The following is a 57,093-nucleotide window of genomic DNA, read 5'->3' as shown; positions in this document are numbered from 1 at the left end:
TTCGTTCAGCAGCTGATCGATGCGCTCGCGTACCGGTTCAATGCCAATCGCGCAGTGGTGATTGAAGCTGTCCATGCCGTCGGCCAGCAGACGCACCGATTGCAGGAAGTTGTGGATCACCATCGGACGGAACACGTTGAGCTCAAAGTTGCCGGACGCGCCGCCAATATTCACCGCCACGTCGTTGCCCATCACCTGACAACACAGCATGGTCAGCGCTTCGCACTGCGTGGGGTTCACTTTGCCTGGCATGATCGAGCTGCCTGGCTCATTTTCCGGGATCGCCAGTTCGCCAATGCCGCAACGCGGGCCTGAGGCCAGCCAGCGCACGTCGTTGGCAATTTTCATCAGCGAAGCCGCCAGGCCTTTCAGCGCACCGTGCGCGTGCACCAGCGCATCGCAGGTCGCCAGCGCCTCGAACTTGTTCGGCGCGGTGACAAACGGCTGTTTGGTCAAATCGGCCAGCGCTTTAGCCACGCGAACCGCGTATTCCGGATGGGTATTCAGGCCGGTCCCGACCGCGGTGCCGCCCAGCGCCAGCTCCGCTACGTGCGGAATACTGTTCTCAATATGTTTGAGATTGTGCTCAAGCATCGCTACCCAGCCGGAGATCTCCTGACCGAGCGTCAGCGGTGTCGCATCCTGCAAGTGGGTACGACCAATCTTGACGATATCTTTGAAGGCGTCGGATTTTTCACTCAGCGTCTTTTTCAGCACGTGAATCTGCGGAATCAGCTGCTCCCGCATGGCGATGACCGCGGCCACGTGCATGGCGGTGGGGAACACATCGTTGGAGCTTTGGCTTTTATTCACGTCGTCATTTGGGTGCACCAGACGCGACATGCCACGCTCGCCGCCAAGAATTTCACTGGCGCGGTTGGCCAGCACTTCATTCATGTTCATGTTGGTCTGGGTGCCGGAGCCGGTCTGCCAAATTGCCAGCGGAAACTCCTCGCTGTGCTTATCGGCCAGCACTTCGTCGGCGGCTTTGAGAATCGCCTGGGCACGATCGGCCGGAAGCAAGCCGAGATCCTGGTTCACCTGCGCCGCCGCGCGCTTGGTCAGCGCCAGCGCATGCACCAATGCCACGGGCATTTTCTCGGTTGAGATTTTGAAATGTTCCAGCGAACGCTGGGTTTGTGCGCCCCACAACTTATCTGCCGGTACTTCGATCGGTCCCATTGAGTCTTTTTCAATGCGATTGGCTGCCATGACTACGTCTCCTTAGCTCAGATTTTGAGGTTTCCGCTCTAAACGCCTTCCCGCGACGCCGTTGAGCGAGCAAGATTGTCACATACAAGAATTTAACATTATGCGAGCCTATCGCCTTTATTGCACTTGTTCGTGTATTTTCTATGGCACTTTCTGCTTTAATAAGCCTATTTACTTACGGTTATTAAGGGTAAACGATGCAAAAATTGAACAATTCGCTGCAAAATTACGCGTGGGGCAGCAAAACTGCGCTGACCGAACTCTATGGCATCGAAAATCCACAAGGTTTGCCGATGGCGGAACTGTGGATGGGCGCGCACCCGAAAAGCCCGTCTACCGTTGAGGTCAACGGCGAAGTGCGTTCGCTGCGTGAGGTAATTGATGCCGACAAAGTCGCCATGCTCGGCAAAGCGGTGGCTGAACGTTTCGGCGAGCTGCCGTTCCTGTTTAAAGTGCTGTGCGCCGATCAGCCGCTGTCGATTCAGGTGCACCCCAGCAAAGCCGCTGCCGAACAGGGTTTTGCGCGTGAAAATGTTGCGGGCATTCCACTCAGCGCCGCCGAACGTAACTATAAAGATGCTAATCACAAGCCCGAGCTGGTGTATGCGCTGACACCCTTCCAGGCGATGAACGGTTTCCGTGAGCTGCATGAGATTGTCTCGCTGCTCGAACCGGTGGCCGGTGCCCATCCGCAAATCGCCCATTTCCTCGAAAACACTGATGAAGCCAATCTGGCCAAACTGTTCGCCACGCTGCTGTCGCTGCAAGACGAGGCAAAATCGCGCGCCATCGGCGTACTGAAATCGGCGCTCAATGGGCGTGAAGGCGAACCGTGGCAGACCATCAAATCTATCGCCATCGATTATCCGGATGACAGCGGTCTGTTTTCGCCGCTGCTGCTCAATGTCATTACCCTGCAGCCAGGCGAAGCGATGTTCCTGTTTGCCGAAACGCCGCACGCCTATCTGAAAGGCGTGGCGCTGGAAGTGATGGCGAACTCCGATAACGTGCTGCGCGCCGGTCTGACGCCGAAGTTCATCGATATCCCGGAACTGCTGGCTAACCTGAAGTTTCAGGCAAAACCGGCCGCGACGCTGCTGACGCAGCCGCAGCGCGACGGCGAAACCCTGAACTTCCCGATCCCGGTAGAGGACTTTGCCTTTGCCATTCATGGGCTTTCCGCTGCGCCGCAAGCGCTGGCACAAAATAGCGCGGCCCTGCTGTTCTGCATTGAAGGTCAGGCGATAATTGAGAAGTCCGGGCAACAGCTGGTGCTGAAGCCGGGTGAATCCTGCTTTGTCGCTGCCAATGAGTCGCCGGTCAACGCGGCAGGCACCGGACGTCTAGCGCGCGTGTTTAATACGCTCAACTGAGATCCGGCTGACGCTGCCAGCATTAACTGCTATTCTTTTAAACTATTAATTTAAAACGCCTGCGGGCGTTTTTCTTCACCCGTCGCGCACCGACCAGCGGCGTGCGGACGCAAGGATAAGGACGACACAGCGATGAAAAAGACCCAGGTTGCCGTAGGTGTGATTGTGGCGCTCGGCGTGATTTGGACTGGTGCTTCATGGTTTACCGGTAAACAACTGGAAAGCCATATGGATGAGATGTTGCAGAACGCCAACGCGCAGCTAAATGCTTACGCGCCGAACAGCCGTTTGACGCTGAGCTATCAGGATTATCAGCGTGGCGTGTTTAGCAGCAAAACCAAATTGGTGGTGCAGGCCAGCTCGCAAACCAATGACAATCCACTGTTGAAGCCTGGTCAAAGCATCGTGCTGAACGAGACGATCGATCACGGTCCTTTCCCGTTCGCCCAGTTGAAGCGCGGCAGCCTGATCCCAAGTATGGCGTCTGTGCATACCGAACTGGAAAACACCGATGCGGTGAAGAAACTGTTTGAACTGACCAACGGCAAATCGCTGGTCAACGCCGATACCCGCGTCGGCTACAGCGGTGCGACCAATACCGATCTCAACCTGCTGGCGGTGGATTACAACAATCCGCAGACCGGCGATCGTCTGGCCACCAATGGCGGCACGCTGAACATCAGCGCCGACAGCAAAGGTGACAAAGTCAGCCTCGACGGCGACTTCTCCAGCATCGCGGTCACCAGCAAAAATCAGGTTGAACTGCCGGTGCTGTTTACGCTGAATGGCCTGAAGCTGAGCGGCGATACCCATCTCAGCCCGGAAGGCGTGCGCGTCGGCGATCAGTCGATCTCTCTGGATAAACTGGATGCCAGCATCAACGGTCAGGAAGGTTTGTCGCTGGAGAAGCTGAAAACCACCTCGTCCTTTGACAATAAAGAAGGCAAGATTGGCGGCCAGCTGGATGTCGATGTTGACAAGATTACCTTACAGAAGCAGCCGTTTGGTGAAGCTAAGCTGGCGATGAAGTTTGCGCAGTTTGATGCGCAGGCGGTGAAAGCCTTCTCCGATACTTACAACGCGCAGATGCAGGATCTGCTGAACCAGCCGGGCGTGGCGGAAGATCCGATCCGCTATCAGGCCAGCGTGCAAACCATTCTGCGTAATAACCTGCCAACGCTGTTGAAAGGCTCGCCAACGCTGAGCATCGCGCCGCTGAGCTGGAAAAATGATATAGGTGAAAGCACCTTTAACCTGAACGTGGGCTTTAACGATCCGGCCACCGTGAGCGGCGAGGCGCAGAGTTTGGGTGCCGCAGTGGATCGCGTGCTGAAAACCCTCGACGGCAAGCTGGCGATCAATATGCCAATGGCGACAGAAACCATGCGTCATGTCGGTTTAGCGGAAGGTTATCAGGGCGACGATGCGCAGAAACTGGCGGATCAGCAGGTTAAGGGTTTAGCAGCGATGGGCCAGATGTTCCGCCTGACGCAGCAGCAGGATGATAACATCGTCACCAGCCTGCAGTACGGCAACGGCCAGGTCACCATGAATGGCGACAAGATGACGCTGGAGCAGTTCCTGTCACGCTATATGCTGGGCGCACCAACCAGCGAAGGTATGCCAGAGTAATTCATGGGGCGGCCAATTGGCCGCCCTTACACTTCGCCGCGCATTAGCTGCGGCGGCACAATCAAACTCTGAATCTCCGCTTCCGGCTGCGCCAGCCGCTGCAACATCCGCTCCGCCGCCCTTCTCCCCACATCACGCGCTTCACTACTGACAAAGGTCATGGTGGGATCGTGCAACTCCCGCTGCGGATCGTCATTAAAGCCCACCAGCGCCAGCTGCTGCGTGTAGTAGCTATCCACCGCGCCTTCACCAAAGGTTCGCCCACAGCGTAACGCGCCAAAATAGCAGCCGAGCGCGGTGCTGCCGTTATGCGCCAGAATCGCGGTGATGCCGGGATGTTGACGCAACAACTGCAGCGTTAACGCTGACACGCTTTGCTGGCGATCGTCGCACTCGATAATCCAGTCGGACCGGAACGATAAGCCGTATTGCAGCAAGGTGGCGCAATAGCCGCCAATCCGCTCGGCGCGCGTCAGTGACGATCCCAAACCGCCCATCCAGGCGATGCGCTGATGTCCCTGCCGAATCAGATACTCCGTTGCCATTCGCGCCGCCTGGCTGTTATCGGGCCGCAGTGAGTCGACATTGTCGAGGCTGCTGGCGCGCGAAGCGCAAACCAACGCGATGTTTTGCTCCTGCGCCTGCGGCACCAGCGTTTCTGCTTGCGCCGTCGCGCCGCCGAGCACAATGCCTTCCGCGCCCTGTGCCACCAGCGTGTCAAAACAGCGTTTAAGGTGTTGTCCGTGCTGACCGCTTTGTGTCAGCACCAGCACTTTGCCCTGTTGCTCCAGCACTTCACTGAGTCCGGCCGTCATCGCGGCATAAAAGGGCTGGCTGAGATCGCGTACGATCAGGCCGATCACGCCGCTTTCGCCGCCGCGCAAAATCGAGGCTGAGCGATTACGCACGTAGCCAAGCTGCTCAATCGCCTGATTAACGCGTATGGCCGTAGCGGGCGAGATGCGCCCTTTGCCGGAGAGCACCAACGACACGGTAGAGACCGACACCCCGGCGACCAACGCCACATCATGAATAGTGGTTTTCTGCTGGGACATAGTGTTCCGTTACCGACGTCCAAATTCAAAGAGATAAAACGTTACACTGATTGCACCAAAAATAAAGCCTGCAATTAGTCACTCTTTGTGATTATAGCCACAAAAATAAGTGGTAAAACGTTTTATCATCCTTGACCACATTGAAGCCTTTTACTTTTATTGCCAGGAGAATCTATGTCCGCCAGCCGCCCCAAAATGTCACTTTGGGAGTTTTTCCAAAGTCTGGGTAAAACCTTTATGTTGCCCGTCGCCCTGCTCTCGTTCTGCGGCATTCTGTTAGGAATTGGCAGTTCCCTCAGCAGTCATGACGTCCTGACGCTAATTCCTCTTCTCGATCAGCCTTTCCTGCAATACCTGTTTATCTGGCTGGCGAAGATCGGCTCTTTTGCCTTTAGCTATCTGCCGGTGATGTTTGCCATTGCCATTCCGCTGGGTATGGCGCGCGAGAATAAAGGCGTCGCCGCCTTTGCCGGTTTTGTTGGCTACGCGGTACTGAACCTAAGTATCAACTTCTGGCTCAACATCAACGGCATTCTGCCAACCACCGATGCGGCGGTTCTGAAAGCCAATAACGTACAAAACATCCTCGGCATTCAGTCCATCGACACCGGTATTCTCGGCGCGGTGATCGTCGGTATCGTGGTGTTCTGGTTACATGAGCGCTTCCACAACATTCGCCTGCCAGATGCGCTGGCGTTTTTCGGTGGGACGCGTTTTGTGCCGATCGTTACGGCGATGGCGATGGGCGTGCTGGGCCTGGTGGTTCCGCTGATTTGGCCATTCTTTGCACGCGCGATTACCGGCCTCGGCTGGGTGATTAACAGCGCCGGTGAATTTGGTCCGATGATCTTCGGTACTGGCGAACGTCTGCTTTTACCTTTTGGCTTGCAACACATTCTGGTGGCAATCATCCGCTTTACCGATGCGGGCGGCACCATGGATGTGTGCGGTAAAAGTGTTAGCGGTGCGTTAACTATCTTCCAGGCGCAATTGGCCTGTGCGGATACCCACGGCTTCGCCGAGAGCGCCACGCGCTTCCTGTCGCAGGGTAAAATGCCAGCCTTCCTCGGGGGGTTGCCGGGTGCGGCATTGGCGATGTATCACTGCGCCCGTCCGGAAAACCGTCATAAAATTAAAGGTCTGCTGATTTCCGGCGTGGTGGCTTGCGTGGTGGGCGGTACCACTGAACCGCTGGAGTTCCTGTTCCTGTTCGTCGCGCCGGTGCTGTATTTGATCCACGCGCTGTTGACCGGCTTGGGCTTCACCGTAATGGCGATGCTGGGCGTGACTATCGGTAATACCGACGGCAACGTGATCGACTTCTTCGTCTTCGGCGTGCTGCACGGCCTCTCCACAAAATGGTATTGGGTGCCGGTGATTGCTGCGGTGTGGTTCGTGGGTTATTACGCCATCTTCCGCTTTGCTATCAGTCACTTCAACATCAAAACGCCAGGCCGCGAAGTGGAAACCAACAGCGTAGCGCAGCAGGTTAATCGCGCGGCTGTGGGTAAATCTGGCTTTAATACGCCAGCGATTCTGTCGGCGCTGGGCGGCGTGGAAAACATCGCCTCACTGGATAACTGCCTGACGCGTCTGCGCATTACCGTGGTCGATATGAGCAAGGTGGATGATGCAACGCTGAAAGCCAACGGTGCGATTGGCGTGGTGCATGTAAATGCGACCAATCTGCAAGTGGTGATGGGCCCGCAGGTGCAGTCGGTCAAAGATGAGATGGCACACTTGATGAGCGCGACGGTGTAATGATGCAGGATTTTGCTTTCAATCAGGTGGTGGATCGCCGCGGTAGCTGGTGTACGCAGTGGGATTTCGTGGCCGATCGTTTCGGCGTGGCGGACTTGCTGCCCTTCACTATCTCCGATATGGATTTCGCCACCGCGCCATGCATCCTCGAGGCGCTGCAACAGCGCCTCGCACACGGTGTGTTTGGCTACAGCCGCTGGCAGCATGATGATTTTCTTTCTGCCATTCAACATTGGATGCGCAGCCGTTTCGCTACCGAAGTGGCGGCAGAATCGCTGGTTTATGGCCCGTCGGTGATTTATATGGTGGCGCAGCTGTTGCGCCACTGGACGCAGCCGGACGATGAAGTGCTGATTCACACCCCCGCTTACGATGCATTTTATAACACCATCAATGGCAATCAGCGTCACGTGGTGGAGCTGCCGCTGCAGCGCCACGCTAACGAATGGCTGTGCGACATGACGCAGCTGGAAAGTTTGCTGGCGCGTCCGCGCTGTAAAGTGATGCTGCTGTGCAGTCCGCACAATCCTAGCGGCAAAGTGTGGCGCGAAGATGAGCTGCGCCAGATGGCGGCGCTGTGCGAAAAGCATGGCGTGAAGGTGATCAGCGATGAAATTCATATGGACATGGTGCTGAGTGATGCGCAGCATACGCCCTGGAGCCAGGTAGCGCAGTCCGCCTGGGCGCTGTTCACCTCGGCCTCCAAGAGCTTCAACATTCCGGCGCTGACCGGCGCGTGGGGCATCATCCCTGATGAGCACGATCGTCAGGCGTGGTTCCATGCGTTGAAGCAGCAGGATGGCTTATCCTCGCCAGCGGTAATGGCGCTTGCCGCTACCATCGCCGCTTATCGCGCGGGCGCGCCGTGGCTGGATGCGCTGCGCGACCATTTGCGTGGCAACATGCAGCACATCGCGCAGCGCCTGAACACGGCGTTTCCGCAGCTTAACTGGCAACCACCCGCCGCGACTTACCTGGCGTGGATCGATCTCAATCCGCTTGGCATTGACGAACAGGTGCTGCAACAGCGTCTGATTCATCAACACAAAGTGGCGATCATGCCGGGTTCGACCTACGGCGCGGCGAGTCGCGGTTATCTGCGTCTCAACGCCGGTTGCCCGCGCAGCAAACTGGATGATGGGCTGGATCGCCTGATTGCCGGGCTAAAATCGTTCTAAAATGCCACGGATGCTGATTAATTCAGCATCCGTTTTGCTGTTTGCGCAAATCGCTGGCGCTGTTGCGCAAGATGTTTTTATAATCCTCTGCACTTTATGAAACTTAAGCGAGTGCGCCATGATTGATCCAAAACTCCCCCTTACCGACATTCACCGCCACCTTGATGGCAATATCCGCGCACAAACCATTCTCGACTTAGGTCGTCAGCATAATCTTGCGCTGCCCGCTGAAACGCTTGATGCATTGCGTCCGCATGTGCAGGTCACGGCTAATGAACCGGATCTGGTGAGTTTCCTGCAGAAACTCGACTGGGGCGTGAAAGTGCTGGGCGATCTTGATGCCTGTCGTCGTATCGCGCTGGAAAACGTTGAAGATGCGGCGCGCGCTGGCATTCACTATGCGGAACTGCGCTTCTCACCGGGCTACATGGCGATGACGCATCAACTGCCGATTGCCGGCGTGGTTGAGGCGGTGATTGATGGTGTGCGCGCCGGCATTCAGCAATACGGCGTTGATGTACGCCTGACCGGCATTATGAGCCGCACCTTTGGTGAAGAAGCTTGCCTGCGCGAGCTGGAAGCTTTGCTGGCACATCGCGAGGGCATCACCGCCGTCGATTTGGCCGGTGACGAGCTAGGCTTCCCAGGCAGTGAATTCCTCAGCCACTTTAATCGTGCGCGTGACGCCGGTTTCCGCATTACCGTTCACGCCGGTGAAGCCGCAGGCCCGGAAAGCATCTGGCAAGCGATTCGCGAGCTGGGCGCGGAGCGTATTGGTCACGGCGTGAAGGCGATTGAAGATCGTGCATTGATGGATTTCCTTGCTGAGCAGCGCATTGGGATTGAGTCGTGCCTCACTTCGAATATTCAGACCAGCACCGTATCGTCGCTGAGCAGCCATCCGCTGAAAACCTTCCTGCAGCACGGCATTCTCGCCACCATTAACACCGACGACCCGGCGGTTCAGGGCGTTGAGCTGGCCCATGAGTATGAAGTAGCGGCACCGCAAGCGGGATTGACGGCAGAAGAGATGCGTCAGGCACAGGATAATGGTGTAACCATCTCGTTCCTGAGTGATGCAGAGAAAGCCGCGCTGCGCGCGCGCGTAGCGGGATAAAAAAAGGTGCGCATAACGCGCACCTTAGATCGTAGGGTCGCCATTCCTGGCGATCTTTTAACAGAATTAACGCAACGACAGGGTCTGACGCTTCTCGGCGGACTGCAAGCCCAGCTCAATCAACTCCATCACCTGAATCGCCTCTTCTGCCTGCACCGGATTCGCACCTGTGCCCGCAATCGCATCACGGATACCTGCGTAGTACGCCGGATAGTTACCTGGCAAGGTCAACAGCTCTTTCTCCACCATCACATCGCCTTCCGCCAGCGTCAGCGTGCCGTTGCGCATGTCGTAGCCCCAATCTTCCTGCGGCGGACGTTCACCCGCTTTCAGACGATCTTCCTGCGGATCCAGCCCGTATTTCACGTAGCTGCCGCGCGTACCGTGCACCACAAAGCGCGCGGATTCAGCCGCCACCAGCATGCTGGCATGCAGCACCACGCGACGCGTAGGATAGGTCAACACCGCATGGAAGTAATCGGTGGTTTGCGCGCCCGGACGCAGCTCTGCCATATCGACATTGATCGCAACCGGCGTGCCAAACAGCTGCAAAGCCTGATCCAGCACGTGCGGTCCGAGATCGAACCAAATGCCGCTGCCCGCGCCTTTCATTTCACGCCAGCGCTGACGCACTTCCGGACGGAAACGGTCAAAGTGGGATTCGAAGTAACGCACTTCGCCAAGCGTACCGTCGTTCAGCAGGGATTTCAGCGTCAGGAAATCGCTGTCCCAACGGCGGTTATGGAACACCGACAGCAGCAGACCTTTGGCTTTGGCCAGCGCATCCAGCTCACGTGCTTGTGACAACGTCACGGTAAACGGCTTATCGACCACCACGTGTTTACCGGCGTTGAGTGCCGCTTTGGCTAATGGGAAGTGGGTGTCATTCGGGGTCGGAATAACAATCAGTTGCAGTGTCGGGTCGTCCAGCAGCGCTTGTGGATCGGAAACCACCTGCACTGACGGCCAGTCAGCATGCACTTTGCTGGCATCGCTGCTTGAGATCGCCGCCAGCTCAACCTCCGGCGTACCGGCGATCAAGGGTGCATGAAAGGTTTTGCTGGCAAAACCGTAGCCGATTAGGCCGACACGTAATTTATCGCTCATTCTCATTCCTCTTGTTCGTTATCAGACTGATTTAAGACGAATCAATCTATAAGAACAAGGCGGAATCACCTGAAAACTCAGGAAATAGCACTCCGTGCGGATTGCCAGCTCTCGTGCGCCACCAAAGCATCCTGCGCATCCTGGCTGCGGCGGCGGAAGTCGCTGGGGCTGACGCCAACGCGTTTGCGGAACACGCGTGAGAAGTAAAGTTGGTCATCGTAGCCCACTTCACGCCCGACGGAAGCGATCGGTTCCTGAGTGGTTTGCAGCAGCAGTTTGGCGCGGATCACCCGCTGATCTTCGCGCCAGCGCAGCAGATTAATGCCCATTTGCTCGCGGAACAGATGCGCCAGCCGTGACGGCGACAGGCAAACATGGCGCGCCACTTCTTCAATCTTCACTTCACCCGCCAGATGATTGGTGACGTACTGGCAAGCTTCAATCACGCGCGGATCGCGGATCTGTTGATGGCTACGCGGATCCTCTTCCACCGCGCGCAGCAGCAAGCGCTCCAGCAGATTCATCGCCAGCTCTTCGGCGAAGCGACGACCGGAGTTGTGGGTTTGCTCGATGCTGGCGAACAGGCGATCAAACTCGGCACGCTGCGCTTCTGACAAATGCAAGCGCCCCACGCCCTGGCTCTCATCCTGCCACTGCAACCAATCGGTCCAGTAAGCGCGCGGGCGGAAATAGACCCAGCGATGGAACCAGCACGGGCTGTCTGGCGCGCGGCCGTAATAGTGCGGGGTTTTCGGTTGAAACAGCAGCAGATCGCCCGGCTCGCAGTCGAAGGCAGATTCGCCATCAAACACGCGCCCCTGGCCTTTAATGGTCAGATTAAGGATGTAGCCTTTCATGCCGTGCGGACGATCGATAAAGAAATCGAGTGCGTCATTGGCATTAATCGGCGTTAAGCCTGCCACCAGCCAGGCATTGAACGCATAGCCCGGCAATAAGGGATTCTGCTGCTCACTTGGGGGTTCGCGATGGTACATAATGCCCTCACTTTTCCGTTTCGCGGCGCTGAGCGTGCCCACTTTCCGGCACGCTCAGCCTGGGTTATCAGGCGGCTTTACTTTTCTGTTTGTAGCGGTCAAAAATCACCGCCGCTAACAGTATCAAACCGCGCACTACATACTGTGAGAATGGCGAGATATTCAATAAATTCATCGCATTCTCAACCGTGCCCAGAATCAGCACGCCCGCCACTACGTATGAAATTTTGCCGATGCCGCCTTTCAGCGAGACGCCGCCCAGCACGCAAGCTGAAATCACAATCAGCTCGTATCCGAGCGAGGTCATGGGCTGGCCGCTGGTCATGCGCGACGCCAGAATGATGCCCGCCGCCGCCGACACTAAACCGGACAGAATGAAGATAATGATACGCGTGCGTACCACCGGCACGCCGGCCAGACGCGCTGCTTCTTCATTGCCGCCAATCGCCAGCGTGTTGCGACCAAAGGTGGTTTTGTTCAGCAGGAAACCGAACAGCACCATGGTAGCGATGGTGAGCCAAATCGGTGCCGGCACGCCGAGCCAGTTGGCGTATCCGAGGGTAAAGAAGCGCTCGTCTTCAATCCCCACCGCTTTGCCGTCGGAGAAGATGTAAGCCAGGCCGCGCACAATCTGCATGGTGGCCAGCGTAGTGATCAGGGCGTTGATTTTCAGCCGCGCAATGACGAAGCCGTTGATAAAACCGGTGGCCATGCCGAGCAGCAATCCGGCTGCCACGCCAATCCACAGGCTTTCGGTCATGTTGATCACCACCGCGGTGACCACACCGGCGCAGGCAATCACCGACGCCACAGACAGGTCAAAGTCGCCGGAAGCCAGGCAGAACAGCATGCCGCACGCCACCATGCCGGACATCGACATCGCCAGCCCGAGCCCTTTCATGTTGATGATAGAACCAAAGTTCGGCACGAAAATGGCACAAACGATAAACAGCAGTGCGAACACCACCAGCATGCCGAAGTTGTCCCAAATCCGCCCCAGTTGCAGCCCGTTGCGCTGCACCGGTGGCGTGTTGGAAGTGGTAGATGAAGCCATTATTGCTCTCCTTTACATCAGGCCACGGCGGCCGCTTGAGTGGTTTTCGGCATCGCCAGGCTCAGCGTCAGCTGCTCTGTGGCCGTGTCATGGGACAGTTCACCGGCAATGGAACCTTCACGCATCACCAGAATGCGGTCAGCTAATCCCATCACTTCCGGCAGATCGCTGGAGGCAAACAGCACCGCAATCCCCTTTTTCGCCAGTTGATAAATCAGGTTGTAGATTTCGTGTTTAGCACCGACGTCAATGCCGCGCGTCGGCTCATCGAGCAGGATTACGTTCATCTCTTCCGACAGCCAGCGGCCCAGAATCGCCTTCTGCTGGTTGCCTCCGGAAAGATTCATGATCAGCTGCTGCGGGCCTGGCGTTTTAATGTTGAGTGAACGAATGTGGATATCGGCGTTTTTCGCTTCCCAGCTCGGTTTGATCAGGCAACCAGCGGTGAGATTGTGGCGACGCGCGCTGATGTTGATGTTATCGCGCACCGAATGCACCGGAATGATGCCTTCAGATTTGCGATCTTCCGGGCACAGCATGATGCCGGCGCGGATGGCGTCGATCGGCTGGCGAATGTTGAGCTTTTTGCCATCCAGCGTCACGCTGCCGCCGCGCAGTTTGGTGGCACCGAACAGCCCTTTCATCAGTTCACTGCGTCCCGCGCCCACTAAACCAAACAGGCCAACGATTTCACCGGCACGCACCGTCAACGAAATCGGCGTGCGCACGCCCTTCGCCTCCACCGCGTCCAGCTGCAGGCGCACCGGGCCCAGTTCACGCGGCGCGTAACCATAAATATCCCCCAGATTGCGCCCCACCATCGCCTGTACCAAATCATCGTGATGGGTGTTTTTCATGTCGGTGAAGGTGCGCACGTAGCGGCCATCTTTAAACACGGTGATGGCATCGCTCAGGGCAAAAATCTCTTCCATGCGATGCGACACGTACAACACGGTGCGGCCCTGCTCGCGTAGCTGACGGATGACGCGGAACAAGTGATCAATTTCGCGCGCCGACAGCGAGCTGGTCGGTTCGTCAAAAGCGATGATGCGTGCGTTACGCGCCAGCGCTTTGGCGATCTCCACCATCTGCCATTGGCCGAGCGACAGATATTTCAGCGGCATGTCCGGATCGATATCCATGCCAAGATTTTGCAGCTGCAAACCGGCTTCATAGCGCAGCAGTTTGCGATTCACCAGACCGCGCTTGTGCGGCAGCTGGCCGAGATAGATATTTTCCGCCACGCTCATTTCCGGCACCAGATGCAGTTCCTGGTAAATGATCGCCACGCCGGCATCCAGCGCATCCACGGTGGTGTTGAAACTCTTCGGCTGGCCTTTAATGCGGATCTCGCCGCCGCTGGGCTGGTAGCTACCGCTGAGGATCTTCAACAGCGTCGATTTACCGGCACCGTTCTCCCCCATCAGCGCGTGCACTTCGCCGGCACGGCAGCTGAATGAGATGTCCTGCAGCGCTTTCACGCCGGGAAAGGTTTTGCTGATGCCATGAAACGACAGAAAGGCTTGATCAGTGTTCATGGTGACTCCTCTAAGCCTTCATGCTTCGCACTGTAACTGCGTTGGCTGCGTGAACTTACCCCGGTCACTTACAAAAGTAAGCTCCCGGGGATAAGTGCACTTGCCGCCTTGTTACAGCACGAATCATTTTGGCTAAACATTTAGATGGTGCTGCTCAAACAACGAACAACGTGATTACTTCAGCCCTTTCTTATCCAGCTCGGCTTTGAAGTTATCGCGGGTAATCAGCACCACATCGGTGACCTCGGTGAACTTCGGCGGCTCCTGATCTTTGGTCACCCAGTTGTAGAGCATCTCGCTGCTCTTATAACCGTGCACGTCCGGGCTTGGCAGCAGCGAACCGTAGAAACCGGTGGCGGATCCTTTCGACAGCTCACTCACCGCATCAACACCGTTAATGCCGATACCGATCACATCGGGCGCTTTAAAGCCCTGACCTTCGGTGGCGCGAACGCCGCCCAGCACGGTGTTATCGTTCATGCCGAGAATCAGCCAGTGTTTCACTTCCGGATGCTGCACCAGCAGCGAGTTACCGGCGTCAAAGGCGCCTGGGATATCATTGGATTTGGTTGGCACCTGATAGATCTGCTTCTCCGGGAAACCGGCGGCTTTCAGCGCGTCCATTGAACCGCTGGTGCGACGGCGTGCGGTGTCGAGTTCGTTCGCGGTGATGGCCATCACGCCGGTCTCTTTCACATCCCAGCCGCGTTTCTGCATCTCTTTATACAGTTCCTGCCCCTGACGCTCGCCGATCTTGGTTGCCGCCATCATCACCAATGGCACGGTATCCATCGGCTTGCCTTTGGCGGTCACGAACTGATCATCGACGGCAATCACTTTCAGACCGTAACCGCGCGCTTTGGCGACAATCGCGGAGCCGAGCTTAGGGTCCGGCGTACAGATGACGAAGCCTTTCGCGCCGCTGGCGGCCAGGCTGTCGATGGCGTTAAGGGTTTTCTCACCGTCGGGCACGGCAATTTTGATCACTTCAAAGCCGAGATCCTTGCCGGCTTTATCCGCGAATTTCCATTCAGTCTGGAACCAGGGTTCCTCCGGTTGTTTAACGAGGAAACCGAGTTTCATGGTCTCGGCGATAGCGGATTGTGACATAACCGCAGCGAGACCTAGCGCCGCCAGCGTTTTAGTGAATTTATGCATGATGCTCTCCGGCATAATGTTGTTTTAGGCTGTTATTAACCAATCGGTGTAAACGCTACCAATCAAATCATTCTGTGGGGTACAGCTAAAAATCAGCGCGTTAGCGCAAAGGTTGTGCAAAGGCTGCGCAAACGCTGGGCTAGTTGTAGCGGGAATGGACAGGAAAAATGTAGAGCGGTATCACATCCCAAAACGATGACAAAATCCTCCATATATTCAGCAAATTTAACCGGTCGTTAACTTTTGCAGTGGATCACACATCCTCGCCGATGGCAGAAAAGTGCATATTCTCAGCGACTGATGACTAACCGCTTCTGCCACCCCATTCCAGGATAGAGCCAGATAACTCACACAGGAGAATCCCAATGGGTGCTGGCACCATAACAATTGGGCTGGATTTTGGCAGTGACTCGGTGCGTGCGCTGGCCGTGGACTGTCACAGTGGTAAAGAGCTGGAAAAAGCGGTGGTCAACTATGCACGCTGGGCCAACGGCGAATTTTGCGATGCGCACGCCAACCGCTTTCGTCACCATCCGCAGGACTATATCGATGCGTTAGAGCAGGCGATTGTCACCGTGGTTAACGCCTTAACGCCTGAACAGCGCGCCGCCGTAGTGGGGATTGGCGTGGATTCCACCGGCTCGACGCCTGCGCCCATCGATCGTGATGGCAACGTGCTGGCGCTGCGCCCGGAATTCGCCACCAACCCCAATGCGATGTTCGTGCTGTGGAAAGATCACACCGCGATTGAAGAAGCCGAAGAGATCAATCAGCTGTGTCGTAGCGGTCGTTTCAACGATTACACCCGCTATATTGGCGGCGTCTATTCGTCGGAGTGGTTCTGGGCCAAGATACTGCACGTGTCACGCGCCGATGCTGCGGTACGTGACGCGGCAGTGTCTTGGGTGGAACTGTGCGATTGGGTGCCCGCGCTTCTCAGCGGCACCACCGCACCCGCGCAGCTGCGTCGTGGACGCTGTGCCGCCGGGCACAAATCACTGTGGCATCCGGAGTGGCAAGGCTTGCCGCCGGCTGACTTCTTCCGCGCGCTCGATCCTCTGCTGGTCGAGCAGCTTGATTCCCCCTTGTTCGCAGACACCTGGACCGCCGATGTGCCGGTGGGCACGCTCAGCAGCGAATGGGCGCAGCGCCTCGGCTTATCGCAACAGGTGATTCTTTCGGGTGGCGCGTTTGACTGCCACATGGGCGCGGTTGGTGCCGGTGCGCAGCCTTACACGCTGGTAAAAGTGATTGGCACCTCAACCTGCGACATTCTGATTGCCGACAGCGACACCGTTGGCGACCGCGCGATCAAAGGCATCTGCGGCCAGGTGGATGGCAGCGTGGTGCCGGGCGCGATAGGCTGCGAAGCCGGCCAATCGGCGTTTGGCGATATTTATGCCTGGTTCAGCCGCCTGCTCGGCTGGCCACTGCAGCAGGCGGCGCAGCACCATCCGGAGCTGCAACCGCAGTTAGCCGCGCTGCAAAAAGATCTGATCCGCAATCTCACCGAAGCCTGGGCGGCCAATCCGCAACTCGATCATCTGCCGGTGGTGCTCGACTGGTTCAACGGCCGCCGCACGCCAGACGCCAATCAGCGCTTGAAAGGTGTGATCACCGATCTCAATCTCGGCACCGATGCGCCCGCGCTGTTTGGTGGCCTGATCGCCGCCACCGCGTTTGGCGCACGCGCCATTATGGAGTGTTTCGAACAGCAGCAGATTCCGGTGCAGAGCATCCTGACGCTCGGCGGCATCGCCCGTAAATCCCCCGCCATCATGCAGGCGTGCTGCGACGTCATGAACCGTCCGCTGGATATCGTCGCCTCTGACGAATGCTGTGCGCTCGGTGCGGCCATTTTTGCCGCCGTGGCCGCGGGCGTGTATGCCAATGTGCCTGCCGCCCAGCGGGTGATGGCCAGTCCGATTGATGTGACGCTGCAACCCAACGCCGCGCGCGTGGTGGTTTATCAGCAACTTTATCAACGTTATCAAAACTGGTGCCAGGCTGCTGAACCGCAGTACGCCGCGCGCACCGCATCCGCTCAGTAAAGGAGAGATTTAATGGAACAGCACAACGCACAACAGGTGTGGTTTGTTATTGGTACGCAGCACCTTTACGGCGCGGAAACCTTGCGTCAGGTAGAACAGCACGCCCGCCAGGTGATGGACGGATTGAATCAGGCCGGCACCTTGCCGGTGTCGCTGGTGCTGAAGCCGCTGGTGAAATCACCAGACGAAGCGCTGGCATTGTGCCGCGACGCTAACCACGATAATCAGTGTGTCGGTATCATTACCTGGCTGCACACTTTCTCGCCAGCCAAGATGTGGATTGGCGGCCTGAGCATCCTGAATAAGCCGCTGCTGCAATTCCATACTCAGTTCAACGCGGAGATTCCGTGGGACAGCATGGATATGGACTTTATGAACCTTAACCAAACCGCGCACGGCGGCCGCGAGTTCGGCTTTATCGGCGCGCGCATGGGTTTGCAACACAGCGTGGTGACCGGTCACTGGCAGGATAAAGCCAGCCAGCAGCGCATCGGACGCTGGATCAATGCCGCGCTGGCAAAACAGGCCAGCCAGCAGCTGAAAGTGGCGCGCTTCGGCGACAACATGCGCGAAGTGGCGGTGACCGAAGGCGATAAAGTCGCGGCGCAGATTCAGTTTGGTTACTCCGTGAATGGCTGGGGCGTGGGCGATTTGGTCGAGGTGGTGAATAGCGTCAGCGATGGCGACGTCAACGCGCTGATCGATGAATACGAAAGCCAATATCGCTTCACCGATGCCGCCGCCGTCAACGGCGATAAACGTCAAAACGTACTGGATGCGGCACGCATTGAGCTGGGTCTGAAACGTTTCCTCGAAGCCGAGGGCTGCAAAGCCTTTACCACCAACTTCCAGACTTTGCACGGCATGACGCAACTGCCCGGTTTGGCGGTGCAGCGCTTGATGGGCCAGGGCTATGGATTTGCCGGTGAAGGCGACTGGAAAACCGCCGCGCTGCTGCACATTCTCAAGATCCAGGCAGGCACACGCGCGGGCGGTACTTCCTTTATGGAGGATTACACCTATCACTTCTCACCGGGCAATGATTTGGTGCTGGGCTCGCACATGCTGGAAGTGTGCCCGTCCATCGCCAAAGAGGAGAAGCCGCTGATTGATGTGCAGTTCCTCGGCATTGGCGACAAAGCCGATCCGGCGCGCATGATCTTCTCCACGCCGGCCGGACGCGCGGTGAATGCCAGCGTCATCGATCTGGGCGATCGTTTCCGTTTGCTGGTGAATGTGGTGGATGCGATCGAACAGCCCAAACCGCTGCCAAAATTGCCGGTGGCCCGTGCGCTGTGGCGTGCCCAGCCGTCGCTGGCCACCGCATCAGAAGCCTGGATTCTGGCCGGCGGCGCGCACCACACGGTGTTCAGCCAGGCGCTGGATCTGGATGATATGTATCTGTACGGCGAGCTGAATGGCATTGAAGTGCTGGTGATTGATGAGGAGACGCGCTTACCGGCATTTAAAGATGCGCTGCGCTGGAATGAGGCGTATTACCGCCTGGCACGTTGATTTCGTCCTCTGCGATATTCCCCTCATCCTAACCTTCTCCCGCAAGCGGGAGAAGGAACCGTTTTATAAACGCTGTCACTCCGAACTCAACGTCTGCTTTTGCTTCAGGAAAGAGTGCTGCTTATCGCTGCACCGGCGGCTCCCTCTCCCGCAAGCGGGAGAAGGAACCTTTTTATAAACGCTGTCACTCCGAACTCAACGTATGCTTTTGCTTCAGGGAAGAGTGCTGCTTATCGCTGCACCGGCGGCTCCCTCTCCCGCGCGCGGGTGTACAGTCCGGGGACATGGTAGACAGGTGTTCGGGGACATGGTGAACACTTTTTAACATCCTTTACCCATGGTGATCGACTTTTTCTTCAGGTCGATCACCCCCACTTTTGTGCTGTACCACCATACCTCGTAGCACCCGTCTTCCTGCATCTCCTTCAGGCCAACGTGCTCTCCCCTGAACGCCTTGCCTGCCTTCAGACTCAGGCCTTTTATAGTCAGCTTCCCACTGATATCTACCTTCCTGACCATCACGCCCTCGTCGTATTCCGCTGACGTTACGCTGGCGCTGTACTGCCGAGCCGATGGCTGATAGCGCGACGCCGGCACCGCCATATCCAGCGCCTCATGCGGGCGTTCAAGGTTATAAACCGTCCGCCAGTGATCGAAGGCGCGCTGCAGCTCACCGTCGTCCGCGAACCACTTCCCCTGCAGCACTTCAGCCTTCAGGCTGCGGTGAAAGCGCTCCAGCTTGCCCTGCGTCTGCGGATGATAAGGCCGGGAGTGCCCCACCCGGATACCCTGTCGCATAAGCCACAGCTCGACGGCCGTCCAGGTCCCGGTAGTGTCGCCCCACGGCGAACCGTTATCCATCGTCATCCGGTCCGGCAGGCCGTAACGTTCAAAGACGCTGACCAGCTGCTTCTGCACCGTCTCACGCCGCTCGTCAGCGCAGTGTACGAGGCACAGCGAGAAGCGGGAGTGATCGTCAAGGAGGGTAAGCGGGTGGCAGCGGCCGCCGCCAAAGGGAAAATGCCCCTTGAAATCCATCTGCCAGAGCTGGTTCGGGGCCGCATGTTCAAACCGGCCCGTGGCCGGGACACCCGGAGCTGAGCCCGGCAGCAGGTCGTGGCGGGCCATCAGGCTGTGGACGGTGCTGAAGGCGGGCATGCAGTGTCCGCGGTCTTCGAGCCAGCGCTTAATCTTGCGCGCGCCCCAGTGCTGATGAAGTTCATGCGCCATACGAAGCAGGTCAGTGATGTCGTCAGACGAGCGGTTGGGAGAGTGATGGGGTATGCAGGGGCGGTCCTGAAGACCGGATTCTCCCTCTTCAGCCCAGCGGCGAAGCCACTTGTAGGCAGTGGCGGAAGAAATGCCGTAGTGACGGCAGAGTGCGCGGATGTTCGCCCCGTCTTGCGAGGCTAACAGAACAAACTCTTTACGTAATGACATGGTATCTCTCGCATCCCAGGACATAAGCGACTCCATAAACGGGTTCTTATGCCTTAGTTGTAAGTGTCTACCATGTCCCCGAACAAGTGTTCACCATGTCCCCGGACTGTACAGCGGGAGAGGGTTGGGGTGAGGGAAAGGCGGGTGAAGAAGTTAGGAGGTCAAACGCTTAACAGGTGCGTTCTGCTGGCGATCCCACATCACGGTGAGCAGGCGTTGCAGCGCGATAAATGCAAACAGCAGAATGCCGATGGCGATCTTGGTCCACCATGAACTCAAGGTGCCGTCGAAGTTAATCCACGTCTGAATCAATCCCTGAATCAACACGCCAAACAGCGTGCCCAACACCGTGCCCACGCCGCCGGACAACAAGGTGCCGCCAATCACCACCGAGGCAATCGCGTCCAGTTCCACACCCAATCCCGCTAGCGCATAGCCTGCCGAGGTATAAATGGAGAACACAATGCCCGCTAATGTCGCCAGCGTGGTCGACAGCATATAAATCCTGATGGTGGTCGCGCGCGTTGACACGCCCATCAACTGCGCCGAAGTCAGGCTGCCGCCAATCGCATACACCTGATTACCAAAGCGCGTTCGGTGCGCCAGAATAATCCCGCCGAGTACCACCACCAGCATAATCAGCGCCAGCAAACTCAGGCGTCCGCCGCCGGGGATCTTCCACGCCAGACTCGACAGCGTGGTATAGAGCGGATGATCGATAGGAATCGAGTTCTCCGACACCAGATAGCTGCAGCCGCGCAGGAAAAACATCCCCGCCAGCGTAATGATAAACGCCGGGATTTTCAGCGCATCGATCAGCCAGCCCATCATCGCGCCAAATAGCGCGCCCATCGCCAGCACCAGCGCAAACGCCAGAAGCGGATCGAGATGATAATCACCAATCACCCGCGCGAGGAACACGCCGCTGAAGGCAATCACCGCGCCCACCGACAGATCAATGCCGCCGGACAAAATCACGAACGTCATCCCCACGGCGATAATGCCGAGGAAAGCGTTATCGGTGAGGATATTGCAGATCACGCGCGTTGAAGCGAAGCCGGGAAATTGGCTCAGGCAAAACAGATAACCCGCCACAAACACCAGCAGCGTGATCATCAAGGGCAGATGACGTTTCATCATTTCGGGCGTCTCCGTTTCAACATGGCAATAAAGCGTGGCGACTGCAGCAGCAATACGCACATCACCACCACCGCTTTCACCACCTGATTGAGTTCAGGCTGGAAGCCGGACAGCAAAATACCGGTATTCATCGACTGAATAATCAACGCGCCAATCAGTGACAGCACCAGATTGAAGCGCCCGCCCATCAGCGAAGCACCGCCAATCACCACCGCCAGAATGGCATCCAGCTCCAGCCACAAACCGGCATTATTAGCATCGGCACCGCGAATATCCGCAGCGACGATCATGCCCGCCACCGCCGCGCACATGCCGCTAATCACATAGGTCGACATCACCACCAGCCAGCCATTCACACCGGCATTGCGCGCCGCACGCAGGTTAATACCGACCGCTTCGATAAACAGTCCGAGCGCGGTTTTGCGCGTCAGCAGCCACACCACGAGCGCCACCAGCAGCGTAATCCATACCGGCACCGGCAGCAGCCACAGCGAACCGCTACCAAACCACGCCAGGCTATCGCTGTTGAAGGTAACGATTTGGCCCTGTGTAATCAGCTGCGCCACGCCGCGTCCCGCCACCATTAAAATCAAAGTGGCGACAAACGGCTGAATTTTTAGTAGCGCCACCAAAATGCCATTCCATAAACCGCAGGCCAGGCCGGTACCGAGCGTCGCCAGAATGATGAACGGCAAACTGTGCCCCGCCACCGTCAAGGTCGCCGCCGTTGCGCCGGCAATCGCCATTACCGCGCCCACCGACAGATCGATGCCGCCGGTGGCAATCACCAGCGTCATGCCAATCGCCAGCAGCGCCACCGGCGCGGCGCGATTGAGGATATCAATCGGGCTGCCGAACAAACGGCCATCCTGAATGTGAATGGCAAAAAAGTTATTCGCCACCAGGCTATCCACCAGCAGCACCAGAATCAGCGCCACAATCTGCGGCATGCCAGGCGGCAGCTTCGGCTTACGCCGTTCGGGTTTGTCATGTGTCATAGGGGATTCAAGCATGTTGTACTCCTCCATCGGCGATGGCGTTGACGATCGCGGATACCGACAGCTGCTCAAGCGGGATTTCGGCCACCTGCTTCAAATCGCGCATAATCAACACGCGATCGGCATAGCCCACCAGTTCTTCGAGTTCAGAGGAGATAACCAGCAGCGCCAATCCGTCGGCGCACAGGGTTTCAATTAAGCGAATGATTTCGGCGTGCGCGCCGACATCGATGCCGCGCGTTGGCTCGTCGAGGATCAGGAATTGCGGTTTGGTCACCAGCCAGCGCGACAGCAGCACCTTCTGCTGATTGCCGCCGGACAACAGCTCAACCGGCTGATCGGCATGCGGCGTGCGAATGCCGAGGCTCTTGATAAAGCGCTCAGCGATCTCCTGCTGCTCACGACGCTTGATCGGTCGCAGCCAGCCGCGCTGCGCCTGTAGTGCCAGAATGATATTTTCGCGCACCGACGCGCCACCAATGATGCCGTCGGTTTTACGATCTTCCGGACAGAAACCCATACCGAGGCGCGAAGCCTTGGCGGGCGTGCGGATGTTCTGCACTTTGCCCTTGATGGTCGCGGTGCCGCGATCGGCCCGGCGAATGCCAAACAGCACTTCGGCGGTTTCGGTACGGCCTGAACCGAGCAGTCCGGCCAGTCCCACCACTTCACCCGGGCGCACCTGCAGGTTGAAGGGTTCAATGGTGCCCTTCTTGCCATAATCTTCAAATGACACCACCGGCTGATTGCTGCGCAGTGTGCTGCCCTGACGCTGCAAAGCGGTTTCCAGCAGCTCGCGTCCCAGCATCAGCTTGATCAGTTCAATCTGCGGCAGTGTGGCGGTATCGCGCGTGGCAATAAACTGGCCGTTACGCAGCACGGTGATGCGATCGGTAATGCGGTAAACCTGGTCGAGAAAATGGGTAACAAAAATCAGGCTCATCCCTTTGGCTTTTAGCTGCGCCATCAGGGTAAACAGCATTTCGACTTCATTGGCATCGAGGCTGGCGGTCGGTTCATCAAGGATCAGCACCTGCGCGGAGAGATCGACCGCGCGGCAAATCGCAATGATCTGCTGCATCGCCACCGAGTAATGCCCCAGCGGACGCGTTACGTCGAGTACAAAGCCGTAGTTGCGCATCAGCGCATCGGCGTCGCGCACCATGCGCTTGCGATCAATCATGCCGAAGCGACGCGGCTCGCGGCCAATGTACAAATTATCCGCCACCGACATATTCGGCAGCAGATTCACTTCCTGATAAACCGTGCCAATGCCCATCTCCTGTGCATCAGCGGTGTTGTGCGGCGTAATCGCCTTGCCGTTCAGGGTTACCGTGCCGGCATCACGGGTATACACGCCGGTCAGAACTTTAATCAGCGTGGATTTGCCCGCGCCGTTTTCGCCCAGCAACGCCATGATCTCGCCCTTGCGGATGCTGAACGAGACATTATCCAGCGCCTTCACGCCGGGAAAGCCTTTGCTGACGCCGCTAATGGTCAGCAGTGCGGTTTCATCGGAGGTGCTCATCAGGTTCTCCCTCGCCTTACGTCATCAAAAACCGCCCCGAAGGGCGGTTGCGGGGATCAGTAACCCATGCCTTTTTTGGTATCGAGCTGCGCCTGTGCGGAGTCCGGCAGATACAGTTTCGATTCTGTTTTGATGATTTTCGGCGGCATCGTGCCGTCTTTCTTGAATTTCTCCAGCGCGTCGAATGCCGGACCGGCCATATTAGGCGTCAGCTCCACGTTGGCATTGGCTTCACCGGCCAGCATCGCTTTATAGATATCGGGCACGCCATCAATCGAACCGGTCAGGATATCTTTGCCTGGCTTGAGGCCAGCTTCTTTAATCGCCTGAATCGCACCGATCGCCATATCATCGTTATGCGCGTAAACCATGCAGATGTTCTTGCCGTTGTTTTCCGCCTTGATAAAGCTCTCCATCACCTCTTTACCTTTACTGCGGGTAAAGTCACCGGACTGCGAGCGAATCACTTTGATATTGTCGTGGCCTGCGATGGCTTCGGCGAAGCCTTTCTTACGGTCAATCGCCACGCTGGCGCCGACGGTGCCTTGCAGCTCGACGACGTTACATTTTTTGTCCGCGACCGTTTTCACCAGCCAGTCGCCAATCAACTTGCCTTCCAGCACGTTGTCCGCAGTGACCACCGCCATGTACAGCGATTTGTCTTTCACCACGATGGCGCGATCGAGTAAGAACACCGGGATTTTGGCGTCTTTGGCTTCTTCCAGCACCGGTTCCCATCCTGTTTGCACCACCGGCGCAATGAAGATGGCATCAACGCCCTGCGCGATGAACGAGCGCACCGCTTTGATTTGGTTCTCTTGTTTCTGCTGGCCATCGGCGATTTTCAGCGTGATACCGCGCTTTTGCGCTTCACTTTTTGCCACATTGGTTTCTGCTGAACGCCAGCCAGATTCCGACCCAACCTGTGAGAAGCCCACCGTCATATTAGCAGCCAACACCGACGTACTCAGTGCCGAGCTCACCATGGCGGTCAAGAGTAAACGTTTCCACATAATTTCATTCCTCTGAAGGGAGTGTGTTGTAGGGGTACAAAACGCGAATTAAGCCTGGCTGAAAAGCGCGTAAACAAGCGCGACATACTTCACAAATCAGAGTGGATTAAAGGAGTTACGTGAACAGGCAATGGTTTATAGATCGTGGCATTATGGACAAAATGCCTGCTAATTATTGCGGAGGGCGTTAAATAAATGTAATAAACAGAATCGGTTATGCTTCTCACTTCTGGAAACGATTACAGCGGGCGCGTAAAGAATGGTTATTGTCTGCAGCGACAATCAATTATTGGTTTTGTGACTGCTCGCACAGAATGTGAGTGCCGGTTTCACGGCGTGTGCATAAATTTGCTGACCAGAGCGGAATAAACAGCGGATTCATTCGCAGCACGATCGCAAATACCTATTATAGAGACGGAGAAATAACGGCTTTCCAATAATGCGCTAATAGCGTGAGATTTTCTCACAAGCCCGCTAAATACCGGCCTGAATTTGCCTTAAATCGTACTTTATATGCGCGTTTAAAACGCGTAAAAGCCAAAAAAGTGTCGTTTCATGAGCGAATTAGCGCATGTTGTCTGAATTTTGTATTTTTTTATGAGTCGCGTATGGACTCTCGCTGCGTGCTCCCTATACTTGGGCACTTCCAAGTACTTTATATTTAAATGGCAATCATGACTGCATTAGATTACCTGCTGAAATTCCGCAAAGTGAATAATCTCGATAGTCTGGAAAAACTCTACGACCATCTGAATTATTCGCTGACTGATGATAAAGAGATCATCAATATGTATCGCGCCGCCGACCATCGACGTGCTGAACTGGTCTCTGGCGGACGTCTGTTCGATATGGGCCGCGTGCCGAAAACTGTCTGGCGTTACGTGATCTAATTGATTTATCCCCTCTCTATCTGCGCTCTTGCGTTGTCCAGGTCGGGCGTGCCCCGTTTGGACATGATACGCTCTGCATCGCCCTCTTCTCTGCAAACAGGATCTTGTCGATGACCCAACTGGTGAACCCGCCACGTATTGCTGGCTGGCTACTGCTGCCGCTGGCGTGGCTGATCATGACCATGCTGACCAGTGCGCTGGTGGTGGCAATGTATCTGAGCCCGCTGTTTAAACCCGAATTACGCACTACGCTGTTCTCACACGGCGGCACTTTGCTGACGCAATGGTCGATCTCGCTGCTGACTGCTGCGGTGGTATGGGCGTATAGCATTTGGGTGTGCTGGATTTTCTGTAAACGTTCGCGTCGCTTACCGCGCCATTACATTCTGTGGCTGCTGATGACCATCTTGCTGGCGTTAAAAACCTTTGCCTTCACGCCGGTGGCCGATGGCAAAGCGATTCAGACTTTACTGCTGTCGCTGCTGGCGGCTGCGGTGTTTGTGCCCTATTTCAAACGCTCTCAGCGCGTAAAACAGACGTTTATCCAGCCATAATGACGTGAGTTTCGTCAGCAATTTAATTCTGAGTGCTCTCAATGCTCACACAAACCCGTTGAAGGTTGAGATGCACCTCTCAATTCCGGATAATAGACGCCTTTCGGCTTCCCAGGTTAAAAAATGACCGATTACTTACTTCTCTTTATTGGCACAGTGCTGGTGAACAACTTTGTGTTGGTCAAATTCCTCGGCCTTTGCCCATTTATGGGCGTGTCAAAAAAACTGGAAACGGCCATTGGCATGGGACTTGCCACCACTTTCGTGATCACGCTGGCGGCGATCTGCGCCTGGCTGGTGAATCACCTGATTCTGGTGCCGCTTGATCTGGTCTATCTGCGCACCCTCGCCTATATTCTGGTGATTGCTGTTGTGGTGCAGTTCACCGAAATGGTGGTGCGTAAAACCAGTCCGTCGCTCTATCGCCTGCTGGGTATCTTCCTGCCGCTGATCACCACCAACTGTGCGGTGCTGGGCGTGCCATTATTGAGCGTTAACCTCAATCACACCTTCCTGCAGGCGGCGCTGTATGGCTTCAGTGCGTCACTCGGCTTCTCGCTGGTGATGGTGCTGTTCGCCGGCATGCGCGAGCGTCTGGTACTGGCGAATGTTCCCGCGCCGTTTAAAGGTAACTCGATTGCGCTGATCACCGCAGGTCTGATGGCGCTGGCCTTTATGGGCTTTACCGGGCTGGTGAAATTCTAATGACCGCGATTTGGATTGCGATTATCGCGCTGGCTGCATTGGGCCTGGTGTTTGGTGCCCTGCTGGGTTACGCCTCACGTCGCTTCGAGGTGGAAGAAGATCCGATTGTTGAGCAGATCGATGAGATTTTGCCGCAGAGCCAGTGTGGTCAGTGCGGCTATCCCGGCTGCCGCCCGTATGCCGATGCGGTGGGTAACAACGGTGAAGCGATCAATAAGTGCGCGCCCGGCGGCGAGCAGACCATGCTCAAGCTGGCCGCGCTGCTCAACGTTGAACCGCAACCGCTCGACGGCGGCGCAGACGTGCTGGAGCCGATACGTACTGTGGCCTGGATCGATGAAGAGAATTGCATCGGCTGCACCAAATGTATTCAGGCTTGCCCGGTGGACGCCATCGTGGGTGCCACGCGCGCCATGCACACCGTGCTGAGCGATGTCTGCACCGGCTGCGATCTCTGCGTTGCGCCTTGCCCGACCGACTGCATTGAGATGCGCCCGGTTGCCACCACCACGGCCAACTGGAAGTGGAATCTCGACACCATTCCTGTACGGGTGATCCCGGTAGAAACCCATGCTTAATTTGTTAAACCTGTTCCGCAAAGAGAAGTTGTGGGATTTTCAGGGCGGTATTCATCCGCCTGAGATGAAAACACAGTCCAACGGTACGCCGCTGAGCCAGTTACCCCTGCCTGAGCGCTTTATCATTCCGTTAAAACAGCATATCGGCCATGAAGGCGAGATTTGCGTGGCGCCCGGCGACAAAGTGCTGCGCGGCCAGCCGCTGACCTTTGGCGGCGGACGCATGCTGCCGGTGCACGCGCCGACGTCCGGCACCATCGAAGAGATTGCGCCACACATGACGGCGCATCCTTCTGGCCTCTCCGAGCTGTGCATTTTCCTGCGTGCCGACGGCGAAGATCGCTGGACCACGCTCGATCCGCAGCCCGATTATCGCGCCCTGTCGCGTGAAGAAGCGGTAAAACGCATTCACAATGCCGGCATCGCCGGATTAGGCGGCGCGGGCTTCCCGACCGCCACCAAACTGCGCGGCGGCCTGCGCGGCGTGAAAACCCTGATCATCAACGCCGCCGAGTGCGAGCCGTACATCACTGCCGATGACCGTTTAATGCGGGATTGTGCTGCCGAAGTGCTGGAAGGCTGCCGCATTCTGGCGTGGGTGTTGCAGGCGGAACGCGTGCTGATCGGCATAGAAGATAACAAACCGGAAGCCATTGCCGCGCTGAAACAGGCATTGGGCGGCGATCTTGAATTGCAGATTCGCGTGATTCCGACCAAGTATCCGTCTGGTGGCGCGAAACAGCTGACGCAGATTCTCACCGGCCTCGAAGTGCCACACGGCGGACGTTCCACCGATATCGGTGTGCTGATGCAAAATGTCGGCACCGCGTGGGCGGTAAAACGCGCCATCGTAGACGGCGAACCGATCACCGAACGCGTGGTGACGCTGACCGGCGCAGCGCTGGCGCGCCCGCGCAACGTCTGGGGACGGCTCGGTACGCCGATCAGCCACCTGCTGCAGCATGCCGGTTTTACTCCGGGATCGCGCCAGATGGTGATCATGGGCGGTCCGCTAATGGGCTTTACCCTGCCGTCGCTGAACGTGCCGCTGGTGAAAATCTCCAACTGTATTCTGGCGCCGTCGGCCAGCGAAATGGGCAACGATCAGCAAGAGCAATCCTGTATCCGCTGCAGCGCCTGCGCGGATGCCTGCCCAGCGAAACTGCTGCCGCAGCAGCTGTTCTGGTACAGCCAGGGCGGCGATCACGAAAAAGCACGCGCGCACAATATTGATGACTGCATTGAGTGCGGCGCCTGCGCTTACGTCTGCCCGAGTAACATTCCGCTGGTGCAATATTATCGTCAGGAAAAAGCCGAACTGCGCGCCATCGATCTCGAAGCGAAACGTACCGCCGAAGCGAAAGCGCGTTTTGAAGCGCGTCTGGCACGTCTCGAACGCGAAAAACAGGCGCGTGAAGCGCGTCATGAACAGGCTAAACAGCGCGTGGCGCGTAGCGATCAGGGTGAACTCGACGCCGCCGTGGCACGCGTGAAAGCGCGTCAGGAAAAAACGCCGGAGCAGGATGCTGCGGAACGCGAAGCGCGTCATGCACAAGCCTTAGCGCAGCAGGCCGAGAAGCAAGCTGAAACGCAGGCGCTGAGTCGTCAGTCCGGCGATCCGCGTAAAGCGGCGGTGGAAGCGGCAATTGCCCGTGCGAAAGCGAAGAAAGCGGGCGCACCGGCGGCTGACGTCGCGCTTGCCGAGCCGCCAGCTGATGCGCCTGCGGCAGAAGTCGATCCGCGTAAAGCGGCGGTGGAAGCCGCGATTGCGCGTGCGAAGGCGAAAAAAGCTGCCGCTGCGGCAGAACCAGCACCCGCTGAGCCGCCAGCCGTCGCGCCTGCTGCTGAAGTCGATCCGCGCAAGGCCGCCGTTGAAGCGGCGATTGCGCGCGCCAAAGCCAAAAAAGCCGCCGCTTCCGCACAACCCGCTGCACCGGCACCCGCCGAGCCGTCAGCTGATGCACCTGCTGCTGAAGTTGACCCGCGCAAAGCCGCCGTTGAAGCGGCGATTGCGCGCGCCAAAGCGAAGAAAGCCGCGGCTGCCGCGCAGCAGGCTGAAGCCACATCTCCTAAAGTGGAGGCTGCTGCCTCTCCTGACTCCGCCGACCCACGCAAAGCGGCGATTGCCGCTGCGGTCGCCCGTGCCAAAGCGCGTAAAGCGCAGCAGCAGCCTTCGACGACTGAGGATTAAATGGCTTTTCGTATTGCAAGTTCTCCCTATACCCACAACCGCCGCAGCACCGGCAATATCATGCTGCTGGTGGTGTTTGCCGCGCTGCCGGGCATGGCCGCACAATGGTATTTCTTTGGCGTCGGTTTCTTAATTCAGGTTTTGCTGGCCACCGCCACCGCGTGGGCCACCGAAGGGGCGATTCTGCGCCTGCGTAAAACGCCGGTGTTGCCGACTTTATCCGATAACTCTGCCCTGCTCACCGCGTTGCTGCTGGGCATCAGCCTGCCGCCGCTCGCGCCGTGGTGGTTGGTGGTGTTAGGTACCATTTTCGCCATCGTCATCGCCAAACAGCTGTACGGCGGTTTGGGGCAAAACCCGTTTAACCCGGCAATGGTCGGTTACGTGGTGCTGCTGATCTCCTTCCCGGTGCAGATGACCAGCTGGCTGCCGCCCGATAGCCTGCAGGCGATCAAACCCGGCCTGCTGGATTCGCTCAGTATGATCTTCACCCACCATACGCTGGCCGGTGAAACCATGCAGCAGCTGCAGCTCGGCGTTGATGGCGTCAGCCAGGCGACACCGCTCGATACCTTTAAAACCGGCCTGCGTGCTGGGCACAGCGCCGAACAGCTGCTTGCGGAGCCGATTTATAGTGGCGTGTTAGCCGGTGTTGGCTGGCAGTGGGTTAACCTCGGTTATCTGCTGGGCGGCGCGCTGCTGCTGGCAAAGAATGCTATCCGCTGGCACATTCCGGTCAGTTTCCTCGTCTCGCTGGCGTTCTGCGCCACGCTGGGCTGGGTGTTCTCGCCGGAGTCGCTTAACTCACCGCTGATTCACCTGTTCTCCGGTGCCACCATGCTCGGCGCGTTCTTTATTGCTACCGATCCGGTGACCGCCTCCACCACCAATCGCGGCCGCCTGGTTTATGGCGCGCTGATTGGTTTGCTGGTGTGGCTGATTCGCAGCTTTGGCGGCTATCCGGACGGCGTCGCCTTCGCGGTATTGCTGGCCAATATTTGTGTGCCGCTGATTGATTACTACACTCAGCCGCGCGTTTACGGCCATCGCAAGGATTGAAGATGATCGAAGCTATTCGTAAAAATGCGGTGACGCTGGCGGCCTTTGCGGTGATCACCACCGGCGTGACGGCGGTGGTTAACTATGTCACCAAGCCGACTGTGGAGCATCAGACCGCGCTGCAACAGAAAAATCTGTTAGATCAGGTGGTACCGACCGATCTGTACGACAATCACATCCAGCAAGAGTGTTATCTGGTGACCGATGCGCTGGCGCTGGGCAATGATCGCCCGCACCATCTCTATTTAGCGCGTAAAGGCGATCAGCCGGTGGCCGCCGCGCTTGAGACCACCGCGCCAGACGGCTATTCTGGGGCGATTCAGATGTTGGTCGGCGCCGATTTCCACGGCAAAGTGCTGGGCGTGCGCGTGGTTGAGCACCATGAAACGCCGGGCCTCGGCGATAAAATCGAACTACGTATTTCAGACTGGATTAACAGCTTCAATGGCAAAGTGATCCACGGCACGGATGACAAAAAATTTGCGGTGAAAAAAGACGGCGGTGAATTCGACCAATTTACCGGCGCAACCATTACGCCACGCGCGGTGGTTAACGCCACCAGGCGCACCGCGCTGCTGATTGAAACACTGCCAGCGAAGCTTGCTTCGCTGCCTGAATGTGGAGATGCAAATGAGTGAAGCCAAAAATTTACTGGTCGGCGGCCTGTGGAAAAATAACTCCGCGCTGGTGCAGCTGCTCGGTCTCTGTCCGCTGCTGGCGGTGACCTCAACCGCGACCAACGCCCTCGGTTTAGGCCTGGCGACCACGCTGGTGCTGACCATCACCAACAGCGCAATTTCCGCCTCGCGTCGTTGGGTGCCGGCCGAAATCCGTATTCCGATTTACGTGATGATCATCGCTTCAGTGGTGAGCTGCGTGCAGATGCTGATCAACGCCTATGCGTACGGTTTGTATCAGTCGCTCGGCATCTTTATCCCGCTGATCGTCACTAACTGCATTGTCGTCGGTCGCGCCGAAGCGGTCGCCTCAAAAAGCAGCATTCCGCTCTCCGCGCTGGACGGTTTTGCCATCGGCATGGGCGCAACCTGCGCGATGGTAACGCTGGGATCGATTCGTGAACTGATTGGCAGCGGCACGCTGTTCAACGGGGCGGATCAGCTGCTGGGGCCGTGGGCCAAAGCGCTGCGTATTGAAGTGGTGCACTTTGATTCCCCGATGCTGCTGGCGATGCTGCCACCGGGCGCGTTTATCGGCCTTGGCATGCTGCTGGCGGCAAAATACCTGATCGATCAGAAGATGAAACAGCGTGCGGCCACCCGTGCGGCAGCGCCTGAAACGGAGCCGCAAGGTGCAACCGGGAAAGCGGTGTGAATAAAGAGAAACGCGCGCAGATCCTGACGCGCCTGCGTGATGAGAATCCGCATCCGACCACAGAACTGAACTTTAGCACGCCGTTTGAGTTGTTGATTGCGGTGTTACTCTCCGCGCAAGCCACCGACGTCAGCGTCAACAAAGCTACCGCGAAGCTCTATCCGGTGGCGAATACCCCGGCAACGATGCTGGCGCTGGGCGTGGATGGCGTGAAGGAGTACATCAAAACCATCGGCCTGTTTAACAGCAAGGCGGAGAACGTTATCAAGACCTGCCGCATTCTGCTGGAACAGCACGGTGGCGAAGTGCCGGAAGATCGTGCGGCGCTGGAAGCGCTGCCGGGCGTCGGGCGTAAAACCGCCAACGTGGTACTGAATACCGCTTTCGGCTGGCCGACCATCGCCGTTGATACCCATATTTTCCGCGTCAGCAATCGCACCCGCTTTGCGCCGGGCAAGAATGTGGAAGAAGTGGAAGATAAGCTGCTGAAAGTGGTGCCGGCGGAGTTTAAAGTCGATTGCCATCACTGGCTGATTCTGCACGGTCGCTATACCTGCGTGGCGCGCAAACCGCGTTGCGGATCCTGTCTGATCGAAGATCTGTGTGAATTCGACGCCAAAACCGAACTCTGAATCGCGGGCTCTGACACATTTGCTGCGTCACGGCAAATGTGCCCTTTTCAACTGCGCGCACTAAAGCTTCATAGCGGGCCCCGGCCAGCGCACTCACTGCTGGCTTAACTGACACGCATTACGCCATAGACAAGCTGCGTATTTAACCTGCGGCGGCCTGCAACCAGGCGACCACCAGCGGCGACAGCCGGTTTTGTAACGCTGCCCGCTCGGACTGGAACAAGGTGGCGACAAAGAACGGGTGATCGGTCAATTCAATGCCGCGCACGTCGCCTTCCACATCCCATGACGTGATCTGCAGATTCTGCGTCGCCAGCGCTGCGCTGAACTCGGCGTTGACGCCAAAGTTGCAGTGATAACCCTCATCGCTCTGTAACGCACCGTAAGCCCGAGCAATACGTGAACCCGGCTGGAAGGTCACGCTTCCACGCTGTTCCACCAGCGAACAGGCCAGCGGCGCAATCATCCAGCGACCGCTGGGATCGGTTTCCGCATGCGCCGCATCTTCCCAGCCCAGCACATTGCGCGCGTACTCAACGATGGCGTACTGAAATCCGCCGCACGAGCCCAAAAATGGCTTACCGCTTTCCCGCGCCCAGCGAAGGGTGGCAAACACGCCCGCATCATTGAGATAAGGACTGCCCGGAACCAACCAAATCGCCTGGTAATCATTGAGGTTGTGCTGATTGAGTTCCGGCGTGGCGATCCAGTCGGCGCTGACGTTGAGTGAAAGGGTTTTTGCAGCGAGTTGTACAGCGGGAGGAATGGCCTGATGCGCAACGGCATTAGCACGGTAATCGCCAATCAGGGCGACACGAATCGACTTCATCATGACTACGTCCTTTCAGGGAAAAAAGGAGGTTACAGCAAAGTTAATCCGCTGTCTAAACGCCTTTAAACGTCGATTTGTGCGGCTTTCGTTTCCACGTATTGCGCTTATGGACGCCTGTTTATCTGCCAAATAAGGTGTCAGACCGCGCTAATCTTCGCCAGATGTCAGCTACGCAAACGTTTTCTTCTTTTACCCTGATAATTAATTCGTGGTTTTGTGCGCAGGATCAACTAATTAGCGTTCTGGAATCTTTTGACTGCTTATTACGCTCACCAATCAAGCTGTTGTGCTTATATTGTGCACAACGGCAATAATAATCTCTGTATAAATTATGGTCTTTAGCGTTATGTTCTGATAAATCCGCTCTGAGCAGTTTATATCAGGAAAATGATCTTCACGATCTGCATTTCACCTGTTTATCCTGATATAATGCCACTCAGCGAGATTTAACACTGATTTACAACTTTGTATAACGGCATTAACCCTACCTATTGCAAGTATTTCAGCGTGCAGAAAATGCTTGCCCTGTTGGACTGATTCAGCCAAATTAGTCGCCGTTTTTCCTTTCTAATAACAATGTTGCGCGGGATTACCCAGCCCGACGCAGACTTAATTCCTGTCGCAAAACAGGCTATGTTAAAACTGAGGTATACGTGTCAACTGCAAACAAACACACTGACGGGGCGCCAAGCCTCAACGCTTTTAAGCAACCGAAAGCGTTTTATCTGATCTTCTCCATCGAACTGTGGGAACGTTTTGGTTACTACGGCCTGCAAGCCATCATGGCGGTTTACCTGGTTAAACAGCTGGGCATGTCCGAAGCGGACTCCATTACGCTGTTCACCTCGTTTAGCGCGCTGGTGTATGGTTTAGTCGCCATCGGCGGCTGGCTCGGCGATAAAGTGCTGGGTACCAAACGCGTCATCGTGCTCGGCGTAATGGTGCTGGCGCTGGGTTATGCGCTGATTGCCTTCTCCGGCCATGACACCTCAATGGTGTATATCGGCATGGCGACTATCGCGGTAGGTAGCGGTTTGTTTAAAGCTAACCCGTCTTCCCTGCTGTCGACCTGCTACGAGAAAGATGACGCGCGCCTCGACGGTGCCTTCACTATGTTCTACATGTCGATCAACATCGGTTCGCTGTTCTCGATGATGCTGACGCCGTGGCTGGCCGCGAAATATGGCTGGGGCGCCGCGTTCTCGCTGTCGGTTGTCGGTCTGGTGATCACGCTGCTGAACTTCCTGTTCTTCCAGCGTGTAGTGAAAAACTACGGATCCAAGCCGGATTTTGCCCCGCTGCAGATGGGTAAACTGCTGATGACGCTGATTGGCGTGGTAGCACTGATTGCGCTGGCGGCCTGGCTGCTGCATCACCAGAGCATCGCACGTATGACGCTGGGCGTCATCGCCGCAGGTATCGTGGTGATCTTCGCCAAAGAAGCCTTCGCGCTGAAGGGGGCAGCACGTCGTAAGATGATCGTGGCCTTCCTGCTGATGGTTGAAGCGATTGTGTTCTTCGTGCTCTACATGCAGATGCCGACCTCACTCAACTTCTTCGCTATCCGCAACGTTGAGCACGCGATTCTCGGCATCACCTTTGAGCCGGAGCAGTTCCAGGCGCTGAACCCGTTCTGGATTATGCTGGCAAGCCCGATTCTGGCCGCGGTGTACAACAAGCTTGGCGATAAAATGCCGATGCCACACAAATTCGCCTTCGGTATGGTGCTGTGTTCAGCGGCCTTCCTGGTGCTGCCGTTTGGTGCCAAATTTGCCAACGAAGCCGGTATCGTCTCAGTGAACTGGCTGATCCTTAGCTATGCGCTGCAGAGCATTGGTGAGCTGATGATTTCCGGTCTGGGCCTGGCAATGGTGGCACAACTGGTACCACAACGTTTAATGGGCTTCATCATGGGTTCGTGGTTCCTGACCACCGCGGGTGCGGCAATGATTGCCGGTAAAGTCGCGAACCTGATGGCGGTGCCGAATGATGTGACCGATCCACACACGTCACTGGCGGTCTACAGCCATGTGTTCCAGCAGATTGGTATCGCCACCGGCGTGATCGCCCTGCTGATGTTAATCACCGCGCCACTGCTGAACCGCATGACGCAGGATGATAGTCAAACTGAACTGAAACGCGCCAGCGCCAATCAGTAAGCAGAAAGCCGGGCATGTCCCGGCTTTTTTCTACCGACTATTTCGCCGCCATTCACATTTCCTTTAACGATTTCTGCTACCCACACTTCGCTTTTTGCTCGCTTAACTTCATGATGTCGGCTCACTGTTAATCTGAGTGGAATAAGCATGGACAGGTTTGATGAGCTTGAGGTATTTGTCGCGGTTATCCAGCAAGGCAGTTTGGCCGGTGCCGCACGTTTGTTACAGCGATCGCCACCGGTGATCACGCGCACCCTCAACACCCTTGAAGCCCGCCTCGCCACCACTTTGATTGAACGCACCACGCGCCAGCTGGCACCCACCGAAGCTGGCTGGCAGCTGTTTGAGCAGGCACAGCGCGTGCTGAGCGATTATCAGCGCGCCATCGACAGCGCTCACCACAGCGGCCTGCATGGCTTGCTGCGTTTAACCGCGCCGGTGCAGTTTGGTCGTCGCCACGTCATGCCCCTGGTGAATGCCTTCCTGCAACAGCATGCGGAGATGCAGATTGAAGTGGTGCTCAGCGACAGCTATAAGGACCTGATCGAAAACGGCCTCGATATCGCGCTGCGCATTGGTGCACTGCAGGACTCTTCGATGGTGGCGCGTCAGGTTGGCACTGTGCGTTCAACGCTGGTTGCCAGCCCCGACTATCTGCAACAGGCTGGCACGCCTGTTCATCCCACTGAACTGACTCAACATGCGTTAGTGACGAGCTTGCGCCATACGCGCGAGTGGCGCTTCGCTCACGACCTGCGCGTGCGCATCACGCCGCGTCTGAGGGTTAATGATGTGGAGAGCCAGCTGGAAGCGCTACGCAGCGCACACGGCATCGGACGGCTGCTGTCGTATCAGGTTCTTGACGATATCCACAGCGGGAAACTGCTGCGCTTACTGCCAGAATGGGAACCCGCGCCGCTGCCGGTGCAGTTAGTGACCCAGCGTGTGAAGAATATGACGCCTAAAGTGCGGCAATTTTGGGATTTTGCGCTCGAAAAGCTGCCGTTACTGCCATGCTTTGCTGAATAAACCTGAACGGTGACCGCAATTCCTGATCGCAGTCACGGGTAAATATCCCTGGCAGACTTATGCTGCTTTGATCACCACAACACTCAAGGAGAAGCCATGATGAAACTCTATTGTAAGCCCGGTGCCTGTTCGCTATCACCGCATATTGTCGCGCTGGAATGCGGACTCGACTTCACCCAGGTGAACGTGGACCTGCAGAAGAAAGTGACCGAGCAGGGAGAAGATTACTGGCAGATTAACCCGAAAGGACAAGTTCCGGCGCTGCAGTTTGACGATGGCAGCATCCTGACCGAAGGCGTGGCGATTGTGCAATATCTGGCGGATCTTAAGCCGGATCGCCATCTGCTGGCGCCGACCGGCAGCCTGACGCGCTATCACACGCTGGAGTGGTTGAGTTTTGTCAGCAGCGAACTGCACAAAAGTTTTAGCCCGCTGTTCCGTCCGGATACGCCGGAAGAGTACAAAACCATTGCTCGTGCGCAGCTGGAGAAAAAGTATCAGCAGGTGAATGAGGCGTTGCAGGATAAACAGTGGCTGCTGGGATTACGCTTTACCGTTGCCGATGTGTATCTGTTCGTGGTGACGCGCTGGGCTAAAGCCATCAAGCTGGATTTAGCGGGGCTGGATGCGCTGGAAGCCTGGTTTAATCGGGTTGCAGAGCGCCCAGCGGTGCAAGCGGCATTGAAGGCGGAAGGTTTGGTTTGATCCGGCGCTATTCTTCGTCGGGTCGCTATCAGTGCGTACGCCCCAGATCGTTGGATCGTCATTCATGGTGAGCTGAATGGCAGGTGCGCAGGACTGCGCACCTCACGGGGAATTTACAGCTTTTCAGCGGCGAAATGCTGTGTCGGCTTGGCAATCGCATCCTGCGCGGCCACCAACTGCAATTCGTACTCGCCCATTTCGTGGGTTTTCAGCATCACTTCATAAACCGCCGCGGTGATGTGCTCGAGCGCATCCTGCAGCGACTTGCCGTGCAGCAGATCGACCAGCAGCAGACCGCTGGTGAGATCGCCCACGCCAACCGGCTGACGCACGCCAAAGTCCACCAGCGGACGGCTAATGTGCCAGCACTCATCGGCGGTCACCAGCAGCATCTCAAAACGATCGCTACGACGTCCGGCACGCGCCAGATGTTTCACCAGCACCACTTTCGGGCCTTTGCTAATCAGTTCTCGTGCCGCAACCACCGCTTGCTCGACGTTGGCCACTTCATGGCCGCTGAGCATCTCCAGCTCCAGCAGGTTCGGGGCGATGATGTCACTGGCGGGCAACGCCATTTTACAGTGAAACTCCGCCACGCCCGGCGCCACGATGCAGCCTTTCTCCGGATGGCCCATCACCGGATCGCAGAAGAACCATGCATGCGGATTGGCTTCTTTCACCAGACGCACGATCTCCAGAATCTGTTCGCCCTGCTCCGCCGATCCCAAATAGCCACTTAGCACCGCATCACAGGTTTTCAGGCGGTCAACTGCCGCAATGCCTTTAACGATGTCGGTCAAATGCGTGGCGGGCATCACGGTGCCGGTCCAGTGTCCATATTGGGTGTGATTAGAAAATTGTACGGTATTCAGCGGCCAAACGTTTGCGCCCATGCGGCGCATCGGGAATTCGGCAGCGCTGTTACCGGCGTGTCCGTAAACAACGTGAGATTGAATTGCGAGAATATTTTTCATTTTGCCCTGTACTGCTGTCTTGCCATAAAAAAGGGCCGGAAGCCGGCCCTGAACGCTTACTGCCAGTTAATCAGGCAGTAATGTTTTTTACCGCGACGCAACAACGTGAAACGTCCAAACAGTTTATCGCTGTCGCTGAAACGGTACTCCGCATCTGACTGTTTTTCGCCATTCAGCGATACCGCGTTAGAACCGATCATGGTGCGCGCCTGGCCGCGTGATGGCACCAGCTCAGCCGCCACCAGCGCCTGCTGCAGATCGTCTTCTGCCGTCAGCGTGATGGTTGGCATGCCGTCCTGCGCCAGCTGCTCGAAGTCCGCTTCGGTCATCGCGCTCAGGCTGCCGGAGAACAGGCTCTCGGTGATGCGTTTTGCCGCAGTCAAGCCGCTTTCGCCGTGCACCAGACGCGTCACCTGCTCAGCCAGCACGTATTGCGCGCGTGGCGCTGTGCCGCTGTTTTTGTCTTCTTCTTCCAGCGCATTGATCTCTTCAATGCTCATGAAGGTGAAGAACTTCAGGAAGCGATATACGTCGGCATCCGCAGTGTTGATCCAGAACTGGTAGAACTTGTATGGACTGGTTTTCTTCGCATCCAGCCACACTGCGCCACCTTCAGTTTTACCGAACTTGGTGCCGTCAGACTTGGTGATCAGCGGTACGGTCAAGCCCCACGCCTGCTGCTGATGCAAACGACGCGTCAGATCGATACCGGAGGTGATGTTGCCCCACTGATCGGAACCGCCAATCTGTAGCACCACATCGTGACGCTTGTTCAGCTCCGCAAAGTCATAACCCTGCAGCAGGTTGTAGGAGAACTCGGTGTAAGAGATGCCCTGATCTTCGCGGTTCAGACGCTGTTTCACCGCTTCGCGGTTGATCATCTGATTCACTGAGAAGTGCTTACCGATGTCGCGCAGGAAGGTCAGCACGTTCATGCCGCCAAACCAGTCGTAGTTGTTCGCGGCAATCGCGCTGTTGTCGCCGCAATCGAAGCTGAGGAAAGGCGCGACCTGGTTGCGGATCTTATCCACCCACTCGCCAACGGTTTCAGCGGTGTTAAGTTTACGTTCTGCTGCTTTAAAGCTGGGATCGCCAATCAGACCGGTGGCGCCACCCACCAGCGCGACCGGCTTGTGTCCGGCATCCTGAAAACGTTTCAGGCAGAGCAGCGGCACCAGATGGCCCAAATGCAAGCTATCAGCGGTAGGATCGAAGCCGCAATAGAGTGCAATTGGCCCTTGCGCCAGTCGCTCTGCTAACGCTTCTTCATCCGTTACCTGGGCGACTAAGCCCCTTTCTTGCAATTGTTGTATCAGGTTACTGCTGGTCATCACTGACTCCAAATTGATCAGACTGCACCTAGGCTGGTACACAGCTTTCCGCTGACGTGCGGAGACGAAAAAAAAGAGGGCTATAGCATAAAGCGCTGACGCCAACTGCGCCAGCGTTGAAAGGGGATAAAACGCAGTTTTACGGGGCTAAACGGTCAATCGACCAGCCATTGTCATTACGCTGGTAGAGGAAGCGATCGTGCAGACGATGTTCGCCGCCCTGCCAGAACTCCACGGTGTGGAATCTGACACGGTAGCCGCCCCAGAAACTCGGCAGCGGCACGTCGCCCTGCTGGAATTTCTGTTTGAGTTCGAGGAACTTGCCTTCCAGCACGCCGCGCGCCGAGATGCGGCTTGATTGCTTCGACACCCATGCGCCAATCTGGCTATCACGCGGGCGGCTGCTGAAGTACTTCAGTACCTCCAGCGGCGACAGTTTTTCCACTTCGCCCAGCACCATCACCTGACGCTCAAGGAAGTGCCATGGAAAGTGCAGCGAAATACGCGGATTCTCTGCCAGCTGCAGCGCCTTGCGGCTGCCGAGATTGGTATAGAACACCATGCCTTGCTCGTCGTAATGCTTCAGCAGCACAATGCGCTGATAAGGTTGGCCGCTGCTGTCAACGGTGGCGACCGTCATTGCCGTCGGATCCGGCAACTGCGCGGTGCAGGCCTGCTGCAGCCACTGCTCAAACAGCGCCAAAGGGTTATCGGGCAGATCTTTACGTCGCAGCCCGCCGCGGGTGTATTCACGACGCAGATGGGCAATATGTTGCAAGCTGTCACTGTCGCTCATGCTGTTTCTCTTTCTCACGTTTACTGAACGGAGGTATCCGCGTTCTGCAATTCACAATCATTAATCACGATTTTGTTATTACGTTCAACAAAAGCGCCATTGCCTTTTGACCAGAAGACGTAAGTGCCGTCGCTGTAGCGCGCGCCAGAGGCCGACACCGTTTGTGCCAGCGTCAGGGGCTTACCATCCAGAATAAAGCTCACCTGCTGCTTCGCGTTATCCTGAGTAACCGTCAGCGGCAAAGTGCCGCACTGATAGCGCAGCTGTTGCGGCGCCTCTTCCTGCTTATGCATCATGCCGCAGCCACTTAATAGCGCCACGCTGCTCAGTATCATCATTATTTTTTTCATTTTTACCTCTTAACGACCAAGTCGGGGATTGGCGGGGTAAATTGCGCCCAATACGCTCATGTCCCGCGCGCCCGTTACCGCTGGCAGGTTGCCCGGTAACCCATTTAATGTGCGAAACGCCAGCCACGCAAAGGCCAGCGCTTCCATATCATCACCGCTGATGCCCGCTTCGTCGGTGGTACCGACTTCCGTTCCCGACAGATGCGTGGCCAGCCGCGCCATCAGCAGTGGATTTCGGCTGCCACCACCGCAGACCAACAGACGATCGCAACCGTCGTTGAGCTGCACCTGCTGCGCAATGGTTAACGCCGTCAGCTCGGTCAGCGTGGCCTGTACATCCTGTGGTGCCAGCGCCGGGAAACGCTGCAGCTGCTGCTCGATCCAGCTGAGATTGAAATATTCGCGCCCGGTGCTTTTTGGCGGCGGCAGTGCAAACCACGGATCGCTGAGCATCAACTCCAGCAGCGCTGGAACCACCTGTCCGCTGCGCCCCCAGGCGGCATCTTTGTCGTACGGCAAACCTTTGTTGCGCCAAATCCACGCATCGATCAGCATATTGCCCGGCCCGGTATCAAAACCGCGTACCGGCTGGCCGGGGATCAGCAGTGACAGATTAGCGATGCCGCCGATGTTCAGCACCATGCGGCGCTCAGCGCTGTCCATCAATAACGCCTGATGGAAAGCCGGCACCAGCGGCGCGCCCTGCCCGCCGAGCGCCATGTCGCGGCGACGAAAATCCCCAATCACCGTGACGCCGGTTGCCGCCGCGATCTGGTTGTTATCGCCAATTTGCAGTGTATTCGGCGCATCACTTTGCGGCTCATGCCACACCGTTTGTCCGTGGCAGCCAATCGCCATGATGTCGCTGGCCTCAAGCGACTGCTGGTGCATCAAGGTTAAAACCGCCTCGGCGAACAGCTTGCCCAGCCGCGTATCCAGCTGCCCGAGCTGCGACAGCGTCAAGGTTTGCCCCTGACAAATGGCCAGCACCTGCTGGCGCAATTCCTGCGGGATGGGATGACAATAGCTGGCCTGCTGCGCCACCATTTGACCATCAATGGCCGCCAGTACCACGTCCACGCCATCAAGGCTGGTGCCGGACATCACGCCAATATAGCGTCCTGATTTCATAGCGGTTCACTCCCTTAACATCGTCTGGCTTAAGCCTGGCAAATTACCGGGTCTAATTCTATGATAAAATTCCGCTTTTCAGCGTCACTGCACAGTGCATTCCAGCTCAGAAATATTTTCGTTGGGTAATTGAATTTTTGTTGAGGGACGATGGTCTATGCTTCGCCCCAGCCGCGTTTTATACGGACTAAGCGTCATTTGCCAGTTTTCTGTCTTATACTCTGTGCAGTACAGGATGAGAAACATGGCGTTTTTTTGCATTAAGGAGCGTTCTGATGATTAAGCGTTTTGTAGCCGTGGCATTGACCGGCTTAACTCTGGCAGGTTGTGCCAACGACAGCACCCTTTCCGGTGACGTTTACAGCGCCAGCGAAGCTAAACAAGTACAAAGTGTTTCCTATGGCACGCTGGTTTCTGTTCGTCCGGTGAAAATCCAGGGCGGCGATGAAAACAACGTGATTGGCGCAATTGGTGGTGCAGTACTGGGCGGTTTCCTCGGTAACACCATTGGCGGCGGCAGCGGTCGCAGTCTGGCAACCGCCGGCGGTGCGGTACTCGGTGGCGTAGCCGGTCAGGGCGTTCAGGGTGCGGTCAACAAATCTGACGGTGTCGAGCTGGAGATCCGCAAGGATGATGGCAACACCATCATGGTGGTGCAGAAGCAAGCTGCCACCCGCTACTCGGTTGGCCAGCGCGTCGTGATGGCGTCAAACGGCAGCCAGGTTACCGTTTCGCCACGTTAAGCGAACAGATAAAAAAAACCGACGCCTGGCGTCGGTTTTTTTATTTCTCGCGGTTATGAAACTCAAGAATGTTTTTTTCCAGCCGCGCAATCAGCGTCACCATCTGATTGATCTCCTCCAGGCTGATGCCGGAAAGGATGTCATCGCGCGTGGCATCAATCACATTCTCAACCTGCTCGATAATCGGCTCAGCCTGCTTGGTCAACTTGATGCGCTTGGCGCGACGATCGTTGGCGCAGGTCGCGCGGGTGATCAATCCTTTCTCTTCCAGCTGATCCAGCGTGCGCACCAATGAAGGCTGCTCAATGCCGATCGCTTTGGCCAGCTGAATTTGAGACTGCTCTGGCGGGAGTTGATGAATATTGTGTAGCGTCACCCAGTGTGTTTGTGTCAACTCAAGCGGTTTCAAGCGCTGATCGATTAACGCGCGCCAAATGCGCACCAGACGAGACAGATCGGTTCCCAAGGGCGTATCCATTGCATCTCCTTATAATTAGCTTGCTAGCTATTAAGCCAGATTTTACACTATTCTGCGAGTTTACCTGGCAAATTACAAATACCAGGCCTGCATATACGCTTGCCGTCTACGCGCTATTTAGATGATTCCCGGTCAAAAAGGATGATGACACGTGTCCCTAACCGCCTTTTCCCCCAGCGCCCCGCTTACCGACCTGGTGTTCGGTGCGTCGCTGTTTTTCCCGCCGCTGTTTAAAGCGGTGTTACTCGGTTTCTTTTTCTGGTTGTTGATTCACCCGCTGATACGCGGCTGGATCTACTCCGGCGATGTCTGGCATCCCACCTTGATGGACCTTTCCCTGTTTGTACTCTGCGTCGCTGGCGCATTGTGGTTACTGAGCCTCGGATAAATCACTATGAAATTCAACCCTTTTAAGTATTTTTCAACCCTGGTGATTTTTGCGCTGGCCCTGCTTGCCGGAGGGTGGATGTGGAATTACTACATGCAATCGCCATGGACGCGTGACGGCAAAGTGCGCGCCGAGCTAGTGGATATCACGCCGGAAGTGTCCGGTCGCATCATCACTCTGGAAGTGCGCGACAATCAGTTTGTGCATAAAGGCGACGTGCTGCTGAAGCTCGATCCGGTGCCGTGGCAAATTGCGCAGGCCAATGCCGAAGCCCAACTGGCTAAAGCGCAGGCCGATCTGGCCAAAGCGCAGCATGAAGCCAATCGCCGCGCCAGCCTGCCGCGCAACGTTATTTCAGCGGAAGATATGGATGCCGCCCGCTTAACCGCCAATGCCGCCGCAGCGACGGCAAAAGCGGCGCAGGCTAGCCTCGATCAGGCACGCTGGAATCTTGATCAAACCACCATTACCGCGCCCACCGATGGCTGGATCAGCAACCTGACGCTGCGCACCGGCAACTATGCCAGCGCCGGTACGCCGCTGTTTGCGCTGGTCGACAGCCACTCTTACTACGTGATGGGCTATTTCGAAGAGACCAAGCTGCGCCATATTCAGCCCGGCGCTGCCGCGCAAATTGTGTTGTACAGCAACGGCGCGCGCTTGCAGGGTTCAGTGGAAAGTATCGGACGCGCCATTTATGACCAAAGCGTCGCCAGCGATGGCGGGCTGGTGCCCGATATCAAGCCTAACGTGCCCTGGGTGCGCCTGGCGCAGCGCGTGCCGGTGCGTATTCGCTTAGACGCGTTGCCGGAAGGTGTGCCGCTGGTGGCAGGCACCACCTGCACCATCTCCATCGCCCACTGAGGTTGTGATGAATTTTCAGTGGCTGGCGTGGCAAAATCTGCCGTGGATAAAAGCAAGTGGGGGCGAGTGGCGCTACGCACTGCGTAATGGCATCGCGATGTGTCTCGCCTTGACCATCGCCTATGCGCTGCAACTCGATCAACCTTACTGGGCCATGACCTCGGCGGCGGTGGTGAGTTTTCCCACCGTCGGCGGCGCCATCAGTAAAAGTCTCGGGCGCATCGTTGGCAGTTCGCTCGGTGCCAGCGCCGCGCTGCTGATCGCCGGACACACGCTGAATGAACCCTGGCTGTTTGCCTTTTTCATGGCCGGGTGGCTGGCGTTCTGTACCTGGATCGCCAATCACTACCAAAATAACGTGGCCTACGCGTTTTCGCTGGCGGGTTATACCGCCGCCATCATCGCTTTTAGCAGCGTCAACATCACCGATGTCACTCAGCTGTGGGATATCGCCCAGGCGCGCGTGTGCGAAGTGATCTCCGGCATCCTGTGTGCCGGATTGATGATGATGATTCTGCCTAGCACCTCAGATGGCAACGCGCTGATGAGTTCACTGCGTCAGATGCACGCGCGTTTGCTGGATCATGCGGTGTTATTACTGCAGCAAAGCAGCACCGATAACGTGCGCACCGCCCATGAGAATGTCATTAGCCAGATTCTCACCATGAACCTGCTGCGCATTCAGGCGTTCTGGAGCCACTATCGCTTCCGCCGCCAGAACAACGTGCTGAACTATGTGCTGCACCAGCAGTTGCGTCTCACCAGCGTACTCTCAAGCCTGCGCCGCATGTTGCTGAACTGGCCCGATGCGCCACCCGAACTTTACGACGCCATGGCCAAACTGTTGCAGGAACTGGCGCAGCCGCAGTGCGACAAATACCGTTTGGCGCTGATTCTGCGTGGCATCACGCCATCAGCAACCGGTGATTACCGTCAACGCGCCTTCGTCCAGCGACTGCGTTATTTCTGCTGGGTGTATCTCAATGTGAATCGCTGGATTCGCCTGATTGAACGCGCCGATGCCGATACCCGTTTTCAGCCGCCGTATGCGCCCTCGCTGGCGCGCGAAAGCGACAGTGCTGAAGCCGGCTGGAGCGCGCTGCGCACCTTCAGCGTCATCATGCTGGGCTGCGCCTTTTGGATCACCACGCAATGGGATTCCGGTGCCGCCGCCCTGACGCTTACCGCCATCGCCTGCGTGCTTTACTCCTCCGCGCCCTCGCCCAGTGGCAGCGTCTCGCTGTTGTTGAAAACCTTGCTGTGGCTGTCGCTGTTTAGCTTTGTGCTGCAGTTCGGTTTGATGGTGCAAATCAGCGCGCTGTGGCAGTTTTTACTGGTGCTATTCCCGCTGCTGCTCACCTTGCAGTTGTTCAAACTGCAGCAGAAGAAACGCGCCGGGATGTGGGGGCAATTCATTGTTTTTATGGGATCCTTTATCGCCGTCACCAATCCGCCGGACTGGGATTATCAAAGCTTCCTCAATGATAATATCGCCAAGGTGTGCGGCGTAATGCTGGCGTGGCTGGCGTTTCAGGTGCTGCGTCCCAGTTCCGATGCGCGTCGCAGTCGTCGGCATATTCGTGCCCTGCGCCATGCGTTTCTCGATCAGCTTCGCCGCCATCCGCGCCTGAGTGAAAGCCACTTTGAATCGCAGATTTATCATCACATCAGTCAGCTCAGTAACAGTCGTGACGAGCAAGCGCGCGTCTGGCTGCTGCGCTGGGGCGTGGTGTTACTGAACTGTTCCCACATTGTCTGGCAGCTGCGCGAATGGCAGCCGACGTCGGCTACGCTTAGGCAAATGCGTGATAGCAGCCTGCAGGATCTGCAACGAATTATAAGTCTGCGCGGCGTGCATCACACCGCGCTGCAGGCCACGCTGGATGAGCTGGAAACCCTGATTGAGCAACTGCAGCAGCAACAGGAGAGCGAAGCCAATACGCTGGCGGGCATTTTGTGGCGCCTGCGCTGCTCACTGGCCCAGTTAGCGCAGGCGGTACCGGATTGATTACTGACAATATTGCGTGGTCTGACGATTAAAATCATCCTGCAACTGCTGCAGCGATTTCTGTCCTTCAAAGCGGGTTTTATCCTGATCGGACATCGGTTCAATCACCAGCGCCTTCTCCTCTGAAGAGTAGATAAAGCGGCGATACAAAGTGGTGCCGGTGAAACTTTTGCCCTGAATACCGCCGCACACCACTGTCATCGCATGACGATAAGTTTCGCTGTGGGTGAAGTTGGTTTCGGTGGCGCTGCGCAAGACATTTTCGCAGCCATTGGCTTCGAGCCGATGAAGGGTGTGCTGGGTCAGCCATTCACGACCACGCGCAATCTTCTCACAGCCGACGCGCAGCGGATTGGTATCAATGGTGCGTTGCAGTTGTCGACTGGCATCTAAACGCAGCTGTGTGTCGTTGGGTTGATCGCATCCCACCAGCAATAAACATAACAACATCATCCCACGCGCTTTCATTCCTGCCCCTGAAGGTTTTATTCCTGAATCAATATCATAGGATGGAAAAACCGCGGAGAGTAGCAAGAAAATGGGTCAACTTTTTTCAGCGTGAGGAAAGGGGGGCGACAAGCTGCTGCCGCCCAAAGCATTAAATTACGCCGCAGGCAAAACGCGCCCCGCCGCCGCCAAGCGGTTGCGGATGGTCGGCATGATTATCGCCGCCCACATGCACCATCAAGGCTTTACCTTTGATTTCACTCAGGGATTTGATGCGTGGCGCAACGACCGGATACGTCGCCTTGCCATCTTCTGTGACAAACAGCGCGGGTAAGTCGCCAAGGTGACCATCGGCATACGGGCCAAGATGCTTGCCGGTTTTTTGCGGATCGAGATGTCCGCCCGCCGCACCGGCCGCCACCGTTTTACCGTCCGACTCGCCCGGTTCACAGCTGCCTTTAGCATGGACGTGGAAACCATGAATGCCGGGTTTCAGGCCGCTTAACGCTGGGGTAAATTGCACACCGTATGGCGTTTCGCTAAGCGTGACGGTGCCAATCGCTGCCCCGATGCCTTGCGCCGTGGTTTCATGCAGCGTGACTTCTTCTGACGCCGCCTGCGCACCCGCGGCGCAGGCCAGAGCCAGCATAACAATGAGGGTTTTATTCATAACGTCTCCTTACGGTTAGATTCCCTCTAAGCCTGGACTGCTTTCATCCAGGCTGCCGTAATTTGACGCAGCTTTACGCTTTAGGGCACATCGTAGCCGATGGCGGCTTTACGGATGCGGAACCATTGCTGGCGATCCAGCGTCAATTGGCACGCGCCAACCGCCTCTTTTACACGTTCGATTTTACCTGATCCAATAATCGGCAGCGGACGGCTTGGCAGTTTCATCACCCATGCATACACCACCTGCTCGATATTGCTGGCGCCGATCTCCTGCTTAACCTGCTCCAGCTCATCGCGCAGCGGCTGATAATGCGGATCGTTAAACAGGCGACCGCCGCCGAGGCATGACCACGCCATCGGGCGAATGCGATTTTGCTGGCACTGGTCAAGCGAGCCATCCAGCAGCGACGTTTGTTCCAGCGGAGAGATCTCCAGTTGATTGGTGACCAGACTGAACGGCAAACGCGATTGCAGCAGCGTGAACTGCGAGGCGGTGAAGTTGGAGACGCCAAAATGGCGTACTTTGCCGCTCTGATGCAGCGCCATAAAGGCTTCGGCAATCTCATCCGCGTCCATCAACGGATCCGGGCGATGAATCAACAGCAAATCGAGGTAATCGGTATGGAAATGGCGCAGCGAATTTTCGGCGCTGTGCAGAATGTGGCTGGCTTCGGTGATGTAGTGACCAATACGGTGTTCAGGCTTCGCGCGCGTCGCAATGCCGCATTTGGTGACGATTTGCAGCTTCTCACGTAACCCTGGCGCGAGGCGCAGCGCGGCACCAAAGGCGGCTTCACATTGGTAATCGCCGTAGATGTCGGCGTGATCGACGGTGGTGATGCCCAGCGCTAAATGGTGCTCAATAAATTGCACCACTTGCTGCGGCGTCATGCCCCACTCCATTAAACGCCAGTAACCGGCGATCAGCGGTGAAAATGAGGGTCCCTGCGGTGCAATAGCCTGCGCTTGTAACATGGTTAAACTCCCTAAACACGGTTCCAGATGACGAAAGCGGGAGTATAACGGAAAGGCAAATCATCGTTTTCTTAAAACAGTTCCGGTTGTTGTGGATCATGATCTTCATCCACTTTTTGCTGCCGCTGCAGGCGCAAAAAGCGTTGCCGGCACAAGCGCAGCACATCGCGCTTTTGCGCATCGCTGAATTTCATCCAGTTAAAGCGCTCTTCCCGGCTGCGTAAACAGCCACGACAATAACCACGCGCGTCACTCTGGCAAATACCACGACACGGGCTGGGAACGGGGAAGAACTCAAGTTGCTCGGCCACATCCACTCCGCAATTAATATCTCATATCATATTGATAACAGCTTAATGACATTGTGCAAAGCGTAGACGCCCATTGTGCATAATCAAGCCATTACGCTGTCTGGTTACGCCTGTTTACCAAATAGCCAGCATTTATCGGATTTGGATGGTTTATGTTTACTCTTGGTTAAGGTTTTCCTCAGCTTGTCTTCATACGATTGTCACACGACTTCTTACCGTTGAGTTTTCATGAGATTCCCGACCACCCTGCAGTGCGGCACCAGCGGATTTAACCTTATTGCTGCGCTGTTCTTCGCACTAGTTTTAAATGCCCTGTTCTTGCTGCGTGCCTGGGAAATGATTCCATACGATCATCCCCACGATTATCTGTTCGCCGCCAGTATTCCGCTGGTGCTGGCCTCGGCTTTCTATTTTATTTTCTCACTTGCTGCCTGGCCTTATCTGCGCAAGCCGTTGCTGATTGTGCTGGTGTTCGTCAGCGCCGCCGCCAATTACTTCATGCACAGTTTTGGCACGGTGATCGACACCAATATGATGCAAAACGTCTTTGAATCTGACCCGCAGGAAGCCTCAGCGTTTTTTAGCAGCCGCTATCTACTCTGGATGTTATTGATGGGGATGGTGCCGGTGGCGCTGATTTGCGGCGTGCGTATTCGTCGTGGACCGCGCTGGTGGTGGAATCTGCTGCAACGCCTGACGTGCGCACTGGGCGCAATATTGGTGATACTGCTGATGGCGGCGCTGTTTTACAAAGATTACGCCTCGCTAATCCGCAATAATAAAAATCTGATCAAGATGATTACCCCGGCCAATATCGTCAGCGGCACCGGCCACTATGTCGATCAACGCTATCTGCAAGGTAGCCAGGCGCTGGTGAAAATCGGTGAAGATGCTCATAAAGGTCCGTTAATCTCCACAGCGACTAAAAAAACGCTGGTGGTGTTAATAGTGGGTGAAACGGCGCGCGCCGAGAACTTTTCGTTGGGTGGTTACGCGCGAGAGACCAATCCAGAATTGAAAAAACAGCAGGTAATTTACTATCCCAACGCCAGTTCCTGTGGCACAGAAACCGCCATTTCGGTGCCCTGTATGTTCTCGAATATGCCTCGCGTGCATTACGACGCCAATCTGGCGCACCACCAGGAAGGCGTACTCGACATCCTCGCCCATGCGGGCGTAAGCGTACTGTGGCGCGAAAATGATGGTGGCTGTAAAGGCGCCTGTGACCGCGTGCCGCACACCGATATGACGCAGTGGAAACTGCCGCAATATTGTCACGATGGTTTTTGCCAGGATGAGGTGTTGCTGCATCGTCTTGATAACTATGTTGCCAGCCTGCACAACGATGGCATTATCGTGCTGCATCAGATGGGCAGCCACGGCCCAGCCTATTATCAGCGTTATCCGGCTGAGTTCCGCCGTTTTACACCCACCTGCGACAGCAAGCAGATTCAGGATTGCGATCATCAGGCGCTGGTGAACACCTACGATAATTCGCTGCTGTATAGCGACGACATGCTGAGCCGCACCATCGATAAGCTTAAAGGCCTAAGCGATCGCTTCAATGTGGCGCTGGTTTATCTCTCCGATCACGGCGAATCGCTTGGCGAGCGCGGGATGTATCTGCACGGCGCGCCTTACCTGTTTGCGCCTGCGCAGCAAACACACATTCCTCTGCTAATGTGGATGTCACCGGGATACGCGGCGGCAAACCACATCAATGATGCCTGTTTACGCCAGCAAGCGGCTGACGCCAAGGTTTCGCAAGATAATCTTTTCCATACGGTTTTAGGCATGTTCAATATCCAGACGCAGCAGTATCAGCCGCAGCTGGACATGATCAGATCGTGCCAAACTGCCGCCTGAGGGTTGCGTTAGACTGACTGGTCTAATAACCTGCCCCCCATGAATAAGACTCTGCAACGCAACGATACCCGTGAACACCTGCTCGCTATTGGCGAGCAGGTTTGTTTACAGCGCGGCTTTACCGGCATGGGTTTGATCGAGATGCTGGCGCTGGCAGAAGTCACGAAAGGCTCGTTCTACCACTATTTCGGTTCGAAAGAGGCCTTTGGCGTGGCGCTGATTGAGCGCTACTTCAGCCATTTCCAGCAGCAGATTGATCAGCAGTTGAGTCTGCCCGATTTAACGCCGACCGAGCGGTTGTTAGCGCATTTCCGCTATGGCGAACGGCTGTTTATCGAGCAAGGTCATATTGTTGGCTGTCTTGGCGTAAAGTTGTCAGCCGAAGTGTGCGATCTCTCTGAGCCGATGCGCGATGCACTGCAACAGGGTGCCAACGCCATTATCGCTGCCTACACGCGCTGTTTGACTGAGGTGGCGGCTGAGCAGCCGCTGCCGTTTGGGCAAACGCCGCAGCAGCTGGCGCAGCGCTGCTACTTGCTGTGGCTCGGAGCCAGTTTGCAGAGCAAGATTTCCCGAGAGCCGGGCCCGATTAGCCTGGCACTCGACACCATCGAACAGTGGCTGATAAGTCACTGATTTTTAAAACCCCATTTACTAGACGACCGGTCTTCCTGGAGCAATCAATATGGCGAGTAAGCAGCTGTTCTCCCCACTTAAAGTGGGCGCGATTACCGTACCGAACCGCATTTTCATGGCCCCGTTGACGCGTCTGCGCAGCATTGAGCCGGGCGATATCCCTACGCCGCTGATGGCAGAATATTATCAACAGCGCGCCAGTGCCGGTTTGATCATCACCGAAGCCACCCAGATCTCTTTCCAGGCGAAAGGCTATGCCGGTGCGCCGGGTCTGCACACACAGCAGCAAATTGCCGCGTGGAAAGTGATTAACGAAGGCATTCATGCCGCCAACGGTCACAGCGCTGTACAACTGTGGCACACCGGCCGCATATCTCATAACAGCGTGCAGCCCGAAGGCAAAGCGCCGGTCGCCCCATCCCCACTAGCGGCAGGTACGCGCACGTCCCTGCGCGCCGCGGATGGTTCTGTTTATCGTGAAGACACCTCCGTGCCACGCGAGTTGTCAGTGGCTGAAATTCAGCAAATCGTAAAAGATTTTGGTCAGGCCGCCGCCAATGCGCGCGAAGCCGATTTCGACCTGCTGGAGCTGCACTCCGCGCACGGCTATCTGATGCACCAGTTCCTCGCACCAGGTTCAAACCAGCGTACCGATGAGTACGGCGGTTCGATTGAAAAGCGTGGCCGTTTCGCGCTGGAAGTGGTGGATGCGGCGATTGCCAACTGGTCTGCCGATCGTATTGGTATCCGCGTTTCACCAATCGGTGCTTTCCAGAATCTGGAAAATGGCCCGGAAGAAGAAAAAGCGGCGCTGTGGTATATCGCCGAGCTGGGTAAACGCGGCATCGCCTATCTGCACCTTTCTGAGCCAGACTGGGCGGGCGGACAGCCTTACAGCGATGCATTCCGTGAAAAAGTGCGTGCCCTGTTCCCAGGCGTGATCATCGGTGCCGGTGCTTACACCGTTGAGAAAGCCGACGATCTGATTGCGCGTGGCCTGATTGACGCCGTGGCCTTTGGTCGCGACTTTATCGCCAACCCGGATCTGGTTGCCCGTCTGCAGCAGGATGCGCCACTCAATCCGCAGCGTCCTGAGAGTTTTTACGGTGGCGGCGCGGAAGGTTATACCGATTATCCAACCCTGTAAGAAAATGGCTGCCGCGGCGGATAAGCGGCAGCGTTGTTTCATCAGTGTCTATACTAAGTTGCTTGTCATGCACTGATGACGTTTTGAAAAAAGAGGATGTTATGCGTTTACTTCACACCATGTTACGCGTTGGCGATTTACAACGTTCAATCGATTTCTACACCCGCGTGCTCGGCATGCGCGTACTGCGTCAAAGCGAAAACACCGAGTATAAGTACACCCTGGCATTCGTTGGCTACACCGAAGAGAGCGAGGGCGCGGTGATTGAGCTGACTTACAACTGGGGCGTGGATAAATACGATCTCGGCAACGCTTACGGCCATATCGCGCTGGGCGTGGACAACGTAGCTGATACCTGCGAACGCATTCGCAGCGCAGGCGGCAACGTGACGCGTGAAGCGGGCCCGGTAAAAGGCGGTTCGACTATTATTGCATTTGTTGAAGATCCAGACGGCTACAAAATCGAGCTGATTGAAAACAAACATGCCGGTCACGGCTTAGGCAACTAAGGTTGCCCGTCAGCCTGCTATTTGCAGGCTGACTTCCCTCTCCTGCTGCACCCTCCTGCGATTTTTGCCATAATGCGCGCTGCCCTATTTATTGCCATGAGATCCTGATGTCTGAATCGAACGCTTTGAACGCTCTCCACCAACGCTTTCGCGGTTTTTATCCTGTTGTGATCGACGTTGAAACCGCGGGTTTCAATGCACAAACCGATGCACTGCTGGAAATTGCAGCCACCACGCTAAAAATGGATGAAGACGGCTGGTTGCACCGCGATGAAACGCTGCACTTCCATGTGGAACCGTTTGAAGGCGCCATTCTGAATCCTGCGGCGCTGGCGTTTACCGGCATCGATCCCACCAATCCGCTGCGCGGTGCGGTAAGCGAATATGAAGCCCTGCACGCGATTTTTAAAATGGTGCGCAAAGGCACCAAAGACAGCGGCTGCAATCGCGCCATTATCGTGGCGCATAACGCCACCTTCGATCTCAACTTCGTGATGGCGGCCGCCGAGCGCGCCAGCCTGAAGCGCAATCCGTTCCACCCGTTTGCCACTTTTGATACCGCGGCACTGAGCGGTTTAGTGCTGGGGCAAACCGTGTTGGCGAAAGCCTGTAAAGCGGCGGGAATGGAGTTTGATAGCACGCAGGCGCATTCGGCGCTGTATGACACCGAGCAAACCGCGACGCTGTTCTGTGAGTTGGTGAACCGCTGGAAACGCCTGGGCGGCTGGCCGCTGGCTTTCAGTGAAGAATCCGCAGACGAGGCGTCTGCCGGGTAACCAAAGAAAAGGCCGACATGTGTCGGCCTTCTGCATTATTCCGCTTCTTTATACTTCTCAGCGGTCTCTTTCAGCAGTGGCTGAAGTTCACCGCGCTGGAACATCTCAACGATGATGTCGCAGCCGCCGACCAGTTCACCGTCGACCCACAGCTGCGGGAAGGTTGGCCAGTTAGCGTATTTTGGCATTTCAGCGCGAATATCCGGGTTCTGCAGAATGTCCACGTAAGCGAAACGCTCGCCACACGCAGAAAGCGCCTGCACGGCTTGCGCCGAAAAACCACAGCTTGGCAGCTTTGGCGAACCTTTCATGTACAGCAGAATCGGGTTTTCTGCGATCTGACGCTGAATTTTTTCAACAGTACTCATTATTGCCTTCCTTAATCTTCTACTTCGTGTTTGTTTATTGTAGCGATTTCGCTCCCGGACTGAAAACGGGATTTTGCGTTTGCACTGGCTAATCGCCATGTTTGTTAAGTTAACGCATGACAAATAACATTTTCATATCATTAATTGGCATTAATAAATTAATAATTAGCAATAATTTCGCTGTGTTAACCAGCTGAAATCGCTCATTTTTGCTACAGAATCAATCTGGTAACATATTAATAGAAAAAGGCCTTACCTTTTGTAAAAAAAGTGGATTAGAATTGCCTCGGCGCTGGTCACCTGATCAGATTTCTCTCACTTTTACGCAGTCTGCTTTGATTCAGCCTGCTTAACCTGTAACCGGATTATGCGTCTACTAATTACGCTTTTCATACTGGCTTTTGCCCAACTGTTCTTTAATGTGGCCGCTGCATCTCCGCATGCGCCCGTTAACGCCAGTTCGCTTAAAGCAGAGAAAAAGAGCGCACGTGAAGACGAGCGCCGCAAACGACGTCCGGTAAAAACCACCACCACCAAAAAATCGCGTCTGACCGCTGTTCAAAAATTCAAACTCAAAAAACAGAGCAAAACAGACGTCGCGCTGCACAAAACCACCAGCAAAAAATCCCCGCTGAAACTCTCTGCTAAGAAATACGGTCATCAACGTTTAGCGAAGAAAACGCCCGAGATCGCCGTCGATGATGAAGCGTTAGCGCTGACCGGCATCAAAATGAGTAAAGCGCACCGCCAGCGTTATCAAAAAGCGCGTGAAACGGCGATGACCAAATTAATGGGTCAACTCGGCAAACCTTATCAGTGGGGCGGCGCTTCGCCACACACTGGTTTCGATTGCAGCGGCTTGGTATGGTACGCCTATAAAGATCTGGTGAAATTCAAACTGCCACGCACCGCCAATGAGATGTATCACCTGCGTGATGCGGCACCGATTAAGCGTGAAATGCTGGAGAAAGGCGATCTGGTGTTCTTCCGCATCAACAATCGCGGTACCGCCGACCATGTGGGCGTTTATCTTGGCAATGGCAAATTCATTCAGTCGCCGCGTACCGGCAAAGATATTCAGATTAGCGCATTGGGTGAGGATTACTGGCAGAAACACTATGTGGGCGCGCGTCGTATGATGACGCCAAAAACCATTCGCTAGTTGTTGCGCAACAGACATAAAAAAGCCGGATGCTGTTCTCAGCTCCGGCTTTTTTGTTAATGCATGATCGCGGTAAAGCTGAAGGCGATAATCATCAACAGTGCGCCAACAGTGGTCATTAGCGCCAGCTTCAGGTCGGTATTCATCACAACTCCTTAGTCACACAATTATTAGGGTTAAGGCGATTTTCGCATAGCAATAGGCAAAAATCTCGTGTTATCCGCGCCAGCTTGCTAGAATCGCCGCCTTTCGTTGCGCAACAGATTTTGCGCAGGCTGTATTTACAGCGTGATGAAGTGATTTTACCTGCTTGAACATGCCGTTTTGCCCGCTTTTTTGGGCTGTAAAAGCATTAGCAGACGCAAACGTTTAACAATATACTTATCAGTAAGTTGCGATAAGCCCAGGAGCACCATTTTCATGGCAACAATTAAAGATGTCGCAAAACGCGCGGGTGTCTCAACCACCACGGTTTCGCATGTCATCAACAAAACGCGTTTCGTTGCGGAAGAGACGCGTAACGCCGTATGGGAAGCGATCAAAGAATTACACTACTCGCCGAGTGCCGTGGCGCGTAGTCTTAAAGTTAATCACACCAAAACTTTGGGTCTGCTGGCGACCTCCAGCGAAGCGCCCTACTTCGCTGAAATTATCGAAGCGGTGGAGAACCGCTGCTTCGAACGCGGCTATACGCTGATTCTCGGCAATGCGCACAACGATCTGCAAAAGCAGCGCGCTTACCTGTCGATGATGGCGCAAAAGCGCGTCGATGGTCTGCTGGTGATGTGTTCGGAATATCCAGACGATTTGCTGCAGATGCTGGAAGAGAACCGCAATATCCCCATGGTGGTAATGGATTGGGGCGCGTCACGCGGTGATTTCACCGATACCGTGCAGGACAATGCATTTCAGGGCGGCTATCTCGCCGGGCGTTATCTGATTGAACGTGGCCATCGCGATATCGGTGCCATTCCTGGCCAAATGGAGCGCAACACCGGCGGTGGACGTCATGCTGGCTTCCTGCAGGCAATGAACGAAGCGGGCATTACGGTGCGTCCCGAGTGGGTGGTTCAGGGCGACTTTGAGCCTGAATCGGGCTATCAGGCGATGCAACAGATCTTAAATCAGAAACAGCGTCCAACCGCGGTGTTCTGCGGTGGCGATATCATGGCGATGGGCGCGATTTGCGCTGCTGATGAGATGGGTTTGCGCGTACCGCAGGATATCTCGGTGATTGGCTACGATAACGTGCGCAACGCGCGCTATTTCACACCAGCGCTCACCACCGTGCACCAGCCGAAAGCTGAACTGGGCGAAAAAGCGCTGGAAATGCTGCTGGATCGCATCACCAGCAAGCGCGAAGATCCGCAAACTATCGAAGTCCAGCCAACGCTGATTGAACGCCGTTCGGTGGCGTACGGTCCGTTCCGCGACTACCGCCGCTAAGCCGACACTTCGCTGAGCCATTCGTGGTTCAGCGTTTCCGCATCCCCGAGATAAGCCAGTAACCACGCCAGCGCCGGTGACGCGCGCTGTTCTGACCAGCTAACGCAGCACGGACTGTCCGGAAACGCCTGCGGTAGCGCCAGCTCGACCAGTTTTTGGCTGTCCAGCAGTGGACGCGCCAAAT

Annotated in this window: 55 protein-coding genes and 1 pseudogene (2 of these 56 running past the window's edge); 30 read left to right on the top strand and 26 right to left on the bottom strand. The window is 56.2% G+C overall.

Features of this window, described 5'->3' with window-relative positions:
- A protein-coding gene (gene fumC, locus AAF463_RS08780) for a class II fumarate hydratase (protein WP_350261871.1) crosses the window boundary here: on the bottom strand, nt 1-1,212 show its 5' portion. The gene continues 186 nt to the left of window position 1, outside the view; 1,212 of the gene's 1,398 nt are visible here — the first part of the coding sequence; it begins with the start codon at nt 1,210-1,212; the stop codon falls past the left edge of the window.
- Between the two features lie 197 nt (nt 1,213-1,409).
- Between fumC and manA the strand changes: the two genes are divergently transcribed.
- Entirely contained in the window at nt 1,410-2,585 is a 1,176-nt protein-coding gene (gene manA, locus AAF463_RS08775; RefSeq protein ID WP_217546768.1) for a mannose-6-phosphate isomerase, read from the top strand.
- Nucleotides 2,586-2,717: 132 nt separating this feature from the next.
- Nucleotides 2,718-4,217: a YdgA family protein gene (locus AAF463_RS08770; protein ID WP_350261870.1), complete on the top strand. Its 1,500-nt coding sequence runs from the start codon at nt 2,718-2,720 to the stop codon at nt 4,215-4,217.
- A 26-nt stretch (nt 4,218-4,243) separates the two neighbouring features.
- Here AAF463_RS08770 and malI read toward each other — a convergent pair whose 3' ends face one another.
- Nucleotides 4,244-5,272, bottom strand: coding sequence for a Mal regulon transcriptional regulator MalI (gene malI / locus AAF463_RS08765; protein WP_350261869.1), 1,029 nt, complete (start codon nt 5,270-5,272; stop codon nt 4,244-4,246).
- Nucleotides 5,273-5,446: 174 nt separating this feature from the next.
- On the opposite strand from malI, the gene malX reads away from it, so the two are divergent.
- The 3 genes from malX (at nt 5,447) to add (ending at nt 9,328) form a co-directional block, all read left to right on the top strand.
- Nucleotides 5,447-7,033 (top strand): maltose/glucose-specific PTS transporter subunit IIBC, encoded by a 1,587-nt coding sequence (malX, locus tag AAF463_RS08760; protein ID WP_110866061.1) that lies wholly within the window; start codon nt 5,447-5,449, stop codon nt 7,031-7,033.
- Entirely contained in the window at nt 7,033-8,211 is a 1,179-nt protein-coding gene (locus AAF463_RS08755; protein WP_350261868.1) for a MalY/PatB family protein, read from the top strand. Before malX ends, AAF463_RS08755 begins: the two co-directional genes overlap by 1 nt.
- A gap of 118 nt (nt 8,212-8,329) precedes the next feature.
- Nucleotides 8,330-9,328: an adenosine deaminase gene (gene add / locus AAF463_RS08750; protein ID WP_280172766.1), complete on the top strand. Its 999-nt coding sequence runs from the start codon at nt 8,330-8,332 to the stop codon at nt 9,326-9,328.
- A 66-nt stretch (nt 9,329-9,394) separates the two neighbouring features.
- On the opposite strand, the gene AAF463_RS08745 is transcribed toward add, so the two are convergent.
- The 5 genes from AAF463_RS08745 to AAF463_RS08725 all read right to left on the bottom strand — a co-directional run bounded on the left by AAF463_RS08745 (nt 9,395) and on the right by AAF463_RS08725 (nt 15,180).
- On the bottom strand, nt 9,395-10,435 hold the full coding sequence (locus tag AAF463_RS08745) for an oxidoreductase (RefSeq protein ID WP_101764512.1): 1,041 nt from the start codon (nt 10,433-10,435) through the stop codon (nt 9,395-9,397).
- 77 nt (nt 10,436-10,512) lie between these two features.
- Nucleotides 10,513-11,430 carry an arabinose operon transcriptional regulator AraC gene (gene araC / locus AAF463_RS08740; protein WP_101764513.1) on the bottom strand — a complete coding sequence of 306 codons (918 nt, stop codon included), beginning with the start codon at nt 11,428-11,430 and terminating at the stop codon, nt 10,513-10,515.
- Nucleotides 11,431-11,497: 67 nt separating this feature from the next.
- Nucleotides 11,498-12,484, bottom strand: coding sequence for an L-arabinose ABC transporter permease AraH (gene araH / locus AAF463_RS08735; protein WP_008110235.1), 987 nt, complete (start codon nt 12,482-12,484; stop codon nt 11,498-11,500).
- Between the two features lie 17 nt (nt 12,485-12,501).
- Entirely contained in the window at nt 12,502-14,022 is a 1,521-nt protein-coding gene (araG, locus tag AAF463_RS08730; protein WP_110866058.1) for an L-arabinose ABC transporter ATP-binding protein AraG, read from the bottom strand.
- Nucleotides 14,023-14,196: 174 nt separating this feature from the next.
- Nucleotides 14,197-15,180 (bottom strand): arabinose ABC transporter substrate-binding protein, encoded by a 984-nt coding sequence (locus AAF463_RS08725; RefSeq protein WP_101764515.1) that lies wholly within the window; start codon nt 15,178-15,180, stop codon nt 14,197-14,199.
- 365 nt (nt 15,181-15,545) lie between these two features.
- Here AAF463_RS08725 and AAF463_RS08720 point away from each other — a divergent pair, with 365 nt between their 5' ends.
- A complete protein-coding gene (locus AAF463_RS08720; protein WP_350261867.1) occupies nt 15,546-17,231 on the top strand; it encodes a ribulokinase in 1,686 nt (561 codons plus the stop codon).
- 12 nt (nt 17,232-17,243) lie between these two features.
- The gene (gene araA / locus AAF463_RS08715) at nt 17,244-18,746 is read left to right on the top strand and encodes an L-arabinose isomerase (protein WP_110866056.1); all 1,503 of its coding nucleotides are present in this window, start codon (nt 17,244-17,246) and stop codon (nt 18,744-18,746) included.
- A gap of 324 nt (nt 18,747-19,070) precedes the next feature.
- Here araA and AAF463_RS08710 read toward each other — a convergent pair.
- From AAF463_RS08710 to ytfQ, 5 genes and pseudogenes are all read right to left on the bottom strand, one after another.
- Nucleotides 19,071-20,222 (bottom strand): annotated as a pseudogene (locus AAF463_RS08710) (IS481 family transposase); the annotation flags it as partial.
- Between the two features lie 117 nt (nt 20,223-20,339).
- On the bottom strand, nt 20,340-21,326 hold the full coding sequence (gene yjfF, locus AAF463_RS08705) for a galactofuranose ABC transporter, permease protein YjfF (protein WP_101764518.1): 987 nt from the start codon (nt 21,324-21,326) through the stop codon (nt 20,340-20,342).
- The gene (gene ytfT / locus AAF463_RS08700; protein ID WP_101764519.1) at nt 21,323-22,339 is read right to left on the bottom strand and encodes a galactofuranose ABC transporter, ATP-binding protein YtfT; all 1,017 of its coding nucleotides are present in this window, start codon (nt 22,337-22,339) and stop codon (nt 21,323-21,325) included. The genes yjfF and ytfT overlap by 4 nt, the downstream gene beginning before the upstream one ends.
- Entirely contained in the window at nt 22,332-23,852 is a 1,521-nt protein-coding gene (locus AAF463_RS08695; protein ID WP_110866055.1) for a sugar ABC transporter ATP-binding protein, read from the bottom strand. The genes ytfT and AAF463_RS08695 overlap by 8 nt, the downstream gene beginning before the upstream one ends.
- A 56-nt stretch (nt 23,853-23,908) precedes the next feature.
- On the bottom strand, nt 23,909-24,865 hold the full coding sequence (gene ytfQ, locus AAF463_RS08690; RefSeq protein WP_350261866.1) for a galactofuranose ABC transporter, galactofuranose-binding protein YtfQ: 957 nt from the start codon (nt 24,863-24,865) through the stop codon (nt 23,909-23,911).
- A gap of 674 nt (nt 24,866-25,539) precedes the next feature.
- On the opposite strand from ytfQ, the gene ydgT reads away from it, so the two are divergent.
- The 9 genes from ydgT (at nt 25,540) to nth (ending at nt 32,806) form a co-directional block, all read left to right on the top strand.
- The gene (gene ydgT, locus AAF463_RS08685; protein WP_167391211.1) at nt 25,540-25,755 is read left to right on the top strand and encodes a transcription modulator YdgT; all 216 of its coding nucleotides are present in this window, start codon (nt 25,540-25,542) and stop codon (nt 25,753-25,755) included.
- 110 nt (nt 25,756-25,865) lie between these two features.
- Nucleotides 25,866-26,309, top strand: coding sequence for a DUF2569 domain-containing protein (locus AAF463_RS08680; RefSeq protein ID WP_101764523.1), 444 nt, complete (start codon nt 25,866-25,868; stop codon nt 26,307-26,309).
- A 123-nt stretch (nt 26,310-26,432) separates the two neighbouring features.
- A complete protein-coding gene (gene rsxA, locus AAF463_RS08675; RefSeq protein ID WP_008110256.1) occupies nt 26,433-27,014 on the top strand; it encodes an electron transport complex subunit RsxA in 582 nt (193 codons plus the stop codon).
- Nucleotides 27,014-27,592, top strand: a complete 579-nt coding sequence (rsxB, locus tag AAF463_RS08670) for an electron transport complex subunit RsxB (protein WP_110866053.1) — start codon at nt 27,014-27,016, stop codon at nt 27,590-27,592. Before rsxA ends, rsxB begins: the two co-directional genes overlap by 1 nt.
- Entirely contained in the window at nt 27,585-29,783 is a 2,199-nt protein-coding gene (gene rsxC, locus AAF463_RS08665; RefSeq protein ID WP_350261865.1) for an electron transport complex subunit RsxC, read from the top strand. Before rsxB ends, rsxC begins: the two co-directional genes overlap by 8 nt.
- Nucleotides 29,784-30,842 carry an electron transport complex subunit RsxD gene (rsxD, locus tag AAF463_RS08660; RefSeq protein ID WP_110866051.1) on the top strand — a complete coding sequence of 353 codons (1,059 nt, stop codon included), beginning with the start codon at nt 29,784-29,786 and terminating at the stop codon, nt 30,840-30,842. It abuts the gene before it with no gap.
- A gap of 2 nt (nt 30,843-30,844) precedes the next feature.
- Nucleotides 30,845-31,480 (top strand): electron transport complex subunit RsxG, encoded by a 636-nt coding sequence (gene rsxG, locus AAF463_RS08655; protein ID WP_350261864.1) that lies wholly within the window; start codon nt 30,845-30,847, stop codon nt 31,478-31,480.
- Nucleotides 31,473-32,174, top strand: a complete 702-nt coding sequence (locus tag AAF463_RS08650) for an electron transport complex subunit E (protein WP_110866050.1) — start codon at nt 31,473-31,475, stop codon at nt 32,172-32,174. Before rsxG ends, AAF463_RS08650 begins: the two co-directional genes overlap by 8 nt.
- Complete coding sequence (nth, locus tag AAF463_RS08645; RefSeq protein ID WP_350261863.1) at nt 32,171-32,806, top strand: endonuclease III; 636 nt, start codon at nt 32,171-32,173, stop codon at nt 32,804-32,806. The genes AAF463_RS08650 and nth overlap by 4 nt, the downstream gene beginning before the upstream one ends.
- Before the next feature lie 142 nt (nt 32,807-32,948).
- On the opposite strand, the gene AAF463_RS08640 is transcribed toward nth, so the two are convergent.
- The gene (locus AAF463_RS08640) at nt 32,949-33,638 is read right to left on the bottom strand and encodes a CTP synthase (protein ID WP_350261862.1); all 690 of its coding nucleotides are present in this window, start codon (nt 33,636-33,638) and stop codon (nt 32,949-32,951) included.
- A gap of 653 nt (nt 33,639-34,291) precedes the next feature.
- Between AAF463_RS08640 and dtpA the strand changes: the two genes are divergently transcribed.
- From dtpA to gstA, 3 genes are all read left to right on the top strand, one after another.
- Nucleotides 34,292-35,797 carry a dipeptide/tripeptide permease DtpA gene (gene dtpA, locus AAF463_RS08635; protein WP_101764531.1) on the top strand — a complete coding sequence of 502 codons (1,506 nt, stop codon included), beginning with the start codon at nt 34,292-34,294 and terminating at the stop codon, nt 35,795-35,797.
- Between the two features lie 147 nt (nt 35,798-35,944).
- On the top strand, nt 35,945-36,826 hold the full coding sequence (locus tag AAF463_RS08630; RefSeq protein ID WP_350261861.1) for a LysR family transcriptional regulator: 882 nt from the start codon (nt 35,945-35,947) through the stop codon (nt 36,824-36,826).
- A gap of 99 nt (nt 36,827-36,925) precedes the next feature.
- Nucleotides 36,926-37,531: a glutathione transferase GstA gene (gstA, locus tag AAF463_RS08625; RefSeq protein WP_192234504.1), complete on the top strand. Its 606-nt coding sequence runs from the start codon at nt 36,926-36,928 to the stop codon at nt 37,529-37,531.
- A 113-nt stretch (nt 37,532-37,644) separates the two neighbouring features.
- Here the strand turns inward: gstA and pdxY are convergent, their stop codons facing one another.
- The 5 genes from pdxY to anmK form a co-directional block, all read right to left on the bottom strand.
- Entirely contained in the window at nt 37,645-38,505 is an 861-nt protein-coding gene (pdxY, locus tag AAF463_RS08620; RefSeq protein WP_101764534.1) for a pyridoxal kinase PdxY, read from the bottom strand.
- 56 nt (nt 38,506-38,561) lie between these two features.
- On the bottom strand, nt 38,562-39,836 hold the full coding sequence (gene tyrS, locus AAF463_RS08615; RefSeq protein ID WP_008110275.1) for a tyrosine--tRNA ligase: 1,275 nt from the start codon (nt 39,834-39,836) through the stop codon (nt 38,562-38,564).
- 139 nt (nt 39,837-39,975) lie between these two features.
- Complete coding sequence (pdxH, locus tag AAF463_RS08610) at nt 39,976-40,632, bottom strand: pyridoxamine 5'-phosphate oxidase (protein ID WP_101764536.1); 657 nt, start codon at nt 40,630-40,632, stop codon at nt 39,976-39,978.
- Nucleotides 40,633-40,652: 20 nt separating this feature from the next.
- Nucleotides 40,653-40,982 (bottom strand): MliC family protein, encoded by a 330-nt coding sequence (locus tag AAF463_RS08605; protein ID WP_192411930.1) that lies wholly within the window; start codon nt 40,980-40,982, stop codon nt 40,653-40,655.
- Between the two features lie 9 nt (nt 40,983-40,991).
- Complete coding sequence (gene anmK, locus AAF463_RS08600; RefSeq protein ID WP_350261860.1) at nt 40,992-42,113, bottom strand: anhydro-N-acetylmuramic acid kinase; 1,122 nt, start codon at nt 42,111-42,113, stop codon at nt 40,992-40,994.
- Between the two features lie 275 nt (nt 42,114-42,388).
- Here anmK and slyB point away from each other — a divergent pair, with 275 nt between their 5' ends.
- A complete protein-coding gene (gene slyB / locus AAF463_RS08595; protein WP_008110282.1) occupies nt 42,389-42,856 on the top strand; it encodes an outer membrane lipoprotein SlyB in 468 nt (155 codons plus the stop codon).
- Nucleotides 42,857-42,896: 40 nt separating this feature from the next.
- Here the strand turns inward: slyB and slyA are convergent, their stop codons facing one another.
- Entirely contained in the window at nt 42,897-43,334 is a 438-nt protein-coding gene (slyA, locus tag AAF463_RS08590; RefSeq protein WP_007892783.1) for a transcriptional regulator SlyA, read from the bottom strand.
- A 151-nt stretch (nt 43,335-43,485) separates the two neighbouring features.
- On the opposite strand from slyA, the gene AAF463_RS08585 reads away from it, so the two are divergent.
- From AAF463_RS08585 to AAF463_RS08575, 3 genes are read left to right on the top strand one after another with little or no spacing between them, the layout of a single operon-like run.
- Nucleotides 43,486-43,722 (top strand): DUF1656 domain-containing protein, encoded by a 237-nt coding sequence (locus AAF463_RS08585; RefSeq protein ID WP_008110284.1) that lies wholly within the window; start codon nt 43,486-43,488, stop codon nt 43,720-43,722.
- Between the two features lie 6 nt (nt 43,723-43,728).
- Nucleotides 43,729-44,586: an HlyD family secretion protein gene (locus AAF463_RS08580; RefSeq protein WP_350261859.1), complete on the top strand. Its 858-nt coding sequence runs from the start codon at nt 43,729-43,731 to the stop codon at nt 44,584-44,586.
- A gap of 7 nt (nt 44,587-44,593) precedes the next feature.
- Nucleotides 44,594-46,594 (top strand): FUSC family protein, encoded by a 2,001-nt coding sequence (locus AAF463_RS08575; RefSeq protein ID WP_350261858.1) that lies wholly within the window; start codon nt 44,594-44,596, stop codon nt 46,592-46,594.
- Here AAF463_RS08575 and AAF463_RS08570 read toward each other — a convergent pair whose 3' ends face one another.
- The 4 genes from AAF463_RS08570 to AAF463_RS08555 form a co-directional block, all read right to left on the bottom strand.
- Nucleotides 46,595-47,062: a hypothetical protein gene (locus AAF463_RS08570; RefSeq protein WP_101764541.1), complete on the bottom strand. Its 468-nt coding sequence runs from the start codon at nt 47,060-47,062 to the stop codon at nt 46,595-46,597.
- Between the two features lie 130 nt (nt 47,063-47,192).
- Nucleotides 47,193-47,711 (bottom strand): superoxide dismutase [Cu-Zn] SodC, encoded by a 519-nt coding sequence (gene sodC / locus AAF463_RS08565; protein WP_350261857.1) that lies wholly within the window; start codon nt 47,709-47,711, stop codon nt 47,193-47,195.
- 80 nt (nt 47,712-47,791) lie between these two features.
- Nucleotides 47,792-48,688, bottom strand: coding sequence for an aldo/keto reductase family oxidoreductase (locus AAF463_RS08560; protein ID WP_222233539.1), 897 nt, complete (start codon nt 48,686-48,688; stop codon nt 47,792-47,794).
- Nucleotides 48,689-48,759: 71 nt separating this feature from the next.
- Nucleotides 48,760-48,999 (bottom strand): DUF1289 domain-containing protein, encoded by a 240-nt coding sequence (locus tag AAF463_RS08555; RefSeq protein WP_008110296.1) that lies wholly within the window; start codon nt 48,997-48,999, stop codon nt 48,760-48,762.
- Nucleotides 49,000-49,227: 228 nt separating this feature from the next.
- On the opposite strand from AAF463_RS08555, the gene eptA reads away from it, so the two are divergent.
- The 5 genes from eptA (at nt 49,228) to rnt (ending at nt 53,933) form a co-directional block, all read left to right on the top strand.
- Entirely contained in the window at nt 49,228-50,865 is a 1,638-nt protein-coding gene (gene eptA, locus AAF463_RS08550) for a phosphoethanolamine transferase EptA (RefSeq protein WP_350261856.1), read from the top strand.
- Nucleotides 50,866-50,904: 39 nt separating this feature from the next.
- Nucleotides 50,905-51,501, top strand: a complete 597-nt coding sequence (locus AAF463_RS08545) for a TetR/AcrR family transcriptional regulator (protein ID WP_101764545.1) — start codon at nt 50,905-50,907, stop codon at nt 51,499-51,501.
- A 49-nt stretch (nt 51,502-51,550) separates the two neighbouring features.
- Nucleotides 51,551-52,648 carry an alkene reductase gene (locus AAF463_RS08540; RefSeq protein ID WP_350261855.1) on the top strand — a complete coding sequence of 366 codons (1,098 nt, stop codon included), beginning with the start codon at nt 51,551-51,553 and terminating at the stop codon, nt 52,646-52,648.
- Between the two features lie 101 nt (nt 52,649-52,749).
- Complete coding sequence (gene gloA, locus AAF463_RS08535; RefSeq protein ID WP_007892766.1) at nt 52,750-53,157, top strand: lactoylglutathione lyase; 408 nt, start codon at nt 52,750-52,752, stop codon at nt 53,155-53,157.
- A gap of 107 nt (nt 53,158-53,264) precedes the next feature.
- Nucleotides 53,265-53,933, top strand: coding sequence for a ribonuclease T (rnt, locus tag AAF463_RS08530; RefSeq protein WP_110866034.1), 669 nt, complete (start codon nt 53,265-53,267; stop codon nt 53,931-53,933).
- A 35-nt stretch (nt 53,934-53,968) separates the two neighbouring features.
- On the opposite strand, the gene AAF463_RS08525 is transcribed toward rnt, so the two are convergent.
- Entirely contained in the window at nt 53,969-54,304 is a 336-nt protein-coding gene (locus AAF463_RS08525; protein WP_175501675.1) for a Grx4 family monothiol glutaredoxin, read from the bottom strand.
- A 364-nt stretch (nt 54,305-54,668) separates the two neighbouring features.
- Here AAF463_RS08525 and AAF463_RS08520 point away from each other — a divergent pair, with 364 nt between their 5' ends.
- A complete protein-coding gene (locus AAF463_RS08520) occupies nt 54,669-55,463 on the top strand; it encodes a C40 family peptidase (RefSeq protein WP_350261854.1) in 795 nt (264 codons plus the stop codon).
- Between the two features lie 56 nt (nt 55,464-55,519).
- Here AAF463_RS08520 and AAF463_RS08515 read toward each other — a convergent pair whose 3' ends face one another.
- On the bottom strand, nt 55,520-55,609 hold the full coding sequence (locus AAF463_RS08515; RefSeq protein WP_007892756.1) for a YnhF family membrane protein: 90 nt from the start codon (nt 55,607-55,609) through the stop codon (nt 55,520-55,522).
- A 274-nt stretch (nt 55,610-55,883) separates the two neighbouring features.
- Here AAF463_RS08515 and purR point away from each other — a divergent pair, with 274 nt between their 5' ends.
- Nucleotides 55,884-56,909, top strand: coding sequence for an HTH-type transcriptional repressor PurR (gene purR / locus AAF463_RS08510; RefSeq protein ID WP_008110309.1), 1,026 nt, complete (start codon nt 55,884-55,886; stop codon nt 56,907-56,909).
- On the opposite strand, the gene punR is transcribed toward purR, so the two are convergent.
- Nucleotides 56,906-57,093: the 3' portion of a DNA-binding transcriptional activator PunR gene (gene punR / locus AAF463_RS08505; protein WP_101764625.1), read on the bottom strand. It continues 724 nt past the right edge of the window; 188 of the gene's 912 nt are visible here — the last part of the coding sequence; its start codon lies off the right edge, out of view — the gene reads right to left on this strand; its stop codon occupies nt 56,906-56,908. The genes purR and punR overlap by 4 nt on opposite strands.

Source organism: Pantoea sp. BJ2 (assembly GCF_040255075.1).
Taxonomy (GTDB): domain Bacteria; phylum Pseudomonadota; class Gammaproteobacteria; order Enterobacterales; family Enterobacteriaceae; genus Pantoea; species Pantoea leporis.
Note: the sequence above shows the minus strand (reverse complement) of the source record. Positions and strands in the feature narration are given on the sequence as shown.

Bases quoted from the DNA above. Each gene is read 5' to 3' on its own strand.
- manA (WP_217546768.1), top strand. From the start codon at position 1,410: ATGCAAAAATTGAACAATTCGCTGCAAAATTACGCGTGGGGCAGCAAA.
- AAF463_RS08770 (WP_350261870.1), top strand. From the start codon at position 2,718: ATGAAAAAGACCCAGGTTGCCGTAGGTGTGATTGTGGCGCTCGGCGTG.
- malI (WP_350261869.1), bottom strand. From the start codon at position 5,272: ATGTCCCAGCAGAAAACCACTATTCATGATGTGGCGTTGGTCGCCGGG.
- malX (WP_110866061.1), top strand. From the start codon at position 5,447: ATGTCCGCCAGCCGCCCCAAAATGTCACTTTGGGAGTTTTTCCAAAGT.
- AAF463_RS08755 (WP_350261868.1), top strand. From the start codon at position 7,033: ATGATGCAGGATTTTGCTTTCAATCAGGTGGTGGATCGCCGCGGTAGC.
- add (WP_280172766.1), top strand. From the start codon at position 8,330: ATGATTGATCCAAAACTCCCCCTTACCGACATTCACCGCCACCTTGAT.
- AAF463_RS08745 (WP_101764512.1), bottom strand. From the start codon at position 10,435: ATGAGCGATAAATTACGTGTCGGCCTAATCGGCTACGGTTTTGCCAGC.
- araC (WP_101764513.1), bottom strand. From the start codon at position 11,430: ATGTACCATCGCGAACCCCCAAGTGAGCAGCAGAATCCCTTATTGCCG.
- araH (WP_008110235.1), bottom strand. From the start codon at position 12,484: ATGGCTTCATCTACCACTTCCAACACGCCACCGGTGCAGCGCAACGGG.
- araG (WP_110866058.1), bottom strand. From the start codon at position 14,022: ATGAACACTGATCAAGCCTTTCTGTCGTTTCATGGCATCAGCAAAACC.
- AAF463_RS08725 (WP_101764515.1), bottom strand. From the start codon at position 15,180: ATGCATAAATTCACTAAAACGCTGGCGGCGCTAGGTCTCGCTGCGGTT.
- AAF463_RS08720 (WP_350261867.1), top strand. From the start codon at position 15,546: ATGGGTGCTGGCACCATAACAATTGGGCTGGATTTTGGCAGTGACTCG.
- araA (WP_110866056.1), top strand. From the start codon at position 17,244: ATGGAACAGCACAACGCACAACAGGTGTGGTTTGTTATTGGTACGCAG.
- yjfF (WP_101764518.1), bottom strand. From the start codon at position 21,326: ATGATGAAACGTCATCTGCCCTTGATGATCACGCTGCTGGTGTTTGTG.
- ytfT (WP_101764519.1), bottom strand. From the start codon at position 22,339: ATGCTTGAATCCCCTATGACACATGACAAACCCGAACGGCGTAAGCCG.
- AAF463_RS08695 (WP_110866055.1), bottom strand. From the start codon at position 23,852: ATGAGCACCTCCGATGAAACCGCACTGCTGACCATTAGCGGCGTCAGC.
- ytfQ (WP_350261866.1), bottom strand. From the start codon at position 24,865: ATGTGGAAACGTTTACTCTTGACCGCCATGGTGAGCTCGGCACTGAGT.
- ydgT (WP_167391211.1), top strand. From the start codon at position 25,540: ATGACTGCATTAGATTACCTGCTGAAATTCCGCAAAGTGAATAATCTC.
- AAF463_RS08680 (WP_101764523.1), top strand. From the start codon at position 25,866: ATGACCCAACTGGTGAACCCGCCACGTATTGCTGGCTGGCTACTGCTG.
- rsxA (WP_008110256.1), top strand. From the start codon at position 26,433: ATGACCGATTACTTACTTCTCTTTATTGGCACAGTGCTGGTGAACAAC.
- rsxB (WP_110866053.1), top strand. From the start codon at position 27,014: ATGACCGCGATTTGGATTGCGATTATCGCGCTGGCTGCATTGGGCCTG.
- rsxC (WP_350261865.1), top strand. From the start codon at position 27,585: ATGCTTAATTTGTTAAACCTGTTCCGCAAAGAGAAGTTGTGGGATTTT.
- rsxD (WP_110866051.1), top strand. From the start codon at position 29,784: ATGGCTTTTCGTATTGCAAGTTCTCCCTATACCCACAACCGCCGCAGC.
- rsxG (WP_350261864.1), top strand. From the start codon at position 30,845: ATGATCGAAGCTATTCGTAAAAATGCGGTGACGCTGGCGGCCTTTGCG.
- AAF463_RS08650 (WP_110866050.1), top strand. From the start codon at position 31,473: ATGAGTGAAGCCAAAAATTTACTGGTCGGCGGCCTGTGGAAAAATAAC.
- AAF463_RS08640 (WP_350261862.1), bottom strand. From the start codon at position 33,638: ATGATGAAGTCGATTCGTGTCGCCCTGATTGGCGATTACCGTGCTAAT.
- AAF463_RS08630 (WP_350261861.1), top strand. From the start codon at position 35,945: ATGGACAGGTTTGATGAGCTTGAGGTATTTGTCGCGGTTATCCAGCAA.
- gstA (WP_192234504.1), top strand. From the start codon at position 36,926: ATGAAACTCTATTGTAAGCCCGGTGCCTGTTCGCTATCACCGCATATT.
- pdxY (WP_101764534.1), bottom strand. From the start codon at position 38,505: ATGAAAAATATTCTCGCAATTCAATCTCACGTTGTTTACGGACACGCC.
- tyrS (WP_008110275.1), bottom strand. From the start codon at position 39,836: ATGACCAGCAGTAACCTGATACAACAATTGCAAGAAAGGGGCTTAGTC.
- pdxH (WP_101764536.1), bottom strand. From the start codon at position 40,632: ATGAGCGACAGTGACAGCTTGCAACATATTGCCCATCTGCGTCGTGAA.
- AAF463_RS08605 (WP_192411930.1), bottom strand. From the start codon at position 40,982: ATGAAAAAAATAATGATGATACTGAGCAGCGTGGCGCTATTAAGTGGC.
- anmK (WP_350261860.1), bottom strand. From the start codon at position 42,113: ATGAAATCAGGACGCTATATTGGCGTGATGTCCGGCACCAGCCTTGAT.
- slyB (WP_008110282.1), top strand. From the start codon at position 42,389: ATGATTAAGCGTTTTGTAGCCGTGGCATTGACCGGCTTAACTCTGGCA.
- slyA (WP_007892783.1), bottom strand. From the start codon at position 43,334: ATGGATACGCCCTTGGGAACCGATCTGTCTCGTCTGGTGCGCATTTGG.
- AAF463_RS08580 (WP_350261859.1), top strand. From the start codon at position 43,729: ATGAAATTCAACCCTTTTAAGTATTTTTCAACCCTGGTGATTTTTGCG.
- AAF463_RS08575 (WP_350261858.1), top strand. From the start codon at position 44,594: ATGAATTTTCAGTGGCTGGCGTGGCAAAATCTGCCGTGGATAAAAGCA.
- AAF463_RS08570 (WP_101764541.1), bottom strand. From the start codon at position 47,062: ATGAAAGCGCGTGGGATGATGTTGTTATGTTTATTGCTGGTGGGATGC.
- sodC (WP_350261857.1), bottom strand. From the start codon at position 47,711: ATGAATAAAACCCTCATTGTTATGCTGGCTCTGGCCTGCGCCGCGGGT.
- AAF463_RS08560 (WP_222233539.1), bottom strand. From the start codon at position 48,688: ATGTTACAAGCGCAGGCTATTGCACCGCAGGGACCCTCATTTTCACCG.
- eptA (WP_350261856.1), top strand. From the start codon at position 49,228: ATGAGATTCCCGACCACCCTGCAGTGCGGCACCAGCGGATTTAACCTT.
- AAF463_RS08545 (WP_101764545.1), top strand. From the start codon at position 50,905: ATGAATAAGACTCTGCAACGCAACGATACCCGTGAACACCTGCTCGCT.
- AAF463_RS08540 (WP_350261855.1), top strand. From the start codon at position 51,551: ATGGCGAGTAAGCAGCTGTTCTCCCCACTTAAAGTGGGCGCGATTACC.
- gloA (WP_007892766.1), top strand. From the start codon at position 52,750: ATGCGTTTACTTCACACCATGTTACGCGTTGGCGATTTACAACGTTCA.
- rnt (WP_110866034.1), top strand. From the start codon at position 53,265: ATGTCTGAATCGAACGCTTTGAACGCTCTCCACCAACGCTTTCGCGGT.
- AAF463_RS08520 (WP_350261854.1), top strand. From the start codon at position 54,669: ATGCGTCTACTAATTACGCTTTTCATACTGGCTTTTGCCCAACTGTTC.
- AAF463_RS08515 (WP_007892756.1), bottom strand. From the start codon at position 55,609: ATGAATACCGACCTGAAGCTGGCGCTAATGACCACTGTTGGCGCACTG.
- purR (WP_008110309.1), top strand. From the start codon at position 55,884: ATGGCAACAATTAAAGATGTCGCAAAACGCGCGGGTGTCTCAACCACC.